This window comes from Mycobacterium sp. E3198 (assembly GCF_001667015.1).
In the GTDB taxonomy this organism is placed as follows: domain Bacteria; phylum Actinomycetota; class Actinomycetes; order Mycobacteriales; family Mycobacteriaceae; genus Mycobacterium.
Genome location: NZ_LZIS01000056.1, coordinates 1 through 48,782 on the forward strand (window position 1 = coordinate 1; position 48,782 = coordinate 48,782).

The window sequence follows — 48,782 nt, forward strand, 5'->3', positions numbered from 1 at the left end:
CCCGGTGGTGGCGCCGGTCATCCCCGGCGTCCCCGCGCAGCCCGGCGTGCCGGCTAACGGCGGACAGTTCGGCCCCCTGACCGCCGCGGCGCCGGGCGCGGCCCGGTGAGCCGGCGCGAGCCCGGCCGCAGCGGCCGGTCGCAGTCCGCGCGGCCGACCCGCGGTCCCCGCAAACCGCAGGAGCCCAAGGGGGCCCGGCAACCGAAGCGGCCCCGTAAGGCCGCGCCTGCCCAGCAGGCGGCGGACGCGCGCGGGCGGAAGCGGTTCCGGAAAACCAAGGAGGCCAAGCAGACCCGGCCCGATCCGGTGGACACCGGTCACTCGGCGCGGCAGCGACGCACCCGACAGATCGTGGAAGTGGGGTCGCGCGGCGCGTCGTTCGTCTTCCGGCACCGGGCCGGCAACGCGGTCATCTTGGTGCTGATGCTGGTGGCGGCGGCCCAGCTGTTCATGCTGCAGGTCAAGGACGCCCCCAAGCTGCGGGCCCAGGCGGCCGGCCAGCTCAAGGTCACCGACGTCGAGAAGGCGGTGCGCGGCAGCATCGTCGACCGCAACAACCAGCAGCTCGCGTTCACCATCGAGTCGCGCGCATTGACGTTCCAGCCCAAGCGGATTCGCCAGCAACTCGATGAGGCGAAACGGAAGAACCCGGCCGCCCCCGACCCGCAGGAGCGGCTGCGCGACATCGCCAAGGAGGTCTCCACCCGACTGAACAACAAGCCCGACTACCAGACCGTGCTGAAGAAGCTGCAGGGCAACGACAACTTCGTCTACCTGGCGCGCGCCGTCGACCCGGCCGTGGCCAGTGCGATCTCCGAGAAGTTTCCCGAGGTCGGCTCCGAGCGGCAGGATCTGCGCCAGTATCCCGGCGGATCGCTGGCGGCCAACATCGTCGGCGGCATCGACTGGGACGGCCACGGGCTGCTGGGGCTGGAGGATTCCCTGGACTCCGTTCTCTCGGGCACCGACGGCTCGGTCACCTACGACCGCGGGTCCGACGGCGTCGTCATCCCCGGCAGCTACCGCAACCGGCACCGGGCGGTCAACGGGAAGACGGTCCAGCTGACCCTCGACGACGACATCCAGTTCTACGTGCAGCAGCAGGTCCAGCAGGCCAAGAATCTGTCTGGGGCGCATAACGTTTCGGCCGTCGTGCTCGACTCCAAGACCGGCGAGGTGCTGGCCATGGCCAACGACAACACCTTCGACCCCTCGCAGGACATCGGGAAGCAGGGTGACCGGCAGCTGGGCAACCTGGCGGTGTCCTCGCCGTTCGAGCCCGGCTCGGTGAACAAGGTGATCACCGCGTCCTCGGTCATCGAATACGGGCTGTCCAACCCCGACGAGGTGCTGCACGTGCCCGGCTCGATCAACATGGGCGGCGTCAACGTGCACGACGCCTGGGACCACGGCGTGATGCCCTACACCACCACCGGGGTGTTCGGGAAGTCGTCGAACGTCGGCACCCTGATGCTGGCGCAGCGCGTCGGCCCGGAACGCTTCTACGACATGGTCCGCAAGTTCGGGCTGGGCCAGCGCACCAACGTGGGACTGCCCGGCGAGAGCGCGGGGCTGGTCCCGCCCATCGACCAATGGTCGGGCAGCACCTTCTCCAACCTGCCCATCGGCCAGGGCCTTTCGATGACCCTGCTGCAGATGACCGACATGTATCAGACCATCGCCAACGACGGCCTGCGGGTACCGCCGCGGATCATCAAGGCCACCATCGCCCCCGACGGCACCCGCACCGAGGAACCGCACCCCGAAGGGGTCCGGGTGGTCTCGCCGCAGACCGCCCAGACCGTGCGCGGCATGCTGCGCGCCGTCGTGCAAAAAGACCCGATGGGCTACCAGCAGGGCACCGGGTCGGCGGCCGCGGTGCCCGGTTACCAGATGGCCGGCAAGACGGGCACCGCCCAGCAGATCAACCCCGGATGCGGCTGCTACTTCGACGACGTCTACTGGATCACCTTCGCCGGCATGGCCACCGTCGACAATCCCCGCTACGTCATCGGCATCATGATGGACAACCCGCAGCGCAACGCCGACGGCTCGCCCGGGCATTCGGCGGCCCCGCTGTTCCACAACATCGCCGGCTGGCTGATGCAGCGGGAGAACGTGCCGCTGTCACCGGATCCCGGCCCGCCGCTGACGCTGCAGGCCACCTAGGCGCGCCGGCCACGCGCGCGCCGTTGTCGAGGGGGGCGGACGTACCAACGTCACGGTAACATAATGGTATGCGCACTACCATTGATAAGGCCGGGCGCTTGGTGATTCCAAAATCACTGCGCGAGCAGTCCGGCATCATCGCGGGCGAGGTGGAGATCTCGGTCGAGGGCGCCGCCATCCGGATTGAGAGCGTGGTGGCCGACGGGCTCGACGAAGTCGACGGGCTTCTCCTGTTGCCCAGCGGTGGGGCGACACTCGACGACGATGCGGTCAGGGAGTTGCGACTTGGCGACCAACGCTGAGCATGTGCTCGTCGACACCAGCGCGGCGCTGGCACTGGCACAACGAGAGAACCCCTTTCACCGCGCGGCACGGGCTCGGCTCCTCGGGTGCCGTCGGGGGATGTCAGGGCACGCAGCGGTGGAGCTGCTATCGGTCCTCACCCGGTTGCCACCACCACAACGCCTGAGTCCGGCGGCGGCACTTCGCTTGGAAGTGACGAATTTCCCGGATTCTCGCTTCCTGTCGGCAAACGACGGCAACGAGCTATTGCGGGAGTTCGTCGACGCGGGCTTGTCCGGCGGTGCGTTCTACGACGGCCTGGTCGGCGCGGCTGCCCGCGAGCACGGGTTGCCGCTCATCACGTGCGACCGCCGCGCCGAATCGACGTATCGGGCGCTTGGCGTCACCTACGAGCTGCTGTCGCGGGTCAACAGGTAGCTCCGCGGCATTCTCATCCGGTCGTGCGGACTTTGGCGGCGATTTGATGGGCGATGTCGACCGCCGCGTCGGCCACGTCGTACTTGCATGCTTTGATGTCGATGGCGACGTTCTTGACGACGCTCAGCGCCCGCTGGCATTGGCGGCTGACGTTGTCTGTTTGATTTTCGGGCGCGCTGAGGGTGCCGTTTGTGTTCGAGATCGACCCAACGGCCCACGGACTGCCGCCGGTGGTGTACTCCCGGTTGGAACATGCCAGCCAACTTTGGGCCGAGGCAGCGGAGAAGGCGGTCGCCCTCTCAGCCGACGGAAACAGCACGACCGCCTCCGCGACCCGGTAGTTCGCGGAGGAGTCCTGCAGAATCTGCCCGCGCATGCCAAACCACCCACTGCCGACGTACGCGCCGTCGCCGGTGACCGCCGGGTGGTTCACCGACTGGCATGCCTTATCCGACACGCTCGGATCCTCGCCCCAGCCGCTTACGGTTGTGGGTTGCGAGGCGACCATATCGGTTGCACCCATGGCGGCGTTGATTTCGTCGGGTGTGAGCAGCAGGCCGTCCAGCTCCCCCCCCAAGACCGGAGTCTCCGTGGGTTCGGATGCCTGCGAGTGCTGCTGTCTGGCAACGGTATTGACGACTACGGCCGCAACGATGCCGACAACCGCAATCAACATCGCGATTCCGATCGGGGAGCGTAGAAAGGCAGCCGGCTCGTCGGGGCCGGACGCCGTGGCGGCCGGCGACCGCTTTTTCTTAGCGTCCGGACCGAAAAAGTCTCTGCTCGACCGCGTCACCAGCAACAGAGGAATCGCCACCAGCGCAACTAATGCGACCAGGGAGGGAAGGAAGGCGCCCATGAGGCGACCGATGGGGGCGGGAAAAAGGAAGCTGCCGGCCAACGCCAGGGGCGCGGCAACGAACAACACCGTTCGGGTGGTGCCCCGCCATGCGGCGACGGCACCCCATGCGAGCAGGGCCACGATCGCCAACTTCGCAATCAAGCCGACCATGAAGAGTTGACGGAAAACGACGGTGTACGTAACCAGTAGAGCGGCGTCCAGGACGGCGATGACCGCCGCGGCCGTAACGGTCCACGGCCGGCGCTCGGCCGTGGCGGGCGCGGCAGACACGGCCGCGGGCCTTGCCGGCGGTGGCGATGTCGCGGCCTTGGGAGGGCTCGGTGGTTTGGCGCGCGCGGCGCGCGCGGCCGGCGTCGACGGCCTGGAGCGGACGACGGGTGTCGGCGGGGGATCGAGCGCGGTGGCGGCCGGGGCCGACGCCGCGGCTTTCTTGCTGTATTGGGCGCGTTCGATGGCGTGGCCGAGAACGTAGGTCCACGCCTCGGGCAGTGGGCGTTGCTGTGGCGGGTTGGTCAACGTGTCGGTGATGATCTGGCGCAGCAGGTCGGGCGTCGCCGCGGGCAGGTGGGCGGGGTTCTTGGTGTCGTGGTCGCCGGCCAACAGCCGCAGGGCGAGAAGGCCGAGTTTGTAGGTGTCGGAGTAGACGGTGGCCAGTTCCTCTCCCGGGGGAACCTGCCATCCGGGTGTCTCGACCTGACGCAGCGCCGAGACGCCGTTGATGCGCATGGCGTCGCAGTCGATGAAATAGACGCCGGGATGCGGGGTGAGGGAGAACAAGAGGTTCTTCGGCGAGATGTCGCCGACGCAGACGCCGTGTTGGTGCAGGAACGCCAGCGCGGAGGCGGCCTCGCGGAGCAGCGAATAGCGTTGGGCCTCAACGAGATCGATGCCACGCGCCTCCAGGACCGACGGATGATTGAGCAGGTGTTGAAATTCGGCGGTGGTTGACGACACTCCTTTGACCGTCGTTAGGGGGATGAAGAACTCTTGGGGGATGGCGGGCATCACGAATCCAGTGGGTGTGCCCCCGTCTTCGACGAGCGCGCAGGGCCAGGCCGCGATGGAGATCAGCCGTTCGGCCTGCGCGTAGGAGAGCGAGTCCTCCACCAGGGCGGGCATGGCGGCCAGGGCGCTGAAATCGATGTCGGCACGCGTCTGAGGCTTGTATTCCTTGAAGACCATCGAGGCCGCGAACTTGGTTTTGACGTTGGGCGCGGCATAGACGATCCCCTGGCCGCCCTGACCAATCTTGGTCAACTCGCCCAGCCTGTCGCGCTGTATCACTTGGGCGGTCATGGCAGACCTTTCACGACATCGGCGAGCACCGATCGTTGCAATCGGCCTGGCGACCATCTTCGAAGATTCTCGCCGTATTTGTATAGAGCCTGACGACGGCCGGTATACAGCCGCAGCCGCACCCCTTTCAGCCCTTTTTCTTTGCCAGGGCGTCCTGGCAGCCCTGGATCCACTCCTGCTGGTTGAGGCCCTGCGCCTGATTCGTCGCCCAGGAGCCGCAGATGGTCGAGGCGCCCATCATTCCGGCCTGCGCCTGCACCAACTCATTGCCGTCGGCGAACTGGAATCCCTTGTTGTAGGCGTCGCTGTGGCCGGCTGAGCCGCACGCGGCGAGGACGGCGGCGGTGAGCAGGCCGGCGGCGGTGAGAGCGATCTTCATTGGTGTAACCCCTTCATGCGGTGACGGCCGGTTTGCCGTTACCCGGCCAATGCGCCGGGCATCCGAAGGTTGCGGCAAACGCCTTGAAGGAATCTTGGGAAGCAGCGGCTGACACCGGCGCGGGCCGCGGGTAAACCCGGCACCGGGCTGCGGCTAGGTAGGGTGTCATGGCTGATCATGGCTGATCATTTCAGCGGGGTGACGTCGGAGGGAGGTGCGGCCGTGGTACCGACTGGTCTGCGCCCGACCTCCGGCCCGGGGGTCCGGTTGGCCGCGCTGGCGGCCCAGGTCGGCGCGGTGATGGCCGACGGGGTGGCCGTCCCCGACATGCCGGTCACCGGGGTGACCCTGCGCGCGCAGGACGTGCGGCCCGGCGATTTGTTCGCGGCGCTGCCGGGCTCGACCACGCACGGCGCCCGCTTCGGCGGCGACGCCATCGAACGCGGCGCCGTCGCGGTGCTCACCGACGCCGCCGGCGTCGTTGAGATGGGCTCCCGAGCCGCCGCGGTGCCGACCCTGGTGCACCCGGCGCCCCGCCGCGTGCTCGGCGGCCTGGCCGCCGCGGTGTACGGCAACCCGTCGGAGAAGGTCACGGTCATCGGGATCACCGGGACGTCGGGCAAGACCACGACCACCTACCTGGTCGAGTCGGGGCTGCGTGCCGCCGGTCGCACCGCGGGGCTGATCGGCACGATCGGCATACGCATCGACGGCGCCGACATCCCGAGCGCGCTGACCACCCCGGAGGCCCCCGACCTGCAGGCGATGCTCGCGGCGATGGCCGAGCGCGGGGTCGACACCGTCGTCATGGAGGCCTCCAGCCACGCCCTGACCCTGGGCCGGGTGGACGGCACCGCGTTCGCGGTGGGCGCCTTCACCAACCTGTCGCGCGACCACCTCGACTTCCACGGCACGATGGCCGACTATTTCGCTGCCAAGGCCGTCTTGTTCGACCCCGCCTCGCCGCTGCGCGCGCGAAAAGCCGTGGTGTGCGTCGACGACGACGCCGGGCGCGCGATGGCCGAGCGCGCCGGTGACGCGATCACCGTCAGCGCCGCCGGCCACCCCGCCCGCTGGCGCGCCACGGACGTGGCGCCGCTGGGCGCGGGCGGGCAAGAGTTCACCGTCGTCGACCCCGCCGGCGTGCACCACCGCGTCGGCGTCCGGTTGCCGGGCCGCTACAACGTCGCCAATTGCCTTGTCGCGCTGGCGATCCTCGACGCGGTGGGGGTGTCCCCGGAGCAGGCGGCGCCGGGTCTGCTGCAGACCCGCGTCCCCGGACGCCTGGAGGAGATCGACCGCGGCCAGGAATTCCTCGCGCTGGTCGACTACGCCCACAAGCCCGAAGCGCTGCGCGCCGTGCTGACCACCCTGCGGCGCCCGGGCAGCCGGCTGGCGGTGGTGTTCGGCGCGGGCGGCGAGCGCGACCCGGGCAAGCGGGCGCCGATGGGCGAAATCGCCGCCGGGCTGGCCGATTTGGTGGTCGTCACCGACGACAACCCGCGCGGCGAGGACCCCGAGGCGATCCGCCGCGAGATCGTTGCCGGGACGGCACAGGGCGCCGCCGAGGTCGTCGAGATCGCCGACCGCCGCGCGGCGATCGACCACGCGGTGGCGTGGGCCGGCCCCGGCGATGTGGTCCTGGTCGCCGGCAAGGGCCACGAAACCGGGCAGCGAGCGGCGGGGGAGACGCGCCCGTTCGACGACCGGGTGGAACTGGCGAAGGCGCTGGAAGGCGCCCTGAGGAAGCTCACGTGATCGACCTGACCGTCGCCCAGATCGCCGAAATCGTCGGCGGCACACTGGCCGACATCTCGCCGGAGGCCGCCGCGGACCTGCACGTCACCGGGACCGTCGAATTCGACTCGCACAAGGTCGGCCCCGGCGGGCTGTTCCTGGCGCTGCCCGGAGCCCGCTCCGACGGGCATGACCACGCGGCCTCGGCGGTCGCGGCCGGCGCGGTCGCCGTGCTGGCGGCCCGGCCGGTCGGGGTGCCCGCCGTCGTGGTCGTACCCCGGCCCCGCGCGAGCGGGGGCGGCCTGGCCGGCGTGCTCGAACACGACGTCGACGGCTCCGGCGCGGCGGTGCTGGCCGCGCTGGCCAAGCTGGCCAGGGCCGTGGCCGACGAACTCGTCGCCGGCGGCCTGAAGATCATCGGGATCACCGGGTCGTCGGGAAAGACCTCGACCAAGGACCTGGTGGCCGCCGTGCTCGAGCCGCTCGGCGAGGTGATCGCGCCGCCCGGGTCGTTCAACAACGAGCTGGGCCACCCCTGGACGGTGTTGCGCGCGACCCGAAGCACCGACTACCTGGTCCTCGAGATGTCGGCGCGGCATCCCGGCAACATCGCCGCGCTGGCCGACATCGCCCCGCCGTCGATCGGGGTTGTCCTCAACGTCGGCACCGCCCATCTCGGCGAGTTCGGCTCCCGGGAAGCCATCGCGCGCACCAAAGCCGAACTGCCGCAAGCGGTTCGGCCGCCCGGGGGCGTCATCCTCAACGCCGACGACCCGGTCGTCGCCGCGATGGCCGAGGTCACCGAGGCCAAGGTGGTCCGGGTCGCCCGCGCCGCCCACACCGATTCCGGGCCCAGCGACGTGTGGGCCGAGGGAGTGTCGCTCGACGAATTGGCCAGGCCGCGCTTTACCCTGCACGCGATGGACAGCGCAGTCGACGTGCGGCTCGGTGTGTTCGGCGACCATCAGGTCACCAACGCGCTGTGCGCCGCCGCCGTCGCGCTGGAGTGCGGCGCCGGCGTCGAGCAGGTGGCCGCCGCGCTGCAAGGCGCGGGCCCGGTGTCGCGGCACCGCATGCAGGTCACCACCCGCGGCGACGGCGTCACCGTGATCGACGACGCGTACAACGCCAACCCCGACTCGATGCGGGCCGGGCTGCAGGCCCTCGCCTGGATCGCCCACGGCCCTCAACAAGGTCAAGCCGCAAAGCGCACGAGCTGGGCGGTGCTGGGCGAGATGGCCGAGCTCGGCGAGGACGCGATAGCCGAGCACGATCGCATCGGCCGGCTCGCGGTGCGCTTAGATGTGTCTCGACTCGTTGTCGTGGGAACCGGGAGGTCGATGAGCGCCATGCACCACGGGGCGGTCATGGAGGGCTCCTGGGGCACGGAGTCGGTCAGCGTGCCCGACGCCGACGCCGCCCTTTCGTTGTTGCGCGCCGAGGTGCAGCCCGGCGACGTGGTCCTGGTCAAGGCGTCCAACGCCGCGGGCCTGGGCGCGCTGGCCGAGGCGCTGGCCTCCGACGACCCAGACGGCGGGGCCCGCCCGTGAGACAGATCCTCATCGCGGTCGCCATCGCGCTGACCGTCTCGATCCTGTTGACGCCGGCGCTGATCCGGCTGTTCACCAAGCAGGGGTTCGGCCACCAGATCCGCGAGGACGGCCCGCCGACCCACCACGCCAAGCGCGGCACGCCGTCGATGGGCGGCGTGGCGATCCTGGCCGGCATCTGGGCGGGATACCTGGGCACCCACCTGGCGGGGCTGGCGTTCGACGGCGAGGGCGTCTCGGCGTCGGGCCTGCTGGTGCTGGGCCTGGCCACCGTGCTGGGCGGGGTCGGGTTCCTCGACGACCTGATCAAGATCCGCCGGTCGCGCAACCTCGGGCTGAACAAGACGGCCAAGACGGTCGGCCAGATCGTCGCCGCGGTGCTGTTCGGGGTGCTGGTGCTGCAGTTCCGCAACGCCAACGGCCTGACCCCGGCCAGCGCGAACCTGTCCTACGTGCGCGAAATCGCCACCGTCACACTGGCTCCCGGGCTGTTCGTGCTGTTCTGCGTGGTGATCGTCAGCGCCTGGTCCAACGCGGTCAACTTCACCGACGGCCTGGACGGGCTGGCCGCGGGCTGCATGGCGATGGTCACCGCCGCCTACGTGCTGATCACTTTCTGGCAGTACCGCAACGCCTGCGTCACCGCGCCGGGGCTGGGCTGCTACAACGTGCGCGATCCGCTGGACCTGGCGCTCATCGCGGCCGCCACCGCCGGCGCCTGCATCGGCTTTTTGTGGTGGAACGCCGCGCCGGCCAAGATCTTCATGGGCGACACCGGGTCCCTGGCGCTGGGCGGGATCATCGCCGGCCTGTCGGTCACCAGCCGCACCGAGATCCTCGCCGTCGTGCTGGGCTCGCTGTTCGTCGCGGAGGTCACCTCCGTGGTGCTGCAGATCCTGGCCTTCCGCACCACCGGGCGCCGGGTGTTCCGGATGGCGCCCTTTCACCACCACTTCGAGCTGGCCGGCTGGGCCGAAACGACGGTGATCATCCGCTTCTGGCTGCTCACCGCGATCGCCTGCGGCCTGGGCGTCGCCCTCTTCTACGGTGAGTGGCTGGCCACGATCGGTGCGTGATGAGCGGTCTTGACCCCCTGAGACCGGGCGCGCCCGTGCTGGTGGCCGGCGGCGGCGTGACCGGCCGGGCCGTGCTGGCCGCGCTGACCCGGTTCGGCGCCGCGCCGACCCTGTGCGACGACGACCCGGCCACGCTGCGCCGGTACGCCGAGGACGGCGTGGCCACCGCGTCGACGCCGACGGCGATGGGGCAGCTCGCGCACTACGCCCTGGTGGTGACCAGCCCCGGGTTCTCCCCGGCCACGCCGCTGCTGGCGGCCGCGGCCGCCGCCGGTGTGCCCATCTGGGGCGACGTCGAATTGGCCTGGCGGCTCGACGCCGCGGGCCACTACGGGCCGCCGCACCGCTGGCTGGCCGTGACCGGCACCAACGGCAAGACCACGACGACGTCGATGCTGCACGCCATGCTGACCGCCGGGGGCGAAAGCAGCGTGCTGTGCGGCAACATCGGCGATCCGGTGCTGGACGTGCTCGAGGCGCCCGCCGACCTGCTGGCCGTCGAGCTGTCCAGCTTCCAGCTGCACTGGGCGCCCTCGCTGCGGCCCGAGGCCGGCGTCGTCCTCAACATCGCCGAGGACCACCTCGACTGGCATGCCACGATGGCCGACTACACCGCGGCGAAGGCACGGGTCCTGGGCGGCCGGGTGGCCGTCGTCGGGCTGGACGACGCCCGGGCCGCCGCGCTGCTGGCCACCGCCGCGGCGCCGGTCCGCGCCGGCTTCCGGCTCGGGGAGCCCGCCGCGGGCGAGCTCGGCGTGCGCGACGGCCAGCTGATCGACCGAGCCTTCGCCGACGACCTGGCACTGCTGGCGACCGAATCCATCCCGGTGCCGGGCCCGGTCGGCGTGCTCGACGCCCTGGCCGCGGCGGCCCTGGCCCGCAGCGTCGGGGTGCCCCCGGAGGCAATCGCCAGCGCCGTCAGAACGTTCCGGGTGGGCCGGCACCGGGCCGAGGTTGTCGCCGTCGCCGACGGGATCACCTACGTCGACGACTCGAAGGCCACCAACCCGCACGCCGCCGAGGCGTCGCTGCGCGCCTACCCGCGCGTGGTGTGGGTGGCCGGCGGTTTGCTGAAGGGCGCCTCCGTGGACGCCGAGGTCGCCAGGGTGGCATCCCGGCTGGTCGGCGCGGTGCTCATCGGCCGAGATCGTGGGCAGGTTGCAGAGGCGTTATCGCGACACGCGCCGGATGTCCCCGTCGTCCAGGTTGTGACAGGCGAGGATGCTGATATGAATGCGACTGCTGTGGTTTCTGATACAGATGTGACAGAAGTGAGACCTTCGGGCGGGGACCTCGGCGCTCGCGTCATGACCGCGGCCGTCGCCGCCGCCCGGCAGCTGGCCCGGCCCGGCGACACGGTGCTGCTGGCACCGGCCGGCGCGTCGTTCGACCAGTTCGCGGGCTACGCGGCCCGGGGCGACGCGTTCGCCGCCGCCGTGCGCGCGGCGACCCGGTAGGTGGGCGTGGCTAACGCGCTGACCCGGCGGCTGCGCCGGGGCAAGGCAATCGAGGGCGGCGCGCCCGAGCCGGGCGCGCCGGCGAACGAGTCCGACGCCTCGGACGCCGCGACGGACGTCATCGAAGCCGCCGCCGACCCGGCCGACGCCACGCCCCACGCGGGCGCCAGGGCCAGGCTGGTCGCGATGCCGGGCGGCCTGCGCAGCCGGTTCGGCGCGTGGCTGGGCCGGCCCATGACGTCGTTTCACCTGATCATCGCCGTCACCGCGTTGCTGACGACGCTCGGACTGATCATGGTGCTGTCCGCCTCCGGGGTGCGCTCCTACGGCGCCGACGGGTCGGCCTGGATCATCTTCGCCAAGCAGGTCTTGTGGACGGTGATCGGGCTGATCGCGGCCTATGTCGCGATGCGGGTGTCGGTGCAGTTCATCCGGCGCGTCGCCTTCACCGGCTACCTCATCACCATCATCCTGCTGGTGCTCGTGCTGGTTCCCGGGATCGGCAACCTGGCCAACGGCTCGCGCAAGTGGTTCGTGGTCGCCGGCTTCTCGATGCAGCCCTCCGAGCTGGCCAAGATCGCGTTCGCCATCTGGGGCGCGCACCTGCTGGCGGCCCGGCGCATGGAGCGGGCCTCGCTGCGGGAGATGCTGATCCCGCTGGTCCCGGCCGCGGTCATCGCGCTGGCGCTGATCGTCGCCCAGCCCGACCTGGGCCAGACGGTGTCGCTGGGCATCATCCTGCTGGCCCTGCTCTGGTACGCCGGGCTGCCGCTGCGCGTCTTCGTCACCTCGCTGCTGGCCGTCTTCATGGCCGGCGCGGTGCTGGCGATGTCGGCCGGGTACCGCTCCGACCGGGTGCGGTCCTGGATCAACCCCGAGAACGACCCGCAGGACACCGGCTACCAGGCCCGGCAGGCGAAGTTCGCGCTGGCCCACGGCGGCATCTTCGGCGACGGCCTCGGCCAGGGCGTCGCCAAGTGGAACTACCTGCCCAACGCCCACAACGACTTCATCTTCGCCATCATCGGCGAGGAGCTGGGCTTCATCGGTGCGTTCGGGCTGCTGGCCCTCTTCGGGCTGTTCGCCTACACCGGAATGCGGATCGCGCGCCGGTCGGCCGACCCGTTCCTGCGGTTGGTGACCGCCACCACGACCATGTGGATCCTCGGCCAGGCGTTCATCAACATCGGCTACGTGATCGGCGTGCTGCCGGTCACCGGCCTGCAGCTGCCACTCATCTCCGCCGGCGGAACATCAACGGCCGCAACGCTATTCATGATCGGCATCATGGCCAACGCGGCCCGACACGAACCGGAGGCGGTGGCCGCGCTGCGGGCCGGCCGTGACGACAGGGTGAACCAGCTGCTGCGCCTGCCGCTGCCCCGGCCGTACGTGCCGAGCCGCATCGAGGCCTTCCGCGACCGCAAGCGAGATGGTGCGCCGGCGCCCCGGCGGGCCCCCAAGGCGCCCGCCCGGAAGGCGCCGCGCGGCGCCGACAAGCCGCTGCGCAAGGCGGCCGGCCGGACGGCCGCCCGGCCGGCGCGCCAGTCTGGGGGCGCCGCGCGGGTGCGGGGAGGGCATCATGGAGCAAGCCAGCGGTACGCCGGGCAGCGTCCGACACGGCGAACACGCGCATTGGAAGGTCAGCGTTACGGGTGAACGGCACGATCAAACAGCCGGCCGGCGGGCTGGGGGGAAACCCCTCGCCCGCCGGTGCCGCATCATCGGTTGATTCGGCCCTGTCGGTGGTGCTGGCCGGCGGCGGCACGGCCGGCCACGTCGAGCCCGCGATGGCGGTCGCCGACGCGCTCAGCGCGCTGGATCCCCAGGTCCGCATCACCGCGCTGGGCACCCGACGCGGGCTGGAGACCCGGCTGGTGCCCGAGCGCGGCTATCAGCTCGAGCTGATCACCCCGGTGCCGCTGCCCCGCAAACCCAGCGGTGACCTGGCGCGGCTCCCGCCGAGGGTATGGCGCGCCGTCCGGGAGACCCGCGCGGTGCTCGACGCCGTCGACGCCGACGTCGTGATCGGCTTCGGGGGCTACGTGGCCGTGCCGGCGTACCTGGCCGCCCGCGGCGGGCTCGGGCGCAGGCGGCGCGTCCCGGTGGTGCTCCACGAGGCCAACGCCCGCGCCGGGCTGGCCAACCGGATCGGCGCCCGCAGCGCTGAGCGGGTGCTCTCGGCCGTGCCGGATTGCGGCCTGCCGCGCGCCGAGGTGGTCGGCGTGCCGATCCGGGCGACGCTCACCGCGTTGGACCGCGCGGCGTTGCGCGCCGAGGCGCGCCGGCACTTCGGTTTCGCCGACGACGCGCGGGTGCTGCTGGTGTTCGGCGGCTCGCAGGGCGCCGTCTCGCTCAACCGGGCCGTCTCCGGGGCGGCCGCCGAGCTGGCCGCCGCGGGCGTCAGCGTGCTGCACGCGCACGGACCCAAGAACACCCTCGACCTGCGCGAGCCCGGCCCCGGCGAGCCGCCCTACGTGGCGGTGCCCTACCTGGACCGGATGGACCTGGCCTACGCCGCGGCCGACCTGGCGATCTGCCGGTCCGGGGCGATGACGGTCGCCGAAGTCTCGGCCGTCGGCCTGCCGGCGATCTATGTGCCGCTGCCGATCGGCAACGGCGAGCAGCGGCTCAACGCGCTGCCGGTGGTCAACGCCGGCGGCGGCATGGTGGTCTCCGACGCCGCCCTGACCCCGGCCCTGGTCGCCCGCGAGGTGGCCGGCCTGCTCACCGACCCGCCGCGACTGGCGGCGATGACGGCGGCCGCCGCGAGGGTGGGACACCCCGACGCGGCGCGCCGGGTGGCGCAGGCGGCGCTGGACATCGCGCGCCGGGCGCGGGTCGGCGGGAGAACCACGTGACCGGCGAGCAGGCGCCGCCCGAGCTGCCCCCCGAATTGCACCGGGTGCACATGGTCGGCATCGGCGGAGCCGGAATGTCCGGCATCGCCCGCATCCTGCTGGACCGGGGTGGGCTGGTGTCGGGGTCCGACGCCAAGGAGTCGCGCGGCTTGCACGCGCTGCGGGCCCGGGGTGCCCTGATCCGCATCGGGCACGACGCGTCGTCGCTGGATCAGCTGCCCGGCGGCGTCACCGCGGTCATCACCACCCACGCCGCCATCCCGAAGACCAACCCCGAGCTGGTCGAAGCGCGCCGGCGCGGCATCCCGGTGATCCTGCGGCCGGCCGTGCTGGCCAGGCTGATGGCCGGTCGCACCACGCTGATGGTCACCGGCACGCACGGCAAGACGACCACGACGTCGATGCTGATCGTGGCCCTGCAGCACTGCGGGCGGGACCCGTCGTTCGCCGTCGGCGGCGACCTGGGGGAGGCCGGCACCAACGCCCACCACGGCAGCGGCGACTGCTTCGTGGCCGAGGCCGACGAGAGCGACGGCTCGCTGCTGGAGTACACGCCCAACGTCGCGGTGGTCACCAACATCGAGACCGATCACCTGGACTTCTACGGCAGCGCCGACGCCTACGTCGAGGTGTTCGACTCTTTCGTCGAGCGGCTCGCCCCCGGCGGAGCGCTCGTCGTGTGCACCGACGACCCGGGCGCCGCAGCGCTGGCCGAACGCACCGCCGCGCTGGGCATCCGGGTGCTGCGCTATGGCTCGGGCGGTGACGGGTTGGCGGCCACGCTGTTGTCGTGGGACCAGCAGGGCACCGAGGCCGTCGCACACATCCAGCTGGCCCCGGAGCCCCACCCGCGGGTGATGCGGCTGTCGGTGCCCGGGCGGCACATGGCGCTCAACGCGCTGGGTGCGCTGCTGGCGGCGATCGAGATCGGCGCCTCGGCCGATGCGGTGCTCGACGGGCTCGCCGGGTTCGAGGGCGTGCGCCGCCGATTCGAACTGGTCGGAGCCTCGGGAGCGGGCCAGGCCCCGGTGCGGGTGTTCGACGACTACGCCCACCACCCCACGGAGATCGGCGCCACGCTCGCGGCGGTCCGCGCGCTGCTCGACCAGAGCGGTGGGGGCCGCTGCATCGTGGTATTTCAGCCCCATTTGTATTCGCGCACAAAGGCTTTCGCGGCCGAGTTCGGTCGCGCGCTGGACGCCGCCGACGAGGTCTTCGTCCTCGACGTCTACGGAGCCCGCGAACAACCGCTCACCGGCGTCAGCGGGGCCACCGTCGCCGAGCACGTCAGCGCGCCGGTGCGCTATCTGGCGGACTTCTCGGCGGTCGCCGAGGAGGTCGCCGCGGCCGCGGGACCCGGCGACGTCGTCGTCACGATGGGCGCGGGTGACGTGACCCTGCTGGGGCCCGAGATCGTGACCGCGCTGCGGGTGCGGGCCAACCGCAGCGCGCCGGGCCGGCCCGGGGTGCTGCGATGACCGAGCCGGACCAGCCCACCCCGGCCGGCCCCGAGCAGGCCGACGGCGTGATCACCGAGCCGATCGCGACGGGCGCGGGCGACGACGACGCGGCGCCGGCCCAGGAGGCCGACTTCGAGGGCCCACGCCGGCGGGCCCGCCGCGAGCGGGCGGAGCGCCGCGCCGCCCAGGACCGCGCCCGGGCCATCGAGGAGGCCCGCCGCGAGGCCAAGCGCCGGGCCAGCGGTCGCATCGTCAACCAACCCAAACCCGCCACGCGGGGCGTCGTCCGGGGCCTGAAGATGCTGCTGGGCAGCGTCATCGTGGCCGTCGTCGGGGTCGGCCTCGGACTCATCCTCTACTTCACGCCGGCGATGTCGGCGCGCAACATCGTCGTCACGGGGACCGGAACGGTGACCCGCGAGGAGGTGCTCGACGCGGCGAAGGTGCGGCCCGGCACGCCGCTGCTGCAGATCAACACCAACCAGGTCGCCGAGCGGGTGGCCGCGATCCGGCGGGTGGCCAGCGCCCGGGTGCAGCGCCAGTACCCGTCGGCCCTGCGGATCACCATCGTCGAGCGAGTCCCGTTGGTGGTCAAGGACTTTCCGGACGGCCCGCACCTGTTCGACCGCGACGGCGTCGACTTCGCGACGGCCCCGCCGCCGCCCGCGCTGCCGTACCTCGACGTGGAGAATCCCGGGCCGACCGACCCGGCGACCAAGGCCGCGCTCCAGGTGCTGATCGCGCTGCGTCCCGAGGTCGCGAGCCAGGTCGCCCGCATCGCGGCCCCGTCGGTGGCCTCGATCACGCTGACGCTGGGCGACGGCCGGGTGGTGATCTGGGGGACCACCGACCGCACCGAGGAGAAGGCCGAAAAGCTGGCCGCGCTGCTGACGCAGCCCGGCAAGACCTACGACGTGTCCAGCCCCGACCTGCCGACCGTCAAGTAGCGCGGCCGCGCTCGCGCCGACCTGCCCCGTCGAGCGTCACGCCAGCGTGGCGGACGACGCCGAATGCCACGCTGGCGTGACGCTCGGGCGGCAGCCGAGAGAAAAATTTGCGTGCGACGCGTCGGCGCGCCTGCGGGATAAGCGCGCGTACTACCCATACCGTTCTGTTTGCGCGGAACTACTTGACATAACTCTAACTCTATGGTTGAGGTTGAGGGTTTGCCAGGCCGACACACCGAGTCCCACCAGGGAGGAAGACGAATGATGACCCCCCCGCACAACTACTTGGCCGTCATCAAGGTTGTGGGTATCGGTGGCGGCGGCGTCAACGCCGTCAACCGGATGATCGAACAGGGCCTCAAAGGCGTGGAGTTCATCGCAATCAACACCGACGCCCAGGCGCTGTTGATGAGCGACGCCGACGTCAAGCTCGACGTCGGTCGCGACTCCACCCGCGGGCTCGGCGCCGGGGCCGACCCGGAGGTCGGGCGCCGGGCCGCCGAGGACGCCAAGGACGAGATCGAAGAGCTGCTGCGCGGGGCGGACATGGTGTTCGTCACCGCCGGCGAGGGCGGTGGCACCGGCACCGGCGGGGCGCCCGTCGTCGCCAGCATCGCCCGCAAGCTGGGCGCGCTGACCGTCGGCGTGGTCACCCGGCCGTTCTCCTTCGAGGGCAAGCGGCGAGGCAATCAGGCCGAAAGCGGCATCGCCTCGTTGCGGGAGAGCTGCGACACGCTCATCGTCATCCCCAACGACCGGCTGCTGCAGATGGGCGACGCCGCGGTATCGCTGATGGACGCGTTCCTCAGCGCTGACGAGGTGCTGCTCAACGGCGTGCAGGGCATCACCGACCTGATCACCACCCCGGGCCTGATCAACGTCGACTTCGCCGACGTCAAGGGCATCATGTCCGGCGCCGGCACCGCGCTGATGGGCATCGGGTCGGCGCGCGGCGAGGGCCGCTCGCTCAAGGCTGCCGAGATCGCGATCAACTCGCCGCTGCTGGAGGCGTCGATGGAGGGCGCCCAGGGCGTGCTGATGTCGATCGCCGGCGGCAGCGACCTGGGCCTGTTCGAGATCAACGAGGCGGCCTCGCTGGTGCAGGACGCCGCCCATCAGGACGCCAACATCATCTTCGGCACCGTGATCGACGACTCGCTGGGCGACGAGGTGCGCGTCACCGTCATCGCCGCGGGCTTCGAGGCCAGCGGACCCGGACGCAAGCCGGTCACCGGGGCGGGCGCCGGCGACAAGGGCGGCGCCCACCGTATCGAGGCGGCGAAGGCCGGCAAGCTCAGCTCCACGCTGTTCGAGCCCGTCGACGCGGTCAGCGTTCCCGTTCACACCAACGGTTCGACGCTGAATATCGGTGGCGACGACGACGACGTCGACGTGCCGCCCTTCATGCGCCGCTGAGTCTCATGTCGGTGACAACCGGACCCCGGCGCGCGTCGGGGCGGCGTGGCCGACATCGATTTTCGGATACTGGTCGTGTGAGCGTTCGCATCCGGCGGGTGACGACCACCCGCGCGGGCGGTGTCTCGGCGCCCCCGTTCGACACCTTCAATCTCGGCGACCATGTCGGCGACGACCCGGCCGCGGTGGCCGCGAACCGCAAGCGGCTGGCCGCCGCCCTGGGCCTCGGCGCCCACCGGATCGTGTGGATGAACCAGGTCCACGGCGATCGGGTCGAGGTGGTCGACGGCCCGCAGAGCGCCGCCGTCGACGAGACCGACGCATTGGTGACCGCGACGGCGCGCCTGGCGCTGGCGGTGGTGACCGCCGACTGCGTGCCGGTGCTGCTGGCCGACGCGCGCGCCGGTGTGGTCGCCGCGGCGCACGCCGGCCGCGTCGGCGCGCAGCGCGGGGTGGTGACGCGCGCGGTCGAGGCGATGGTGGCGCGCGGCGCGCGGGCCGGCGACATCTCGGTGCTGCTCGGCCCCGCGGTCAGCGGCCGCAACTACGAGGTGCCCGCCGCGATGGCCGACGAGGTCGAGGCGGCGCTGCCGGGCAGCCGCACCACCACCGCGGCCGGCACCCCCGGACTCGACCTGCGCGCCGGAATCGCTTGCCAGCTCCGCGATTTGGGAGTCACGGCGATCGACACCGATCCGCGCTGCACGGTGGACGACCCGAGCCTGTTCAGTCATCGGCGGGACGCCCCGACCGGGCGGCTGGCCTCGCTGATCTGGATGGAGTGACGGCATGGCGGGGGACATGCCTGCCCACGATCGCGGCGACCGCGAATCGGAATTGACGCATGCGTTGGCCGCCGTGCGATCGCGACTTGCGGCGGCCGCGGAAGCGGCGGGTCGCAATGTCAGCGAAATTGAACTTCTCCCAATTACCAAATTCTTTCCAGCAACCGATGTTGCGATTTTGTCTCGATTGGGTTGTCGCTGCGTTGGCGAATCGCGCGACCAGGAAGCCACGGCGAAGGTCGCCGAAGTCGCTCGGTTGGCCGGCACTTCCGGGCGGGACGACTTGCGGAATATGCACTGGCACATGGTGGGCCGGATTCAACGGAACAAGGCGCGCTCGCTGGCGCAGTGGGCACACACCGCCCACTCGATCGACAGCACCCGCCTGGTCGCCGCGCTCGACCGGGCGGTGTCCGCGGCGCGGGCCGACGGGCGCCGGCACGAGCCGCTGCGCGTCTATGTCGAGATCAGCCTGGACGGCGACGTGTCGCGCGGCGGCGTCGACATCACCGCGACCGGCGCCGTCGACGAGGTCTGCGCGCGGGTCGCGGACTCCCCGGGCCTGGAGCTGCTGGGGCTGATGGGCATCCCGCCGCTGGACTGGGACCCCGCTCGGGCCTTTGACCTGCTGCGATCCGAGCACTGCCGGGTGCTGGATTCGCACCCGAACGCGCTGGGGCTGTCCGCGGGCATGTCCAATGACTTCGAAATCGCCGTCAAACATGGTTCGACATGTGTGCGTGTCGGTACCGCGCTATTGGGTCCGAGGCGGCTACCGTCACCGTGAGTAGTCACTGTAGTCACACCTTCATCACAGACACCAATACTCCCAGGGGCTAGAAGGGTTTACGCGATGAGCACACTGCACAAAGTCAAGGCCTACTTCGGTATGGCTCCGATGGAGGACTACGACGACGAGTACTACGACGACCGGGCTCCCTCCCGGGGCTTCCCGCGCCCCCGGTTCGACGACGGGTACGGCCGCTACGAAGGCCGGTTCGAAGGGCGCGACTACGACGACCCGCGGGGCGAGCCGGCCGACTACGCACCGACCGGCGGCTACCGCGGCGGCTACGCCGACGAGGGACGCTACGGCCCCGTGCATCCGCGCGAGTTCGAACGGCCAGAGATGAGCCGCCCGCGCCTCGGTTCGTGGTTGCGCAATTCCACCCGCGGCGCGCTGGCGATGGACCCGCGCCGGATGGCGATGCTGTTCGAGGAAGGCAGCCCGCTGTCGAAGATCACGACGCTGCGGCCCAAGGACTACAGCGAGGCGCGCACCATCGGCGAGCGGTTCCGCGACGGCACCCCGGTGATCATGGACCTGGTGTCGATGGACAACGCCGACGCCAAGCGGCTGGTCGACTTCGCCGCCGGCCTGGCTTTCGCGCTGCGCGGGTCGTTCGACAAGGTCGCGACCAAGGTGTTCCTGCTGTCGCCCGCCGACGTCGACGTCTCGCCGGAGGAGCGTCGTCGCATCGCCGAGACCGGCTTCTACGCCTACCAGTAGACGCACCCGTTCCGCCGCTCAGCGGGGTCGGCGCACGTGAGATGTGTGCCCGCACCCGAGAATCGGTACGCTGGCGCCTGACATTCGGGTCATCTCATCGGTAAGGTCGGGGCTCCAGTTGGTGCTGTTTTTTCAGATCCTTGGGTTTGCGCTGTTCATCTTCTGGCTGCTGCTCATCGCCCGGGTCGTCGTCGAGTTCATCCGCTCGTTCAGCCGCGACTGGCATCCCACCGGCCTCACCGTGGTGATCCTCGAGATCATCATGTCGATCACCGACCCGCCGGTGAAACTGCTGCGCCGCCTGATCCCGCAGCTCACCATCGGCGCGGTGCGCTTTGACCTGTCGATCATGGTGCTGCTGCTGGTCGCGTTCATCGGCATGCAGCTGGCGTTCGGCGCGGCGCAGACATGAGCCATGCCAAAGCGCACCGCGGCCGGGGGGTGGAGACGGTTCGGCTACGTTTTAGTGTCGGTTCGGCCGCCGCAATTTAAAATTTTTAAGGGTTTGGATTTTATTGGTCTTAGTGTGTGAAATTGGGTCTTATTTATTGGGCAATCGGCTACCGCCGAGTCTGGTGTGACAGGATGGACGGCAGTTGCACGACGGCAACCACTCCGTTCTACACTTTCCAGATCGTTTGACAGGAACTCGAGGGGACGAACAATGCCGCTTACACCAGCCGACGTCCACAATGTGGCGTTCAGTAAGCCGCCGATCGGCAAGCGCGGTTACAACGAAGACGAGGTCGACGCCTTCCTCGACCTGGTGGAAAACGAGCTGACGCGGCTCATCGAGGAAAACTCCGATCTGCGTCAACGGATCGAGGAGCTGGACCGCGAGCTGGCCTCGGGTGGTGGCGGCGGCACCGCTTCGCCCACCCAGGCGATCCCGACCTTCGAGCGCGAGCCTGAGCCCGAGCCGGTCAAGCCCGCGCCCGTGGTGGCCCCCCCGGCGCCTGCTGCGCCGCCGGCGCAGCAGGGCACCAACGAGGAACAGGCCCTCAAGGCCGCGCGGGTGCTGAGCCTGGCGCAGGACACCGCCGATCGGCTGACCAGCACCGCCAAGGCCGAGTCGGACAAGATGCTGGCCGACGCCCGCGCCAACGCGGAGCAGATCGTGAGCGAGGCCCGGCAGACCGCCGAGACCACGGTCACCGAGGCCCGCCAGCGTGCCGACGCGATGCTGGCCGACGCCCAGACCCGCTCGGAGACCCAGTTGCGCCAGGCCCAGGAGAAGGCCGACGCCCTGCAGGCCGACGCCGAACGCAAGCACTCCGAGATCATGGGAACCATCAACCAGCAACGCACCGTGCTGGAAGGCCGCCTCGAACAGCTGCGCACCTTCGAACGCGAATACCGCACCCGGCTCAAGACCTACCTGGAATCCCAGCTGGAGGAACTCGGTCAGCGTGGGTCGGCGGCGCCCGTCGACTCCAGCGCCGACGCGGGCGGGTTCGACCAATTCAATCGGGGTAATAACTAGCCCGGGCGATCGTGCCGGGGCGCTCGCCAGGGTTGGCGCTCCGCACACTAGCCTGCACTAGACCTGGCAGTCCCCTCGTCGGCTGGAGGATGACCGATGCTGATCATTGCGCTGGTACTCGCCCTGATCGGGCTCGTCGCGTTGGTGTTCGCGGTGGTCACCAGCAACGAGCTGGTCGCCTGGGTGTGCATCGGTGCCAGCGTCATCGGCGTGGTGCTGCTGATCGTCGACGCGTTGCGGGAACGCCAGCGTCGTGACGCCGTCGGCGAAACGCATGAGGTGGAAGAAGCCGGGGACGGCGAACAAGCCGCGGTCGATTACCCCGAAGAGGTCCCGGAGGAGGGCGAGCAGCCCGTCGCCGAGGACACCACCACAGCCGACGAGCCGTCGCAGGGGCTCGAGTCCAGCGAGGACCGGTCCACCTAGACCGTCAGCGGGTCGGCGTATCGAGTAGCTCGCGAACCTCGTCGTCACCGACCTGCCGAAAGTCCGCGTAGACCTGACCGACGGCTTCGAACCCGGGCGGCATGGTGGCGCACACCACGTCGTCGGCCTCCTGCCCGATTTCGCGGCAGGTCGACGCGGGTCCGACCGGGACCGCCACCACGATGGATTGCGGCCCCGCGGCCCGCAGGGCGCGGACGGCGGCCAGCATGCTCGCACCGGTGGCGATGCCGTCGTCGACCAGGATCACGACCTTGCCCCTCGGATCGGCGAGGGGGCGCCCGCCGCGGTAGGCCTGCTCCCGGCGGTTGAGTTCGGCGGTCTCGCTGGCGATCACCTCGCGCACCTGTTCGTCGGTGATGTGCATGTTGGTGACGACGTTGTCGTTCATCACGACCCCGCCGCCGCTGGCCAGCGCGCCCATCGCCAGCTCCGACCAGCGCGGGACCCCGAGCTTGCGGACCAGAAACACGTCCAGCGGGGCGTGCAGCGCCGCGGCGACTTCCCAGGCCACCGGGACTCCGCCGCGCGCCAGCCCGAAGACCAGCACGCCGTCCTTCTCGCGGTAGGACGCCAACTCCTCGGCCAGCACGCGCCCGGCCTCACGACGGTCGCGGAACGTGCGCATCGCCGTTCGCCGGAGGAAGCCGCTGGGTGGGTTCATTACTGCACTCCAGGCTAGCCCCGAGCCGCGAATCCGCCATCGATTGCCGTAGTACGTCGCACGTACTAACTTGGGCGATGTGGCGAGGTCCAACGATCCCGGCGTGCTGATCCTGACCAGCCTGGCGTCCGGCCCCAAGCACGGGTATGCGCTTTCGCGCGACATCGAGGCGTTCTCCGGCGCGGCGCTGGGGCCGGGGACGCTCTACGGGGCGATCACCCGCCTGGAGGAGCGCGGCCTCATCGAGCCGCTGCAACAGGACGAGCGGCGGCGGCCGTACCGGTTGACGGCCGCCGGGCGGGCCGAACTCGCCACGGCCGTACGGGAACTGGGCGCGATCGCCGACGAGGGCGCGCGGCGGTTGGGCCTGCCGCTGGGCGCCTTCCGCCCGGGCTGGTCGGTATGAACGCCGAAGACGCGCGGCGGGCGCTGCGCTGGTATCCGCGGGCCTGGCGTCGCCGCTACGGCGACGAGCTGGCGGCCCTACTGGAGGACACGTTCGGCGACGGGCCGCTGTCCCGTCGCTGCCGCATGTCGCTTGCCCGGTCGGGCACGATCGAGAGGATCCACGAGATGAGTCGGCGCTTTCGCAAGACGTATACGGGCTACAGCGTTGCCTGCGCGATCGTGTGGGCCGTCATCCTGGCCGCGGTGTCCTCGACCGCGAGCAGTGCCACCCGGCACACGCTGATGCTGGTTTTCGGGGGCTGGTGGATCGGGTGGCTGTCGGCGACGATCGCCAGGGCCGTCTACCCGCCGCCGAAACGGCGGGTCGGCCCCTGAAAAAGAGGCCCTCGAGAAATGTGGGGTGTGATCGCGGCTTCGCCGCTCAACACACTCCATCGGCTCGGAAGTGAAGGCGAGCATTCACTTCGCTCGCCTCACACGCGTGTGATCGCGGCTTCGCCGCTCAACACGCTCCGTCGCCTCAGGAATGAATGCGAGCATTCATTCCATTCGGCTCAGTCGCGTGTCCGAGGGGGGACTTGAACCCCCACGCCCATTAGTAGGGCACTAGCACCTCAAGCTAGCGCGTCTGCCATTCCGCCACTCGGACAAGACCCAACAGAGTTGGCAGCTAAGGCTATCGGATCGGCCCGCGCAGACCCAACCCAGCTCGCCGCGCACCGCGGGCCCGAGCCCGGCGGGCCACGCAGTGGTAGGAAAGGTGGTTGTGACCATCGATACCGGGACCGTCGACCCTGCCGATCCCCGCGACGACGTGGTCCAGGTGGTCAGCCGGTTGATCCGGTTCGACACCACCAATACCGGCGAACCCGAGACCACGCAGGGCGAGGCGGCGTGCGCGCAATGGGTCGCCGAGCAGCTCCAAGAGGTCGGCTACTTGCCGCAATACGTCGAATCCGGCGCGCCCGGACGCGGCAACGTGATCGCGCGCCTGAGCGGCGCGGACAGCTCGCGCGGCGCCCTGCTGATCCATGGGCATCTCGACGTGGTGCCCGCCGAGCCGGCGGATTGGACCGTGCACCCGTTTTCGGGCGCGATCCGCGACGGCTACGTCTGGGGCCGCGGCGCGGTCGACATGAAGGACATGGTCGGCATGATGATCGTGGTCGCCCGGCAGCTGAAGCGGGCCGGCATCGTGCCGCCGCGCGACCTGGTGTTCGCGTTCCTCGCCGACGAGGAGCACGGCGGCCACTACGGGGCCCAATGGCTGGTCAACCACCGGCCCGAGCTGTTCACCGGCGTCACCGAGGCGATCGGGGAGGTGGGCGGGTTCTCGCTGACCGTGCCGCGCCGCGACGGCGGCGAGCGCCGGCTGTATCTGATCGAGACGGCCGAGAAGGGGCTGTCGTGGATGCGGCTGACCGCCCGGGGCACGGCCGGCCACGGGTCGATGGTGCACGACCGCAACGCCGTCACGGCCGTCGCCGAGGCCGTCGCCCGGCTGGGCCGGCACCAGTTTCCGCTCGTGGTGACCGACACCGTCGCGCAGTTCCTGGCCGCCGTCAGCGAGGAGACCGGGCTGACGTTCGACCTCGAGTCGGGCGATCTGGCCGGGACGATCGAGAAGCTCGGCCCGACGGCCCGCATGCTCAAGGCGGTGCTGCACGACACCGCCAACCCCACCATGCTCAAGGCCGGGTACAAGGCCAACGTCATCCCCGGCTCGGCGGAGGCGGTGGTGGACTGCCGCATCCTCCCGGGCCGCAAGGCCGCGTTCGAGGCCGAGGTCGACGAGTTGATCGGTCCCGACGTGACCCGGGAATGGATCCGGGACTTCTCGTCGTATGAGACCAGCTTCGACGGCGATCTGGTCGACGCCATGAACGCCGCGGTGCTGGCGCTCGACCCGGACGGGCGCACGGTGCCCTACATGATGTCTGGTGGCACCGACGCGAAAGCGTTCGCGCGCTTGGGGATTCGCTGTTTTGGCTTCAGCCCGCTGCGGTTACCGCCGGATCTGGATTTCAGCGCGCTGTTCCACGGCGTCGACGAACGGGTACCCATCGATGCGCTGAGGTTCGGCACCGAGGTGCTGACGCATTTCCTGACACACTGCTAGTCGGAAAAAGAAACGAGAGGATCGCCCATGAGCCTGCCGCCCGACCCGTATGACGCGCTGCCCAAGCTGCCGCTGTTCAGCCTGAAGTCGAACTCGATCACCAACGGTCAGCCGCTGGCGACCCCGCAGATCAGCGGGATCTTGGGCGCCGGGGGAGAGGATGTCAGCCCGCAGCTGAGCTGGTCGGGATTTCCGCAGGAGACCCGCAGCTTCGCGGTCACCGTCTACGACCCGGACGCCCCGACGCTGTCCGGCTTTTGGCACTGGGCGGTCGCCAACCTGCCCGCCGACGTTACTGAGCTGCCCGACAACGCCGGCGAGGGCAGCGAGCTGCCGGGCGGCGCGCTGACCCTGGTCAACGACGCCGGCATGCGCCGTTACGTCGGCGCCGCGCCGCCCCCCGGCCACGGTCCGCACCGGTACTACGTCGCCGTGCACGCCGTGGACGTCGACAAGCTCGACCTGCCCGAGGACGCCAGCCCCGCGTACCTGGGATTCAACCTGTTCCAGCACGCGATCGCGCGGGCCTACATCTACGGGACGTACGAGCAGAAGTAGCCCGCTCTCGCCCGCGAGAGTGCCGCTGCCGACGGGCTCACTCGGGAAACGTGTCGGCAGTGGCACTTTCGCGGCGCGCACGGCCCCGGTCGGCCAGGACCGTCAGACCCGTGCGGGGCCCAGCTAGCCGATGGGTGTGATCGCCGCGGCTATCGCTTCCGGGATGGTGTTGAACAGCGTCGGGAAGAGACCACCGAATTGCGTGCCGCCGAGGGTGGCATTGATCGGAACGGTGATGCCCGCGACGCCGGCGGGGATGGTGACCGTGAGCGGTTCCGGCGGCGTGAGGAGCCCGTCAAAGGGGACGTGGGCGATGGCCGGCAACGTGAGCGAACCCAGCACCGGCGTCGACACCGCGATCGGCAGCGGCAGGTCCACGAGGAGCTGGCCGTTGAGGAAGCCGTTCATCGCGTAGGCGGGCATGTCGCCGACCGCGTTGAGCATGCCCAACACGTTGCCGGTCTGCGCGGCGACACCGAACGCCGTTGCCCCCTGGGCGATTCCGTTCGCCATGGCGAACGGCGGGCCCAGTATCGCGAAGCCCAGCTGCAACGGCAGGCCGAAGATGGCGGCGCCGGCCAGCGTGCCGGCGGGCGGTATGCCGGCGAGATTCACCGCGAAGCTCGCGGTGACATTGGCGTTGACGAGGCTGTCGATCGCGTTGGCGAAGTTGCCCAACATCATTCCGGGGATCGAGCCGTGCGGGACCAGGCTCGCCAGGCCCACCGGCTGCTGCCCGAGGGCGGTCAGGATGGGCAGCAACTCGGCGGCCGGGCCCTCCAGCCCGACCGGGCCCGCGATGGTGATCGAGAAGTTGGGTGGGAGGAGGCTGTTGATTTGGCCGCCGATCACGAGGTGGCTGGTGTCGAATCCCGTGATGAAGAGATCGATGGGGGCGTGCGCAGCGTCCTGCACCGCGCCGTAGTAGTCGCCCATTTGTATCGCGTGGCCGGCCAGCGCCATGTCGTTGCTGGCGATGGGAATCGTCTGCTGCAGATCCGCGCCCATCTTGTTCAGCGACGAGCCGACCGTCCCCCAGAAACCGGTCGTGCCGTTGACGAAGTCTCCTCCGATGGCAACCGGGTTGAAGGTGGCGGCGCCCTGGAGGGTGAGCTGGATGTTCGCCGGCACGTTCGCGGGGAATCCCTGCAGGTCGGTCAGGACCCCATTCGAGAAGAGTTGCGCGTAGTGATTCTGGTTGCTGACAATCTGATTCAGGATCGGGAAGGGGTGGCCCGCGAACTGGGAGCCCATCAGGTTCAGATCCCGCACCGTGTTCTCGAACAGGACGGTGTAGGGGTTGGGGTAGGGCACCGTGCCCGGCGGTAACGGCCCGAAAAGCCCTGGCAGCAAAGAATTCAGCAGCGGTTGAAGCCCCTGGAGCAGCGGCACGTCCTGGAAGAGCCCGGTCGCGGTGCCGACGAGGTTGGTCAGCGTGATTCCGTTGACGAGTTCATTCGATAGGAAGTTGCCCACGTCCAGTCCGACGCCGTTGAGGGTCGGGCCCAATAGGGCGCCGAGGGGCCCGGAGGTGAGGCTCAAGCCCGGGGTCAGGTTGCCGAGGTTGATCGGCCCGAAGAGATCGCTCAGGGTCGGGAACGCGTTGAGGATCGCGGGGTTGAAGAACAGCGAGCCGACGCCGTTGGCGAATTGGGAACCGATGCTGTTGAAGGGCCCCAGGAGCTGGCTCAACCCGCTGCTCAGGCCGCCGAGCAGCCCGCCCCCGCCGGTGCCCAGGCCCAGCAGTCCGTCCAATCCCCCGAGCAGGCCGCCGCCGCCCGAGCCGCCGCCGAGCAAGCCGCCGAGCAAACCGCCACTGCCGCTGGAGCCGCCCAGGCGGAGCAGCCCGCCGAGAAGCGGCGTCGACGCGGCCGCGCCCTGCTGGGCATTGGCGATCTCGGTGCCCAGGTAGGCCGCCGCCCCCGCGTTCAACACGCTCACGAACTCGTGGTGAAATGCCGCCGCCTGGGCGCTCATCATCTGGAATTGCTGCCCGTACGTGCCGAACAAGTCCGAGATGGCGAGCGACACATCGTCGGCGGCGGCGGCGGTGATGGCGGTCGTCTGGCCCGCTGCGGCCGCGGTGGCGTCGTGCAGGGAGGACCCGATCCCGGCCAATTCCCCGGCGGCCGCTCCCACCGTCTCCGGCGCAGCAACGACAAAGGACATCGTGGTCTCCCCTCGAAGACAATCCCCACTAGGCAACTACGGCATACCGGTCACAATGTCGTCAAAATTGTGCCGAAGAAAACGGGCGTTCTCTGTTTCTAACAGCTTGTTCTACAAATGCACAACCCCGTATTGACAAGGCCGTCAATCGAATTAATCCGACACGTGCGCAATAGCGCGGACTACCCGGATTCCGCCGGTCTGTCGGGGTGGCGGGCCGCCGACCCGACGGCGTCGCCGAGCGAGGCGAACCCGCCGTCGTGCAGGCGCCGCGCGATGCCGTCGTGAATGTGCTTGGCCCACAAGCCTCCTCCGTAGATGAAGCCGGTGTAGCCCTGCAGCAGCGAGGCGCCCGCGGTGATCCGCTCCCACGCGTCGTCGGCCGTCTCGATGCCGCCCACGCTGATCAAGACCAGGCGGTCGCCGACCCGGCCGTAGAGCCGGCGCAGCACCTCGAGGGCCCTGCGCGCCACCGGTGGCCCGGAAATGCCTCCGGCGCCGAGCTTTTCAACGCCGGGTGTGCTCAGGTGATCGCGCGACACGGTGGTGTTGGTGGCGACGATGCCGGCCAGGCCCAATTCGACGGCCAGGTCCGCGATGTCGTCGACGTCGGCATCGGAGACGTCGGGGGCGATCTTCACCAGGACCGGTGTGGAGGTTTCGGCGAGGACGCCCGCCAGGATCGGCCGCAGCGATTCGACCGCCTGCAGGTCCCGCAGCCCGGGTGTGTTGGGCGAGCTGACGTTGACCACCAGATACGACGCCAGCGGGCCGACCAGCCGGGCGCTGGCCCGGTAGTCGCCGACGGCGTCGGCGGCCGGGGTCGTCTTCGTCTTGCCGATGTTGACGCCGATCGGCACCTCGGGCCGATGGCGCGCCAGCCGGATGGCCAGCGCGCCGGCACCGCGATTGTTGAACCCCATCCGGTTCAGCAGCGCCCGGTCGGCGGGCAGCCGGAACAGTCGGGGGGCCGGGTTGCCGGGCTGCGGCTGCGCGGTGACCGTGCCGACCTCGGCGTACCCGAAACCCAGCGCTCCCCAGGTGAGCAGGCCCAGGCCGTCCTTGTCGAAGCCGGCGGCCAGGCCGAGCGGTGCCGGAAAACGCACCCCGAACACGGTGCTGGCCAGCACCGGATCGGTGGGCCCGACCCATCGGTGCAGCAGCCGCCGGACTCCGGCGACGGCGGTGACGCCGCGCAGGATCGCGAACACCAGGGTGTGGATGCGTTCGGGCGGGACCAGGAAAAACAGCCGGCGGGTGAGCCGGTACATCACAATTCCGGCTGGTCGGGCCGTTGGCTTTCGAGACGAGATTTCCTGCGGCGCAACAAAACCCGCCGGCTTCCGTCGGTGTAGAGCCGCACCCGCGTCAGCTCCCAGCCGCGGTACTCGGCTTCGATGGATAGCCGGATGGACGCGCTGAGCCGGGTCACCTCCGGCGGCAGGCGCAGCGGTATCCACTCGTATTCGTCCGACATTTCCGCCGCCCAACCCTCGGGCAGCCGGCTCCACCGCGGCGCCGTCACGGGGTACCCGCCGCGTGCTCGATGACCTGGACGCCCGCACCCGACCCCGACACCACGTACAAGGTGCCCGACGCTTCGTCAAAAGCCAGCGAGTTCGGCTGCTGCACGGTTGGGTATCGCACCCTTTCGACGGGAATTCCGGTCGACAGATCGTAACCAATGACGACGTTGGCAGCGGTCTGGGACACCCAGGCGAGCCCGCGCGAACCGGCCAGCCCGTACGGCGACTGCCGCACCGGGTACGCCTGCCGCAGGATCAGCGGGTCGACGCCGTACACCAGCAGTTGCCCGCCGCGGGTGTCGGCGACGAGCACCCGTCCCAGCGGATCGGCGGCCAGCGTGGTCGCGCCCTCCCCGGCCCGCAGCGCCTGCTCGACGTGGCCGTCGGCGCCGATCGTCGTCACCGAGGTCTGGCCGCGGTCCAGGACTACCGTCGTGTTCCCTTGTGCGGCAAGGGCATCCACGCGTGCGAAGATCTTGTTGCGGCTGGCGATGGTGGCGGTCTTGACCGACTCCGGGGTCCGCGAGGCGAAGGTGTAGACGGCCCCGTCGGCGCTGCCCAGCACCAGCGTGCCGTTGGCGCGCTGCGCGATCGCGGTGAAGTCGGTCTGCGGGGCGTTGGCGACGGGCACCTGCGTGGCGCGGCCCGCCGACAGGTCGACGACGAGATACCCGCCGCGCGTGGCCAGGTAGGCGATGCCGTGGCCGTCGCCGGTCAGCGCGCTCGCCGGACCCGGCAGGTCGATCACCCGCGGCGCCACCCGCGGATCGCCGAATTCGGTCAGGGTGGCGGGGCCCGCCGGATCGGTGCCGGGGGTCAGGACGGCCAGTTGCCGGGTGGCGCCGTCGAAGATCGCCGCGGCGGCGCGACCGCCCAGCGGGAGCACCGCGCCGGCCGGGTTCTGGGCCGCGGGCGGCGAGGCCGCCGGCTGGGCCGGCTCGATGGTCGGCGGCGCGCTGTTGAACGGACCCGACGAACACCCCGCGCTTCCGGTGACGATTGCCAGCAAAATCGACAGTCCGGCCAAGCGGTGCTGAACTGCGCGTCTCTTGCCTCTATGCCCATGCAGCAATTATTTTCCTTCGCGTCACCTACGGGAACGTTAAATTTTAAGGAACGGTTTCGCATCCAATATGGCCATGTTGCCTGCATCGGGTCGGACTGGAGAGGTATGGTCGCGTCATGACCGTCATCGTGGACCGGCATACCGCGGAGCAAGAGTTTGCTGTCGAAGACATCTCCGCAGGAATCTTCGCCAGCGGATACGGACAAGTTGGTGATGGGCGCAGTTTTTCCTTCCACATTGAGCACCGATCCCTCGTCGTAGAAATTTACCGGCCACGCCTCGCGGGCCCCGTTCCGCAGGCCGAAGACGTGGTGGCCCGGGCGGTCCGCGGCCTGGTCGACATCGACCTCACCGACGAGCGCAGCCTGACGGCCGCGGTGCGCGATTCCGTCGCGCACGCGGTACCGGTGTCCCGCTAGCCGACCAGTCACCTCCCGTCCCTGTACGGTCGTCGTCGTGACCGTCATCCTCTTACGGCACGGCCGCTCGACCTCCAACACCGCCGGTGTCCTCGCCGGCCGCTCCGAGGGCGTCAACCTGGACGACAAGGGTCGCGAGCAGGCCGCCGGGCTGATCGACCGCATCGGCGACCTGCCGATCCGGGCGCTCGTCAGTTCGCCGTTGCTGCGTTGCCGGCGCACCGTCGAGCCGCTCGCCGAAGCGCTGTGCCTCGAGCCGCTGATCGACGACCAGCTCGCCGAGGTCGACTACGGGGAGTGGACCGGCCGTAAGATCGGCGAGCTCACCAACGAGCCCTTGTGGCGGGTCGTGCAGGCCCACCCCAGCGCGGCGGTGTTTCCCGGCGGCGAGGGCCTGGCGCAGGTGCAGGCGCGTGCCGTCGCGGCCGTCCGCGCGCACGACCGGCGGTTGGCGGATGAGCACGGCGGGGACGCGCTCTGGGTCGCGTGCACCCATGGCGACGTGATCAAGTCCGTCGTCGCCGACGCCTACGGCATGCACCTCGACGGGTTCCAGCGCGTCACCGCCGACCCGGGGTCGGTGACCGTGATCCGCTACACCCCGCTGCGGCCGTTCGTGTTGCACGTCAACCACACCGGCGCGCGGCTGTCCGCGGCGTTGCGGGCCGGGCCGCCACCGAAGGAGGAGCCCAAGGATGATGGGGCTCACGGTGAACCGCAGGGCGAGGCACAAACGGGGCCGAACGGGGCCGTCCCGACGAGCGACGCGGTGGTCGGCGGCTCCCCGGACTGATCACGCTTAATTCCGCTCTGGCGGGGCAATCGAATCGCACGGCATCGGCAACAGCCGGTATTTTGGAGGTGCCATGGCCCGCGCAATTCACGTCTTCCGCACGCCCGACCGCTTCGTGGCCGGGACCGTCGGTCAGCCCGGAAACCGCACCTTTTACATCCAGGCCGTGGGCGATTCGCGGGTGGTGTCGGTGATCTTGGAGAAGCAGCAAGTGGCGGTGCTTGCCGAACGCATCGGCGCGTTGCTGCTCGAGGTGAATCGCAGGTTCGGCACGCCGGTGCCGCCGGAACCCGCCGAGATCGACGACCTCAACCCGTTGATCACGCCGGTCGATGCGGAGTTTCGGGTCGGGACCATGGGACTGGGCTGGGATTCGGAAGCCCAGACGGTGGTGGTCGAGTTGCTGGCCGTCACCGACGCCGAGTTCGACGCCTCCGTGGTGCTCGACGACACCGAGGAGGGGCCCGACGCGGTGCGGGTGTTCCTGACGCCGGAGTCGGCACGCCAGTTCGCCACCCGGTCCAATCGGGTGATCTCCGCCGGGCGTCCGCCGTGCCCACTGTGCGACGAACCCCTCGACCCCGAGGGCCACATCTGCGCGCGCACCAACGGCTATCGGCGCAGCGCGCTTCTCGGGCCCGACGATGAACCCGAGGAATAGCGAGGCTCACGAGCGGGAGGTGCTGCGGGACGGCGAACTGACGGTCCTCGGGCGCATCCGCTCCGCCAGCAACGCCACCTTCCTGTGCGAATCGACGCTGGGGGAATCCAGCGTGCACTGCGTCTACAAGCCGGTCTCCGGCGAGGCGCCGCTGTGGGACTTCCCCGACGGAACCCTGGCCGGCCGCGAGCTCGCCGCCTACCGGATCGCGACGCAATTGGGCTGGAACATCGTGCCTTACACCATCATTCGTCACGGACCGGCGGGCCCGGGCATGCTGCAGCTGTGGGTGGAGCAGGCCGGCGACGCGGCCGACTCCGACCCGCCGCCGGGCCCCGACCTAGTCGACCTGTTTCCCGCCAACAGGGTGCAGCCGGGCTACCTACCGGTGCTGCGGGCCTACGACTACGCCGGCGACGAGGTCGTCCTGGTGCACGCCGACGACATCCGGTTGTGGCGGATGGCGGTGTTCGACGTCCTGATCAACAACGCCGACCGCAAGGGCGGCCACGTCCTGCGCGACCTCGAGGGCCACGTCTACGGCGTCGACCACGGGGTGTCGCTGCACGTGGAGAACAAGCTGCGCACGGTGTTGTGGGGCTGGGCGGGCAAGCCGATCGACGACGACACGTGCCAGGCGATCGCCGGGCTCGCCGAGGCGCTCGCCGGGTCTCTCTGCGACGAACTGGCCGGGCACATCACGCGGGCCGAAGTCGCGGCGCTGCGCGGGCGCGCGCTCGCGCTGCTGGACAATCCGATCATGCCCACGCCCAACCGCCATCGCCCGATCCCGTGGCCGGCGTTCTAGCACCAGGGTTGCCGTCGGCGATACTGAACCGGTGACGAGCGGCCCGGATGACCTGACGGACGCCGCGCTGGCCGCCGAACTCGCCGCCGACGCGGGGGAGTTGCTGCTGAAGGTGCGCGACGAGGTCGGCTTCGGCCATCCCTGGGCGCTCGGCGATGCGGGTGACAGCCTGGCGAACGCGCTGATCCTGAAGCGGCTGCGGGCGGAGCGGCCCGGCGACGCGGTGCTCAGCGAGGAGGCCTACGACGACCTGTCCCGGGTAAACCACGACCGGGTGTGGATCGTCGACCCGCTGGACGGCACCCGCGAGTTCTCCACGCCCGGCCGCGACGACTGGGCCGTCCACATCGCGCTGTGGCAGCGCCCCACCGACGGGCAGCGGGAGATCACCGACGCGGCGGTCGCGCTGCCCGCCCGCGGAAACGCGGTGTACCGCAGCGACACCGTGACCGCCGACGCCGCGCGGGTCGGCATCCCGGGGACGATCCGGATCGCCGTCAGCGCCACCCGGCCGCCCGCGGTGCTGTACCGGATGCGCCAGACGCTGCACATCCAGCCCGTGGCGATCGGCTCGGCCGGGGCCAAGGCGATGGCCGTCATCGACGGCGACGTCGACGCCTACGTGCACGCGGGCGGCCAATGGGAGTGGGACTCGGCGGCCCCGGCCGGGGTGCTGATGGCCGCCGGCATGCACGCCTCGCGGCTGGACGGCTCGCCGTTGCGCTACAACCAGCTCGACCCGTACCTGCCGGACTTCGTGATGTGCCGCGCGGAGCTGGCGCCGATCCTGCTCGGCGCCATCCGCCAGGAATTTCCCTGAACCCGTCCGCGTTTAGAGTCGACGTTATGCAGGCGTGGTCTTCCGCACAGGTCCCGGTGGTGCCGGGGCGCGGTCCCGAGTTGCGGCTGTACGACACCTCCGACCGACAGGTGCGCCCGGTGGCGGCCGGGTCGAAGGCCACCATGTACGTCTGCGGGATCACCCCCTACGACGCCACCCACCTGGGCCACGCGGCCACCTACCTGGCCTTCGACCTGGTGTATCGCCAATGGCTGGACCTCGGCCACGACGTGCACTACGTGCAGAACGTCACCGACATCGACGACCCCCTGCTGGAGCGCGCCGAGCGCGACGGCCTCGACTGGCGCGCGCTCGGCGACCGCGAGGTCGCCCTGTTCCGCGAGGACATGACGGCGCTGCGGATCCTGCCGCCGCGCGAGTACGTCGGGGCGACGGAGGCGATCGCCGAGGTGGTCGAACTCGTCGAGAAGATGCTGGCGTCCGGTGCGGCGTACGTCCTCGACGGCGACTACCCGGACATCTACTACCGGGCGGACGCCACCATGCAGTTCGGCTACGAGTCCGGGTATGACCGCGACACCATGCTGGCGCTGTTCGGCGAGCGCGGCGGCGACCCCCGCCGCCCCGGCAAGACCGACGAGCTCGACGCCCTGTTGTGGCGGGCCGCGCGGCCCGGCGAACCGAGTTGGCCCTCACCGTTCGGCCCCGGGCGCCCCGGCTGGCACGTCGAGTGCGCCGCGATCGCGCTCAGCCGCATCGGCAGCGGCCTGGACATCCAGGGCGGCGGCAGCGACCTGATCTTCCCCCACCACGAGTTCACCGCCGCGCACGCCGAATGTGTCCGCGGCGAACGCCGATTCGCGCGGCACTATGTGCACGCCGGGATGATCGGCTGGGAGGGGCACAAGATGTCCAAGAGCCGCGGCAACCTGGTGCTGGTGTCCAGCCTGCGCGCAAAAGGCATTGAGCCCGCGGCCATCCGGCTGGGCCTGCTGGCCGGGCACTACCGCGCCGACCGGTTCTGGAGCTCCGAAGTGCTCGACGAGGCAACCGCCCGGCTGCAGCGGTGGCGCGCGGCGACCGCGCTGCCCGCCGCCCCGGCTGCCGCCGACGTCATCGCCCGGGTCCGGCGTTACCTGGCCGACGACCTCGACACCCCGAAAGCCCTTGCCGCGCTGGATGGTTGGGCCACCGACGCGCTGGAGTACGGCGGTCACGACGCCGCGGCGCCGCAGCTGGTGACGTCCGCGGTGGACGCGCTGCTGGGAGTGGAGTTGCGCGCCCTTACGCCCCGACGAGGCCGTTGATCCGGGATCTGGCCGGTGTAAGCACTGTCGCGACGATCGGGCGACGCGGGCGCAGCGTGATTTCGGCCCGCGCATCCAACACAGCGCCGGGCCATAGGTCCAGCTTGCGCAACTGAACAATGGTTGCCAGCGCGATCGTCGCTTCGAGCTGCGCCAAGCCCGCACCGACACAGACGCGCCGCCCCCCACCGAAGGGCATGAAGGCGTAGCGAGGCCGCGATCCTATGTTCTCCGGGAGGAATCGACGTGGATCGAATCCTTCTGGATTGGGCCAGAATTCAGGGTTGCGATGAATCAAGTAGGCCGATATCCCGATCGTGTCACCGGCGCGAACCCGCACGTCGCCGACAACGTCATCTTCCAAGGCGTCACGCTCGATGCTCCACGCCGGTGGGTACAGCCGCATGGACTCCGAGATCACGGCACGGGTCCATACGAGAGAGTCGAAGTCCTCGGCGGAGGCCGCACGGTCGCCCACTATTTCCTGAATCTCGGCGGCGAGCCTCTCCCGGACACTCGGAAATCTGGACAGCAGGGCCAGCGCCCACGTGAGGGCGTTGGCGGTTGTTTCGTGCCCGGCGAGCACCAGGGTCATCACCTCGTCTCGAATCTCTCGCCGGCTGAAGGACCTGCCCTCGTTGCCGATAAGGAGCCGATCGAGCAGGTCGTAAGGCTCTGGGTGTGGAGCCGCAAGGCGGGCATCGATGATCTCGTCCACCAGTGATTCCATCGCCGCCGCTGCGGATCGAAGGCCGGGTACCAGCGAGATCGGCAGGACCAACCCCGGAATAAGGGCGTTTTGCAGTCGCGACACAGAATTCCCCACGCTTTCGGCGCGGTCGGCGAGATCGACCCCGAACAGGATGCGTCCGATGAGTGCCATGGTGAGGCTTCGCATCTCAGCACCCACGTCGATGGATGCCCCGATCGGCCAGTCGCCCACCCGCGTTCTGGTGACATCCGCAATCACGGACCCAAACTCTTGGATGTGGCGGTGACTGAACACCGGTTGCACGAGCTGCCGGTGCCGCTGCCAGGTTTCGCCTTCGCTGGTCAACAGACCATCACCCAGGACCGCCTTGAGCGGCCGATAGCTGAACGCTTTTGGATACCGGTCTTGGTTCCTGACCAAGACGTGCTCGGCGTATTCGGGCCTGCTCAACAGGAGAAATCTCTTGTTCGGAGTAAACGGGATCTGCACCGCGTCGCCGAACTCATTGTTCAGCGCAGCGAACGCGGCCAGAGGATCGCGCACCATATGCATCCAGTAACGAAGGGCGTTCAGTCGTGATGGTCCCGGCATCGGTTTCGTATTGGTTCTGGACATTTTCGCCGCCTCTGATACATATGTCTTAAGACAAACGTATCAGAGGTGACTTGCATGAACAATCGCGAAGCGCTGCTGGAGGCCGCGATCGTCTGTCTGCGCGAACGCGGCTACGGAGGCATCCGCGCTCGCGACCTGGCCGCCACGGCAGGTGTCAGCCTGGGCGCCATCCGTTATCACTTCGGATCGATGGAAGCGCTGCTCAACACCGCCATCGGGGAGACCTCGCGTCGATGGATGGATCGGTTTCGGTCCTCACTCGCAACTGCCGCGACCGCAGACTCCCGATCGTCCGCGGGCGGCGCCGTCCGAATGCTGTACCAGGTATTCCGCGATAACGACGATCTGCTGGCGGGCTACGCGGAGGTGTTCGCGCACGCGCAACGTTCCCCGACGGCCCGCAAACAGCTGGTCGAGTACTACGTCCAGTATCGCGAGCAGATAGCAAGTTCGCTTGCGGCCCAAGGGAATAAGGACGCAGACTCCATTGCCTCGATCCTCATCGCCCTCATCGACGGCCTCATGGTGCAGTGGATGCTGTCACCCGATTTATGTCCGGATTCGCGGATCCTCGAACGGGTGGTAGCTGACCTCGCCGCGTACTAGCCGGCCCCGCCGTCCCGGGGCATCCGTCGTCGACGCGCCGCCACCGGCGGGGTACGTTTCGCCCATGATGTCGCTGCACGACAAGGTCGTCTTCATCACCGGCGGTGCGCGGGGGATCGGCGCCGAGGTCGCCCGCCGCCTGCGCAACAAGGGGGCCAGGCTGGTGCTGACCGACCTCGACGGGGCCGAATTGGCCGCGCTCGCCGCGGATCTCGGCGAGGATCGAGTGCTCACCGCGGTCGCCGACGTGCGCGACCTGCCCGCCATGCAGGCGGCCGCGACCAAGGCCGTCGAACGCTTCGGCGGCATCGACGTGGTCGTGGCCAACGCCGGCATCGCCAGCTACGGGTCTTTGCTCAACGTCGACCCGGAGGCGTTCAAGCGTGTGCTGGACGTCAACGTGCTCGGTGTCTTCCACACCGTGCGCGCCACGCTGCCGTCGGTGATCGACCGCCGCGGCTACGTGCTGATCGTGTCGTCGTTGGCCGCCTACGCGGCGGCACCGGGCCTGGCGCCGTACAACGCGTCGAAGGCCGGTATCGAGATCCTCGCCAACGCCCTGCGGCTGGAGGTCGGAAGCCGGGGGGTCGGCGTCGGCTCGGCGCACATGTCCTGGATCGACACCGCGCTGGTCCGCGACAGCAAGGCCGACATCCCCTCCTTCGGCGAAATGCTCGCCAGGCTGCCGTGGCCGTTGAACCAGACCACCACCGTCGACAAATGCGCGGACGCGTTCGTCAACGGCATCGAGGCCCGCGCCGACCGCGTCTACTGCCCGCGCTGGGTGGGCCTGTTCCGGTGGCTCAAGCCGGTGCTGTCCACCCCCATCGGCGAACTTCCCATCCGCAAGACCGCCGCCGAGCTGCTGCCGCGGATGGACGCCGAGGTCGCCGCGCTCGGCCGGTCCATGTCCGCGTCCAACGTCGAGATTTTGCGCGACAAAGGCGGTATCTCGCCCAACTAGTGGGGCTACTTGCGCCGGCGGCGCAGGTAGCGCTCGAACTCCGCGGCCAGCGCGTCGCCGTCGATCTTGCCGAGGGCCTCGTTCATGTCGACCTCGGCGTCGCCGCGCTGCTCCAGCGACGACACGTATTCGGCCAGGTCCTCGTCCTCGGCGGCCATCTCGGTGATCGCCTGCTCCCACTCCTCGGCCTGCGCCGGCAGGTCACCCAGTGGCACCTCGATGTCCAGCACGTCCTCGACGCGCCGCAGCAACGCCACCGTCGCCTTCGGGTTCGGCGGGTTGGACACGTAGTGCGGCACCGCCGCCCAGAACGTGACGGCGGGGATCCCGGCGGCCACGCAGGCGTCCTGGAACACCCCGGCGATGCCGGTCGGGCCCTCGTAGCGGGTTTCCTCGAGGCCGAAGCGCTTCGCCGACTCGGGGGAGTAGGCCGCGCCCGACACCGGGACCGGCCGGGTGTGCGGCGTGTCGGCCAGCAGGGCGCCGAGGATGACGACGGTGTCGACGTTGAGCTTGTCGGCGATGGCCAGCAACTCGGCGCAGAACGTGCGCCAGCGCATGTTGGGCTCCACGCCGTGCATCAACACGACGTCGCGATCGCTGCCCGGGGGCCGGCAGTGGGTGATCCGCATCGCGGGCCACACCAGCTCCCGGGTCACCCCGTCGATCTGCCGGATCACCGGGCGGTTCACCTGGTAGTCGTAATACGCCTCGTCGTCGATCTCGACGATCGGGTCGGCCTCCCAGATGGCATCGAGGTGTTCGAGCGCATCGCTGGCCGCATCGCCGGCGTCGTTCCAGCCCTCGAACGCCGCCACGACGATGGTGTTGTGCAGTTCTGGCAGCACAGAGGCTGCCGGGCCACGATCCGGCAATGTCACAGAATCAGCGTACGGCCTGCCGCAAACCGCCTGCGCCATTCCGTGCGGGTTGGCTGGGAAGGGCCTGTCAACCCCCGGGCGCATTGCATAGGACGACTATCCTTGTGGCGTGACCGCCGCCACCGATCACCGCCCCGAAATACCGTCGGCGGCAAACTGGTTAACCTTGGTAATTACCACGTCGCCGAGAGGATTCGCGAGCTGTCGATCGCGGCGATGAGTTGGGCGTCCAGACGTCGATCGGATGACGACGTAGACTTTTCCGGTCGAGAGGCGTTGCAACGGATCTTCGGTCCCCCGCCGGTATCCGCCACGCTCGGCAGAGTCAAGGACGCCTTCCGTAATGGAAGGAACGCACGTGAGCGCCGCTGAGACAAACTTCGCACCGAACATCCGCCCCGACTGCACCGAGGAACTGACGGCTGCGCTGCGCCGGCGGATCATGGTGATCGACGGCGCGATGGGCACGGCGATCCAGCGGGACCGGCCCGACGAGGCCGGCTACCGCGGCGACCGGTTCACCGAGTGGCCGACCGCACTCCAGGGCAACAACGACCTGCTCAACCTGACGCAACCGCAGATCATCGCAGGCATCCACCGCGAGTACCTCGACGCGGGTGCCGACATCCTGGAGACCAACACGTTCAACGCGAACGCGATCTCGCTCTCGGACTACGACATGGCGGACCTGGCCTACGAGCTGAACTACGCCGGCGCCGCCCTGGCGCGCGCGGCCGCCGACGAGTACAGCACCCCGGAAAAGCCCCGCTACGTGGCCGGCGCCATCGGGCCCACGACGCGGACCGCGTCGATCTCGCCGGACGTCAACGACCCAGGGGCGCGCAACGTCTCCTACGACCAGCTGGTCGCCGCCTACCTCGAAGCCGCCAACGGCCTGGTCGACGGCGGTGTGGACCTGCTCATCATCGAGACGATCTTCGATTCCCTGAACGCCAAGGCGGCGGTGTTCGCCGTCGAGACGCTCTTCGAGGAGCGTGGGCGCCGCTGGCCGTTGATCATCTCGGGCACCATCACCGACGCCTCCGGGCGGACGTTGTCCGGCCAGGTCACCGAGGCGTTCTGGAACGCGATCAGGCACGCGAAGCCGATCGCGGTCGGCCTCAACTGCGCGCTGGGCGCGCCGGAGATGCGGCCCTACATCGCCGAGGTGTCGCGGATCGCGGACACCTTCGTCTCCTGCTACCCGAACGCCGGCCTGCCCAACGCCTTCGGCGAGTACGACGAGACCCCGGAGCGTCAGGCGTCCTACATCGCCGACTTTGCCGAGGCCGGCCTGGTCAACCTGGTCGGTGGGTGCTGCGGGACGGCGCCGCCGCACATCGCCGAGATCGCCAAGGTCGTCGAGGGCAGGCCGCCGCGCGAGGTGCCGCACATCGAGGTGGCCACCCGGCTGTCGGGCCTGGAGCCGCTGAACATCACCGACGACTCCCTGTTCGTGAACATCGGTGAGCGCACCAACATCACCGGCTCCGCCCGGTTCCGCAACCTGATCAAGGCCGAGGACTACGACTCGGCGCTCTCGGTCGCCCTGCAGCAGGTCGAGGTCGGCGCGCAGGTCATCGACATCAACATGGACGAGGGCATGATCGACGGCGTCGCCGCGATGGACCGGTTCACCAAGCTGATCGCGGCCGAGCCGGACATCAGCCGCGTCCCGGTCATGATCGACTCCTCCAAGTGGGAGGTCATCGAGGCGGGCCTGAAGAACGTGCAGGGCAAGCCGATCGTCAACTCGATCTCCATGAAGGAGGGCGAGGAGAAGTTCATCCGCGAGGCGCGGCTGTGCCGCAAGTACGGCGCCGCCGTCGTCGTAATGGCCTTCGACGAGCAGGGGCAGGCCGACAACCTGGAGCGCCGCAAGGAGATCTGCGGGCGCGCCTACCGGATCCTGACCGAACAGGTCGGCTTCCCGCCCGAGGACATCATCTTCGACCCGAACTGCTTCGCGCTGGCGACCGGTATCGAGGAGCACGCGACCTACGGCATCGACTTCATCGAGGCCTGCGCCTGGATCAAGGAGAACCTGCCCGGGGTGCACCTCTCCGGCGGCATCTCGAACGTGTCGTTCTCGTTCCGGGGCAACAACCCCGTCCGGGAGGCGATCCATTCGGTGTTCCTCTTCCACGCCATCAAGGCCGGCCTGGACATGGGCATCGTGAACGCCGGGGCGCTGGTGCCCTACGACTCGATCGACCCCGAACTGCGCGAGCGCATCGAGGACGTCGTCCTGAACCGTCGCGAGGACGCGGCCGAACGGCTCCTGGAGATCGCCGAACGGTTCAACAGCTCGGAGAAGTCCGAGGATCCGGCGGCGGCCGAGTGGCGCAGCCTCCCGGTCCGCGAGCGGATCACGCACGCGTTGGTCAAGGGCATCGACGCCCACGTCGACGCGGATACCGAGGAATTGCGGGCCGAGATCGCCGCCGCGGGTGGCCGCCCGATCGAGGTGATCGAGGGCCCGCTGATGGACGGCATGAACGTCGTCGGCGACCTCTTCGGCTCCGGCAAGATGTTTTTGCCTCAGGTGGTGAAGTCGGCCCGGGTGATGAAGAAGGCCGTTGCCTACCTGCTGCCGTTCATCGAGGAGGAGAAGGTGACCTCGGGCGCCACCGCCTCCAAGGACACCAACGGCACGATCGTGATGGCGACCGTGAAGGGCGACGTCCACGACATCGGCAAGAACATCGTCGGGGTCGTCCTGCAGTGCAACAACTTCGAAGTGATCGACCTCGGGGTGATGGTGCCCGCCGAGAAGATCCTGAACGCGGCGAAGGAGCACGACGCCGACATCATCGGGCTGTCCGGGCTGATCACCCCGTCCCTGGACGAGATGGTCAACTTCGCCGTCGAGATGGAACGGCAGGGGCTGGAAATTCCGCTGCTCATCGGTGGCGCGACCACCTCGCGCGCCCACACGGCCGTCAAGGTGTCGCCGCGCCGCAGCGGTCCGGTGGTCTGGGTCAAGGACGCGTCCCGGTCGGTGCCGGTCGCCGCCGCGCTCCTCGACGACAAGCAGCGCCCGGCGCTGCTGGAGGCCACCGAGACCGAGTACGCGGCCCTGCGCGAACGGCACGCCCAGAAGAACGAGCGGCCGATGCTGACGCTGGAGAAGGCCCGTGCGAACCGGACGCCGATCGAGTGGGACGGCTACACGCCGCCGGTGCCCGCGATGGGTGCCGGAGTGCGGGATTTTCAGGACTACGACCTCGCGGAGTTGCGCGAATACATCGACTGGCAACCGTTTTTCAACGCCTGGGAGATGAAGGGCCGCTTCCCCGACATCCTCAACAACCCGGTGTCGGGCGAGGCCGCCCGCAAGCTGTACGACGACGCCCAGGAGATGCTCGACACCCTGATCAAGGAGAAGTGGCTGACGGCCAACGGGGTGATCGGGTTCTTCCCGGCGAACGCGGTCGGCGACGACATCGAGGTGTACACCGACGACACCCGTACCGAGGTGCTGACCACCTTGCACAACCTGCGCCAGCAGGGCGAGCACCGCGACGGCATCCCGAACCGGTCGCTGGGCGACTACATCGCGCCCAAGGACACCGGTCTGGCCGACTATGTCGGCGCGTTCGCCGTCACCGCGGGGCTCGGCAGCCAGGAAAAGATCGCGGAGTTCAAGGCAGCCGTCGACGACTACAGCGCGATCCTGCTGGAGTCGATCGCCGACCGGCTGGCGGAGGCGTTCGCCGAACGGATGCACCAACGGGTCCGCAAGGAGTTCTGGGGATTCCAGCCGGACGAGCAGCTGGACAACGAGGCGCTCATCGGTGAGAAGTACCGAGGAATCCGCCCGGCCCCCGGCTACCCGGCCTGCCCGGAGCACACCGAGAAGGTGACGCTCTGGCAGCTGCTGGACGTCAAGGAGCGGACCGGCATCGAGCTGACCGAGTCGATGGCGATGTGGCCCGGCGCCGCCGTCAGCGGCTGGTACTTCTCGCACCCGCAGTCGCAGTACTTTGTGATCGGCCGGATGGCGCAGGACCAGGTCGCCGACTACGCCAGGCGCAAGGGCTGGACGCTGGCCGAAGCCGAGCGCTGGCTCGCCCCCAACCTCGGCTACAACCCGGAGGACTAACCTTTTTGCCGCGAGCGTGGGGCTCCGCCCCTTGCCGCGAGCGTGCGTGTTTGTACGGTGACACGCCGACAAGGCTGGCAATCTGCGCACCCTCGCGGAATAGAAACCCAAGTGACTTTGGCGGCCGGCGCATGGAACAATCGCTGGCCGTGAAGACCTTCGAGGATCTGTTCGCCGAACTCGGCGAGCGCGCCCGCACCCGGCCGGCCGGCAGCGGCACGGTCGCCGCGCTCGACGGCGGCGTGCACGGGCTGGGCAAGAAGATCCTGGAGGAGGCCGGCGAGGTGTGGCTGGCCGCCGAGCACGAAACCGACGACGCGCTCGCCGAGGAGATCAGCCAGTTGCTCTACTGGACGCAGGTGTTGATGATCGCGCGCGGACTGTCCCTCGACGACGTCTATCGGAAGCTGTGAGCATGCTGCGCGTCGCGGTTCCCAACAAGGGCACGCTCAGCGAGCCGGCCAGCGAGATCCTCGCGGAGGCCGGCTACCGGCGCCGCACCGATTCCAAGGACCTCACCGTGATCGACCCGGTCAACCAGGTCGAGTTCTTCTTCTTGCGGCCCAAGGACATTGCCATCTACGTGGGTTCGGGGGAGCTGGATTTCGGCATCACCGGGCGCGACCTGGTGCGCGACTCGGACGCCCCGGTGCGCGAACGGCTGGCGTTGGGTTTCGGGTCGTCGAGCTTTCGGTACGCCGGCCCGGCGGGGCGCGACTGGACGCCGGCCGATTTGGCCGGCAAACGGATCGCCACCGCCTACCCGAACCTGGTCCGAAAAGACTTGGCCGAGAGGGGGATTGAGGCGACGGTCATCAGGCTCGACGGGGCCGTGGAGATCTCGGTGCAGCTCGGCGTGGCCGACGCGATCGCCGACGTGGTCGGGTCTGGGCGCACCCTGAGCCTGCACGACCTGGTGGCGTTCGGTGAGCCGCTGTGTGATTCGGAGGCGGTGCTGATCGAGCGTGCCGACCAGGGCGGCCACGAAACGAAAGCGGTGCGCGATCAACTGGTCGCGAGGGTCCAAGGCGTGGTGTTCGGCCAGCAGTACCTGATGCTCGACTACGACTGCCCGCGTTCGGTCCTGGACAAGGCCACGTCGATCACCCCTGGACTGGAGTCACCGACCATCGCCCCCCTCGCCGATCCGGACTGGGTGGCGATCCGCGCCCTGGTGCCGCGTCGCGGCGTCAACGAGATCATGGACGAGCTCGCAGCCATCGGGGCCAAGGCGATCCTGGCGTCGGACATCAGGTTCTGCAGGTTCTAGACCAACGGGTGGCTTGGTCGCGGCTGTGTTAGCGTCCGGCTAGGGCTGCTGAAAGGTAGCCGCCCGCGTCATTGTCTAGTCCCCCAGGAGGGTCTTCGTGACACACGCGCTAATTCTGTTGCTGGCTTTACTGATCGGTGTCGTGGCCGGATTGCGGTCGCTGACGGCCCCCGCCGTGGTCGGCTGGGCCGCCTACCTGGGTTGGATCGACCTGCACGGCACGTGGGCATCCTGGATGGCCAGCGTCATCACGGTCATCGTCTTCACCGTTCTGGCCGTCGGCGAGCTGGTCAACGACAAGCTGCCCAAGACGCCGGCCCGTACGGCGCCGCCGATCTTCGCCGCCCGGATCATCACGGGCGGGCTGGCGGGCGCGGTCCTGGGCGCCTGGCCGCACTGGACCTTCTCCGCGCTCGGCGCGGGCGTCATCGGGGCGGTGCTCGGCACCCTCGGCGGCTACCAGGCGCGCAAACGGCTGGCCGCCGTGGCCGGCCGGGACCTGCCGATCGCGCTGCTCGAGGACGCGGTCGCGATCCTCGGCGGGTTCGCCATCGTTGCGGTGACGGGTCACGTGCTGACCGAATACCTGCTGACGGCGGTTAAGTGACAACGCATTTCGATGCGATCATCGTCGGCGCCGGGCAGGCGGGCCCCCCACTGGCGGGACGGCTGACCGCGGCCGGCCAGCGCGTCGCGGTCATCGAGCGCAAACTCGTCGGCGGCACCTGCGTCAACAACGGATGCATCCCGACCAAGACACTGGTGGCCAGCGCGCACGCCGCCCACCTGGCCCGGCGGGGGGCCGACTACGGCGTGGGGACCGGTCCGGTCCGCGTGGACATGGCGAAAGTCAAGGCGCGCAAGGACGACATCATGCTCGCCGACCGCAAGGGCGTCGAAAGCTGGTTGGAGGGCATGGACGGCTGCACCGTCTTTCGCGGTCACGCCCGTTTCGAAGACGCGCACACCATCAGCGTGAACGGCGAGGTGCTGCACGCCGATCGCATCTTCCTCAACGTCGGTGGCCGCGCGGTGGTGCCCGACGTCCCCGGGCTGTCCGACGTCGAGTTCCTCACCAACGTCTCGATTCTCGAACTCGACACGCTGCCGGACCATCTCGTCATCCTCGGCGGCAGCTACATCGCGCTGGAGTTCGCGCAGATGTACCGGCGCTTCGGGGCCCGGGTGACGGTGGTCGAGCGGGGCCCTCGGCTGGCGTCCCGCGAGGACGAGGACGTATCCGCCACCGTCAGGGAGATCCTGGAGGGCGAGGGGATCGACGGCGTCGTCGGCGCCGACGACGTGCGAATTACCAAGACGGACAAGGGGTTTGAACTGACTCCCGGCGCAGGTGCCGTCCCGATCGCCGGAACCCATCTCCTGGTGGCGGTGGGGCGGCAACCCAACACCGACGACCTCGGCCTTCAGGCGGCCGGCGTGCAGACCGACGCCCGCGGCTACATCGTGGTCGACGACCAGCTCAAGACCAGCGTCGATCACATCTGGGCGATGGGCGACTGCAACGGCAAGGGCGCCTTCACCCACACCTCCTACAACGATTTCGAGATCGTCGCGGCCAACCTGCTCGATGACGACCCGCGGCGGGTGAGCGACCGCGTCACCACTTACGCGCTCTACATCGACCCGCCACTGGGGCGTGCCGGAATGAGCGTGGGCCAGGTCCGCGCGTCCGGCCGCAAGGCGTTGGTCGGCAAGCGACCGATGACGCGGGTGGGCCGCGCGGTGGAAAAGGGTGAGACGCAAGGTTTTATGAAGGTGGTGGTGGACGCCGAGACCGACGAGATCCTGGGCGCGGCGATCCTCGGGGTCGGCGGCGACGAGGCCATTCACGCGATCCTGGACGTCATGTCGGCCAAGGCGCCGTACACCACGCTGTCGCGCACGATGCACATCCACCCCACCGTCAGCGAGTTGATTCCCACCATGCTGCAGGAGATGTCGCCGCTCGACTAAGTGCGGCCCGCTATGCCGCCGGTTCGGTGGTATGCGAAATTCCCCGCGCCTCAGGCAGGTCCGGCCACCCGGAATAGGGCGGTGGCGTGCCGCCGAACGTCGGGCAGTGCTGCTGGTGCGGGCACCAGTCGCACAACCTCGACGGGCTGGGGCGGAAATCGCCCGTCGGCGCCGCGGATTGGATGGCGCGCCAGATCGCCATCAGTGTCTTTTCGAAGCGCAGCAGCTCCTCGTGATCCGGCGCGTAGTCCAGCATCTGGCCGTCGGCCAGGTAAATGATGCGCAGCCGGGTGGGCAGCACGCCGCGGGAGCGCAGCAGCGCCACCGCGTAGAACTTCATCTGAAACATCGCCTTGAACTCGGCCAGCGCCCGCGCGGCGGGCGGCGCCTTGCCGGTCTTGTAGTCAACCACCCGGACCTCACCGGTGGCCGCGACGTCGATCCGGTCGATGAAGCCGCGCAGCAGCGTGCCGTCGGCGAGCTCGACCTCGACACGCTCCTCGCAGCTTTGCGGGTCGAACCGGGTCGGGTCTTCCAGCCGGTAGTAGCCGGCGAGCAGGGCGCGGGCCTCCGCCAGCAGCTGGGTGCGCTGTTCGGGGTCCAGGTCGCCGGCCAGGTCCGGTTCGGCGGCGATCACCCGCTCCCAGGCGGGCTGCACCAGCGAACCCGCGGTGTCCGGCCCGCGCTCCGCGGCGGGCAGGCCGTAGAGCTGCTCGAGGGCGGCGTGCACCACCGACCCGCGCAGCTGCGCCGTCGAGGGCACCTCGGGCAGCCGGTCGATCGCCCGGAACCGGTACAGCAGCGGGCACTGCTTGAAGTCCGCCGCGCGCGACGGTGACAGCGCCGGTTTGGAAGCCGGGCGGTCGCGTGCCTCCGGCTGATCCGTCATGTTCGCAGCGTAGGACCGGGCGCCGACAACCCCCAAGCACCAGCGGCGGCGAGTCGGCTGGCACGCTAGACGCCGTGTCCGCAACCGGCCCGTTCACCGCTGGCGAGCGGGTCCAACTCACCGACGCCAAGGGCCGGCACTACACGATGTGCCTCACTCCCGGCGCCGAGTTCCACACCCACCGCGGATCGATCGCGCACGACGCGCTGATCGGGCTGGAGCAGGGCAGCGTCGTCAAATCCAGCAGCGGCGCGCAGTTCCTGGTGCTGCGCCCCCTACTGATCGACTACGTGATGTCGATGCCGCGCGGCCCGCAGGTGATCTACCCCAAGGACGCCGCCCAGATCGTGCACGAGGGCGACATCTTTCCCGGCGCGCGGGTGCTGGAGGCCGGCGCCGGTTCCGGGGCACTGACGTGCTCGCTGCTGCGCGCCGTCGGGCCCGACGGGCGGGTGGTCTCCTACGAGCAGCGCGCCGACCACGCCGAGCACGCGCGTCGCAACGTCACTAATTTTTACAGCGTTCACGGCGACGGGGCACCCGCCAACTGGGAGCTGATCGTCAGCGACCTCGCGGACTCGGAGTTGCCCGACGGCTCCTTCGACCGGGCCGTGCTCGACATGCTCGCGCCGTGGGAGGTGCTCGGCGCGGCGGCACGGCTGCTGATCCCCGGCGGTGTGCTGATGATTTATGTGGCCACCGTCACCCAGCTGTCGCGGACCGTCGAGGCCCTGCGGGACCAGCAGTGCTGGACCGAGCCGCGGTCCTGGGAAACGATGCAGCGCGGCTGGAACGTGGTCGGCCTGGCCGTTCGCCCGCAGCATTCGATGCGCGGGCATACCGCGTTCCTGATCTTCGCGCGGCGGCTCGCGCCCGGCGTCGTCGCGCCGGCGCCGCTGGGCCGCAAACGCGAGGGCCGCGACGGTTAATCGTCGCTGTGGTGCAGGCCGCGCCGCACCGACAGCAGCTCGAACTCCGGATGCGCCGCCACCAGGCGTTCGGCCGCGTCCAGCACCTCGACGGCGTGCCCGCGATCGCCGGACACCACGCCCACGCCGATGCCGGCCCGCCGATACAGATCCTGTGCACCGGTCTCGGCTGCCGACACGCTGAACTTGCGCTGCAGCTCGGCGACGACGGGGCGAATCACCGATCGCTTCTGTTTGAGCGACCGCACGTCGCCCAGCAACACGTCGAACTCGAGCCAGCCGATCCACACCGGAATCAGCCGGGGGGAGTCGGCGCCGGGTCCTACGCTGCGAACATGACGGATCAGCCGGAGGCACGCGACCGCCCGGCTTCCAAACCGGCGCT

General features: G+C 69.6%; 46 protein-coding genes, 1 tRNA gene and 1 pseudogene. 36 read left to right on the forward strand and 12 right to left on the reverse strand.

Going from position 1 to position 48,782, the window contains the following annotated elements:
* Positions 1–105: 105 nt before the first annotated feature.
* The 3 genes from A5673_RS06650 to A5673_RS06660 all read left to right on the forward strand — a co-directional run bounded on the left by A5673_RS06650 (position 106) and on the right by A5673_RS06660 (position 2,889).
* A complete protein-coding gene (locus A5673_RS06650) occupies positions 106–2,169 on the forward strand; it encodes a penicillin-binding protein 2 (RefSeq protein ID WP_068228834.1) in 2,064 nt (687 codons plus the stop codon).
* A 68-nt stretch (positions 2,170–2,237) separates the two neighbouring features.
* Complete coding sequence (locus A5673_RS06655; protein WP_156747944.1) at positions 2,238–2,471, forward strand: AbrB/MazE/SpoVT family DNA-binding domain-containing protein; 234 nt, start codon at positions 2,238–2,240, stop codon at positions 2,469–2,471.
* Positions 2,434–2,889: a type II toxin-antitoxin system VapC family toxin gene (locus A5673_RS06660; protein ID WP_231970911.1), complete on the forward strand. Its 456-nt coding sequence runs from the start codon at positions 2,434–2,436 to the stop codon at positions 2,887–2,889. The genes A5673_RS06655 and A5673_RS06660 overlap by 38 nt, the downstream gene beginning before the upstream one ends.
* Before the next feature lie 13 nt (positions 2,890–2,902).
* On the opposite strand, the gene A5673_RS28180 is transcribed toward A5673_RS06660, so the two are convergent.
* Positions 2,903–5,047 (reverse strand): sensor domain-containing protein, encoded by a 2,145-nt coding sequence (locus A5673_RS28180; protein WP_082958577.1) that lies wholly within the window; start codon positions 5,045–5,047, stop codon positions 2,903–2,905.
* Positions 5,048–5,174: 127 nt separating this feature from the next.
* Positions 5,175–5,426: a hypothetical protein gene (locus A5673_RS06670; protein ID WP_068228840.1), complete on the reverse strand. Its 252-nt coding sequence runs from the start codon at positions 5,424–5,426 to the stop codon at positions 5,175–5,177.
* Positions 5,427–5,603: 177 nt separating this feature from the next.
* Between A5673_RS06670 and A5673_RS06675 the strand changes: the two genes are divergently transcribed.
* From A5673_RS06675 to A5673_RS06745, 15 genes are all read left to right on the forward strand, one after another.
* Positions 5,604–7,184 (forward strand): UDP-N-acetylmuramoyl-L-alanyl-D-glutamate--2,6-diaminopimelate ligase, encoded by a 1,581-nt coding sequence (locus A5673_RS06675; protein WP_068228842.1) that lies wholly within the window; start codon positions 5,604–5,606, stop codon positions 7,182–7,184.
* Complete coding sequence (gene murF / locus A5673_RS06680) at positions 7,181–8,713, forward strand: UDP-N-acetylmuramoyl-tripeptide--D-alanyl-D-alanine ligase (RefSeq protein ID WP_068228845.1); 1,533 nt, start codon at positions 7,181–7,183, stop codon at positions 8,711–8,713. Before A5673_RS06675 ends, murF begins: the two co-directional genes overlap by 4 nt.
* Entirely contained in the window at positions 8,710–9,789 is a 1,080-nt protein-coding gene (gene mraY, locus A5673_RS06685) for a phospho-N-acetylmuramoyl-pentapeptide-transferase (protein ID WP_068228847.1), read from the forward strand. Before murF ends, mraY begins: the two co-directional genes overlap by 4 nt.
* Complete coding sequence (gene murD, locus A5673_RS06690; RefSeq protein ID WP_068228851.1) at positions 9,789–11,246, forward strand: UDP-N-acetylmuramoyl-L-alanine--D-glutamate ligase; 1,458 nt, start codon at positions 9,789–9,791, stop codon at positions 11,244–11,246. Before mraY ends, murD begins: the two co-directional genes overlap by 1 nt.
* A 6-nt stretch (positions 11,247–11,252) precedes the next feature.
* Complete coding sequence (gene ftsW / locus A5673_RS06695; protein WP_068228949.1) at positions 11,253–12,905, forward strand: putative lipid II flippase FtsW; 1,653 nt, start codon at positions 11,253–11,255, stop codon at positions 12,903–12,905.
* Entirely contained in the window at positions 12,902–14,107 is a 1,206-nt protein-coding gene (gene murG / locus A5673_RS06700) for an undecaprenyldiphospho-muramoylpentapeptide beta-N-acetylglucosaminyltransferase (protein WP_068228853.1), read from the forward strand. Before ftsW ends, murG begins: the two co-directional genes overlap by 4 nt.
* A 50-nt stretch (positions 14,108–14,157) precedes the next feature.
* Positions 14,158–15,585, forward strand: coding sequence for a UDP-N-acetylmuramate--L-alanine ligase (gene murC, locus A5673_RS06705; protein WP_068228952.1), 1,428 nt, complete (start codon positions 14,158–14,160; stop codon positions 15,583–15,585).
* The gene (gene ftsQ / locus A5673_RS06710; RefSeq protein ID WP_068228856.1) at positions 15,582–16,514 is read left to right on the forward strand and encodes a cell division protein FtsQ; all 933 of its coding nucleotides are present in this window, start codon (positions 15,582–15,584) and stop codon (positions 16,512–16,514) included. The genes murC and ftsQ overlap by 4 nt, the downstream gene beginning before the upstream one ends.
* Before the next feature lie 264 nt (positions 16,515–16,778).
* Positions 16,779–17,930, forward strand: coding sequence for a cell division protein FtsZ (gene ftsZ / locus A5673_RS06715; protein ID WP_068228956.1), 1,152 nt, complete (start codon positions 16,779–16,781; stop codon positions 17,928–17,930).
* Positions 17,931–18,007: 77 nt separating this feature from the next.
* A complete protein-coding gene (gene pgeF / locus A5673_RS06720; protein WP_068228858.1) occupies positions 18,008–18,715 on the forward strand; it encodes a peptidoglycan editing factor PgeF in 708 nt (235 codons plus the stop codon).
* A gap of 4 nt (positions 18,716–18,719) precedes the next feature.
* Entirely contained in the window at positions 18,720–19,502 is a 783-nt protein-coding gene (locus A5673_RS06725) for a YggS family pyridoxal phosphate-dependent enzyme (protein WP_068228862.1), read from the forward strand.
* A gap of 66 nt (positions 19,503–19,568) precedes the next feature.
* Positions 19,569–20,225, forward strand: a complete 657-nt coding sequence (locus A5673_RS06730) for a cell division protein SepF (RefSeq protein ID WP_068228865.1) — start codon at positions 19,569–19,571, stop codon at positions 20,223–20,225.
* A 118-nt stretch (positions 20,226–20,343) separates the two neighbouring features.
* Positions 20,344–20,637 carry a YggT family protein gene (locus A5673_RS06735; protein ID WP_066963410.1) on the forward strand — a complete coding sequence of 98 codons (294 nt, stop codon included), beginning with the start codon at positions 20,344–20,346 and terminating at the stop codon, positions 20,635–20,637.
* Positions 20,638–20,889: 252 nt separating this feature from the next.
* The gene (locus tag A5673_RS06740; protein ID WP_068228868.1) at positions 20,890–21,708 is read left to right on the forward strand and encodes a DivIVA domain-containing protein; all 819 of its coding nucleotides are present in this window, start codon (positions 20,890–20,892) and stop codon (positions 21,706–21,708) included.
* A gap of 96 nt (positions 21,709–21,804) precedes the next feature.
* Positions 21,805–22,134 carry a hypothetical protein gene (locus A5673_RS06745; RefSeq protein ID WP_068228870.1) on the forward strand — a complete coding sequence of 110 codons (330 nt, stop codon included), beginning with the start codon at positions 21,805–21,807 and terminating at the stop codon, positions 22,132–22,134.
* Between the two features lie 4 nt (positions 22,135–22,138).
* Here the strand turns inward: A5673_RS06745 and A5673_RS06750 are convergent.
* A pseudogene (locus A5673_RS06750) lies at positions 22,139–22,816 on the reverse strand (phosphoribosyltransferase); the annotation flags it as partial.
* 79 nt (positions 22,817–22,895) lie between these two features.
* On the opposite strand from A5673_RS06750, the gene A5673_RS06755 reads away from it, so the two are divergent.
* Both A5673_RS06755 and A5673_RS28185 read left to right on the forward strand, forming a co-directional pair.
* Positions 22,896–23,222 carry a PadR family transcriptional regulator gene (locus A5673_RS06755; protein ID WP_156747950.1) on the forward strand — a complete coding sequence of 109 codons (327 nt, stop codon included), beginning with the start codon at positions 22,896–22,898 and terminating at the stop codon, positions 23,220–23,222.
* Entirely contained in the window at positions 23,219–23,599 is a 381-nt protein-coding gene (locus A5673_RS28185; protein ID WP_082958579.1) for a hypothetical protein, read from the forward strand. Before A5673_RS06755 ends, A5673_RS28185 begins: the two co-directional genes overlap by 4 nt.
* A gap of 188 nt (positions 23,600–23,787) precedes the next feature.
* Here A5673_RS28185 and A5673_RS06765 read toward each other — a convergent pair.
* Positions 23,788–23,873, reverse strand: a tRNA-Leu gene (locus tag A5673_RS06765).
* Positions 23,874–23,996: 123 nt separating this feature from the next.
* On the opposite strand from A5673_RS06765, the gene A5673_RS06770 reads away from it, so the two are divergent.
* On the forward strand, positions 23,997–25,343 hold the full coding sequence (locus A5673_RS06770) for a M20/M25/M40 family metallo-hydrolase (protein WP_369806467.1): 1,347 nt from the start codon (positions 23,997–23,999) through the stop codon (positions 25,341–25,343).
* Positions 25,344–25,370: 27 nt separating this feature from the next.
* Entirely contained in the window at positions 25,371–25,901 is a 531-nt protein-coding gene (locus A5673_RS06775; protein ID WP_068228884.1) for a YbhB/YbcL family Raf kinase inhibitor-like protein, read from the forward strand.
* Positions 25,902–26,024: 123 nt separating this feature from the next.
* On the opposite strand, the gene A5673_RS29465 is transcribed toward A5673_RS06775, so the two are convergent.
* The 4 genes from A5673_RS29465 to A5673_RS06795 form a co-directional block, all read right to left on the reverse strand.
* Positions 26,025–28,070 carry a PE family protein gene (locus A5673_RS29465; protein WP_082958580.1) on the reverse strand — a complete coding sequence of 682 codons (2,046 nt, stop codon included), beginning with the start codon at positions 28,068–28,070 and terminating at the stop codon, positions 26,025–26,027.
* A 182-nt stretch (positions 28,071–28,252) separates the two neighbouring features.
* Complete coding sequence (locus A5673_RS06785; protein WP_068228889.1) at positions 28,253–29,341, reverse strand: quinone-dependent dihydroorotate dehydrogenase; 1,089 nt, start codon at positions 29,339–29,341, stop codon at positions 28,253–28,255.
* Positions 29,341–29,595: a DUF5703 family protein gene (locus A5673_RS06790; RefSeq protein WP_068228892.1), complete on the reverse strand. Its 255-nt coding sequence runs from the start codon at positions 29,593–29,595 to the stop codon at positions 29,341–29,343. Before A5673_RS06790 ends, A5673_RS06785 begins: the two co-directional genes overlap by 1 nt.
* Entirely contained in the window at positions 29,592–30,605 is a 1,014-nt protein-coding gene (locus A5673_RS06795) for a YncE family protein (RefSeq protein ID WP_156747954.1), read from the reverse strand. Before A5673_RS06795 ends, A5673_RS06790 begins: the two co-directional genes overlap by 4 nt.
* Positions 30,606–30,778: 173 nt before the next feature.
* On the opposite strand from A5673_RS06795, the gene A5673_RS06800 reads away from it, so the two are divergent.
* From A5673_RS06800 to mshC, 6 genes are all read left to right on the forward strand, one after another.
* Positions 30,779–31,081: a hypothetical protein gene (locus A5673_RS06800; protein WP_068228895.1), complete on the forward strand. Its 303-nt coding sequence runs from the start codon at positions 30,779–30,781 to the stop codon at positions 31,079–31,081.
* A 37-nt stretch (positions 31,082–31,118) separates the two neighbouring features.
* Positions 31,119–31,874: a histidine phosphatase family protein gene (locus tag A5673_RS06805; RefSeq protein WP_068228898.1), complete on the forward strand. Its 756-nt coding sequence runs from the start codon at positions 31,119–31,121 to the stop codon at positions 31,872–31,874.
* A gap of 73 nt (positions 31,875–31,947) precedes the next feature.
* Positions 31,948–32,535, forward strand: coding sequence for a DUF3090 domain-containing protein (locus A5673_RS06810; protein WP_068228901.1), 588 nt, complete (start codon positions 31,948–31,950; stop codon positions 32,533–32,535).
* The gene (locus tag A5673_RS06815) at positions 32,519–33,343 is read left to right on the forward strand and encodes an SCO1664 family protein (protein ID WP_082958582.1); all 825 of its coding nucleotides are present in this window, start codon (positions 32,519–32,521) and stop codon (positions 33,341–33,343) included. Before A5673_RS06810 ends, A5673_RS06815 begins: the two co-directional genes overlap by 17 nt.
* A gap of 31 nt (positions 33,344–33,374) precedes the next feature.
* Positions 33,375–34,163, forward strand: a complete 789-nt coding sequence (locus A5673_RS06820) for a 3'(2'),5'-bisphosphate nucleotidase CysQ (RefSeq protein WP_068228906.1) — start codon at positions 33,375–33,377, stop codon at positions 34,161–34,163.
* Positions 34,164–34,189: 26 nt separating this feature from the next.
* Positions 34,190–35,452 (forward strand): cysteine--1-D-myo-inosityl 2-amino-2-deoxy-alpha-D-glucopyranoside ligase, encoded by a 1,263-nt coding sequence (gene mshC / locus A5673_RS06825; protein ID WP_068228910.1) that lies wholly within the window; start codon positions 34,190–34,192, stop codon positions 35,450–35,452.
* Here the strand turns inward: mshC and A5673_RS06830 are convergent.
* A complete protein-coding gene (locus tag A5673_RS06830) occupies positions 35,430–36,779 on the reverse strand; it encodes a cytochrome P450 (protein ID WP_082958583.1) in 1,350 nt (449 codons plus the stop codon). The two genes, mshC and A5673_RS06830, sit on opposite strands and share 23 nt — an antisense overlap.
* A gap of 54 nt (positions 36,780–36,833) precedes the next feature.
* On the opposite strand from A5673_RS06830, the gene A5673_RS06835 reads away from it, so the two are divergent.
* Positions 36,834–37,385: a TetR/AcrR family transcriptional regulator gene (locus A5673_RS06835; RefSeq protein WP_068228915.1), complete on the forward strand. Its 552-nt coding sequence runs from the start codon at positions 36,834–36,836 to the stop codon at positions 37,383–37,385.
* Positions 37,386–37,449: 64 nt separating this feature from the next.
* Positions 37,450–38,349, forward strand: a complete 900-nt coding sequence (locus A5673_RS06840) for an SDR family oxidoreductase (RefSeq protein ID WP_068228918.1) — start codon at positions 37,450–37,452, stop codon at positions 38,347–38,349.
* Between the two features lie 5 nt (positions 38,350–38,354).
* Here the strand turns inward: A5673_RS06840 and A5673_RS06845 are convergent, their stop codons facing one another.
* Positions 38,355–39,269, reverse strand: coding sequence for a PAC2 family protein (locus A5673_RS06845; protein WP_369806466.1), 915 nt, complete (start codon positions 39,267–39,269; stop codon positions 38,355–38,357).
* 304 nt (positions 39,270–39,573) lie between these two features.
* Here A5673_RS06845 and metH point away from each other — a divergent pair, with 304 nt between their 5' ends.
* The 5 genes from metH (at position 39,574) to A5673_RS06870 (ending at position 46,579) form a co-directional block, all read left to right on the forward strand.
* Positions 39,574–43,335: a methionine synthase gene (metH, locus tag A5673_RS06850; RefSeq protein ID WP_068228922.1), complete on the forward strand. Its 3,762-nt coding sequence runs from the start codon at positions 39,574–39,576 to the stop codon at positions 43,333–43,335.
* A 131-nt stretch (positions 43,336–43,466) separates the two neighbouring features.
* Positions 43,467–43,748, forward strand: coding sequence for a phosphoribosyl-ATP diphosphatase (locus A5673_RS06855; RefSeq protein ID WP_066913301.1), 282 nt, complete (start codon positions 43,467–43,469; stop codon positions 43,746–43,748).
* A gap of 2 nt (positions 43,749–43,750) precedes the next feature.
* Positions 43,751–44,605 (forward strand): ATP phosphoribosyltransferase, encoded by an 855-nt coding sequence (hisG, locus tag A5673_RS06860; RefSeq protein ID WP_068228925.1) that lies wholly within the window; start codon positions 43,751–43,753, stop codon positions 44,603–44,605.
* A gap of 97 nt (positions 44,606–44,702) precedes the next feature.
* Complete coding sequence (locus A5673_RS06865) at positions 44,703–45,212, forward strand: DUF4126 domain-containing protein (RefSeq protein ID WP_068228928.1); 510 nt, start codon at positions 44,703–44,705, stop codon at positions 45,210–45,212.
* The gene (locus A5673_RS06870; RefSeq protein ID WP_068228931.1) at positions 45,209–46,579 is read left to right on the forward strand and encodes an FAD-containing oxidoreductase; all 1,371 of its coding nucleotides are present in this window, start codon (positions 45,209–45,211) and stop codon (positions 46,577–46,579) included. The genes A5673_RS06865 and A5673_RS06870 overlap by 4 nt, the downstream gene beginning before the upstream one ends.
* Before the next feature lie 10 nt (positions 46,580–46,589).
* On the opposite strand, the gene A5673_RS06875 is transcribed toward A5673_RS06870, so the two are convergent.
* Positions 46,590–47,468: a RecB family exonuclease gene (locus A5673_RS06875; RefSeq protein WP_068228934.1), complete on the reverse strand. Its 879-nt coding sequence runs from the start codon at positions 47,466–47,468 to the stop codon at positions 46,590–46,592.
* Between the two features lie 74 nt (positions 47,469–47,542).
* Here A5673_RS06875 and trmI point away from each other — a divergent pair, with 74 nt between their 5' ends.
* A complete protein-coding gene (gene trmI / locus A5673_RS06880) occupies positions 47,543–48,397 on the forward strand; it encodes a tRNA (adenine(58)-N(1))-methyltransferase TrmI (protein ID WP_068228939.1) in 855 nt (284 codons plus the stop codon).
* Here trmI and A5673_RS06885 read toward each other — a convergent pair.
* Positions 48,394–48,687 carry a DUF503 domain-containing protein gene (locus tag A5673_RS06885; RefSeq protein WP_068227043.1) on the reverse strand — a complete coding sequence of 98 codons (294 nt, stop codon included), beginning with the start codon at positions 48,685–48,687 and terminating at the stop codon, positions 48,394–48,396. The two genes, trmI and A5673_RS06885, sit on opposite strands and share 4 nt — an antisense overlap.
* Positions 48,688–48,782: the final 95 nt, after the last annotated feature.

Coding starts and splice junctions, on each gene's coding strand:
- A5673_RS06840 (WP_068228918.1), top strand. CDS start 37,450: ATGATGTCGCTGCACGACAAGGTCGTCTTCATCACCGGCGGTGCGCGG.
- A5673_RS06855 (WP_066913301.1), top strand. CDS start 43,467: ATGGAACAATCGCTGGCCGTGAAGACCTTCGAGGATCTGTTCGCCGAA.
- A5673_RS06785 (WP_068228889.1), bottom strand. CDS start 29,341: ATGTACCGGCTCACCCGCCGGCTGTTTTTCCTGGTCCCGCCCGAACGC.
- A5673_RS06835 (WP_068228915.1), top strand. CDS start 36,834: ATGAACAATCGCGAAGCGCTGCTGGAGGCCGCGATCGTCTGTCTGCGC.
- A5673_RS06655 (WP_156747944.1), top strand. CDS start 2,238: ATGCGCACTACCATTGATAAGGCCGGGCGCTTGGTGATTCCAAAATCA.
- A5673_RS06675 (WP_068228842.1), top strand. CDS start 5,604: ATGGCTGATCATTTCAGCGGGGTGACGTCGGAGGGAGGTGCGGCCGTG.
- metH (WP_068228922.1), top strand. CDS start 39,574: ATGGAAGGAACGCACGTGAGCGCCGCTGAGACAAACTTCGCACCGAAC.
- A5673_RS06660 (WP_231970911.1), top strand. CDS start 2,434: ATGCGGTCAGGGAGTTGCGACTTGGCGACCAACGCTGAGCATGTGCTC.
- A5673_RS06670 (WP_068228840.1), bottom strand. CDS start 5,426: ATGAAGATCGCTCTCACCGCCGCCGGCCTGCTCACCGCCGCCGTCCTC.
- murD (WP_068228851.1), top strand. CDS start 9,789: ATGAGCGGTCTTGACCCCCTGAGACCGGGCGCGCCCGTGCTGGTGGCC.
- A5673_RS06815 (WP_082958582.1), top strand. CDS start 32,519: ATGAACCCGAGGAATAGCGAGGCTCACGAGCGGGAGGTGCTGCGGGAC.
- mshC (WP_068228910.1), top strand. CDS start 34,190: ATGCAGGCGTGGTCTTCCGCACAGGTCCCGGTGGTGCCGGGGCGCGGT.
- A5673_RS06830 (WP_082958583.1), bottom strand. CDS start 36,779: ATGTCCAGAACCAATACGAAACCGATGCCGGGACCATCACGACTGAAC.
- A5673_RS06845 (WP_369806466.1), bottom strand. CDS start 39,269: ATGGCGCAGGCGGTTTGCGGCAGGCCGTACGCTGATTCTGTGACATTG.
- ftsZ (WP_068228956.1), top strand. CDS start 16,779: ATGACCCCCCCGCACAACTACTTGGCCGTCATCAAGGTTGTGGGTATC.
- A5673_RS06875 (WP_068228934.1), bottom strand. CDS start 47,468: ATGACGGATCAGCCGGAGGCACGCGACCGCCCGGCTTCCAAACCGGCG.
- A5673_RS28180 (WP_082958577.1), bottom strand. CDS start 5,047: ATGACCGCCCAAGTGATACAGCGCGACAGGCTGGGCGAGTTGACCAAG.
- A5673_RS06730 (WP_068228865.1), top strand. CDS start 19,569: ATGAGCACACTGCACAAAGTCAAGGCCTACTTCGGTATGGCTCCGATG.
- A5673_RS06740 (WP_068228868.1), top strand. CDS start 20,890: ATGCCGCTTACACCAGCCGACGTCCACAATGTGGCGTTCAGTAAGCCG.
- hisG (WP_068228925.1), top strand. CDS start 43,751: ATGCTGCGCGTCGCGGTTCCCAACAAGGGCACGCTCAGCGAGCCGGCC.
- A5673_RS29465 (WP_082958580.1), bottom strand. CDS start 28,070: ATGTCCTTTGTCGTTGCTGCGCCGGAGACGGTGGGAGCGGCCGCCGGG.
- ftsQ (WP_068228856.1), top strand. CDS start 15,582: ATGACCGAGCCGGACCAGCCCACCCCGGCCGGCCCCGAGCAGGCCGAC.
- A5673_RS28185 (WP_082958579.1), top strand. CDS start 23,219: ATGAACGCCGAAGACGCGCGGCGGGCGCTGCGCTGGTATCCGCGGGCC.
- A5673_RS06810 (WP_068228901.1), top strand. CDS start 31,948: ATGGCCCGCGCAATTCACGTCTTCCGCACGCCCGACCGCTTCGTGGCC.
- murC (WP_068228952.1), top strand. CDS start 14,158: ATGGTCGGCATCGGCGGAGCCGGAATGTCCGGCATCGCCCGCATCCTG.
- A5673_RS06725 (WP_068228862.1), top strand. CDS start 18,720: ATGGCGGGGGACATGCCTGCCCACGATCGCGGCGACCGCGAATCGGAA.
- A5673_RS06745 (WP_068228870.1), top strand. CDS start 21,805: ATGCTGATCATTGCGCTGGTACTCGCCCTGATCGGGCTCGTCGCGTTG.
- A5673_RS06775 (WP_068228884.1), top strand. CDS start 25,371: ATGAGCCTGCCGCCCGACCCGTATGACGCGCTGCCCAAGCTGCCGCTG.
- A5673_RS06800 (WP_068228895.1), top strand. CDS start 30,779: ATGACCGTCATCGTGGACCGGCATACCGCGGAGCAAGAGTTTGCTGTC.